Annotated in this window: 52 protein-coding genes (1 of these 52 cut by a window edge); 29 read left to right on the top strand and 23 right to left on the bottom strand. The window is 73.7% G+C overall.

Annotation, left to right across the window (positions count from 1 at the left end; genetic code table 11):
- The first annotated feature begins 94 nt into the window (after positions 1–94).
- The 4 genes from ACIRBX_RS35995 (at position 95) to ACIRBX_RS36010 (ending at position 1,985) form a co-directional block, all read left to right on the top strand.
- Entirely contained in the window at positions 95–412 is a 318-nt protein-coding gene (locus ACIRBX_RS35995; RefSeq protein WP_402304079.1) for a DMT family transporter, read from the top strand.
- Between the two features lie 43 nt (positions 413–455).
- Positions 456–878 (top strand): DMT family transporter, encoded by a 423-nt coding sequence (locus ACIRBX_RS36000; protein ID WP_402304081.1) that lies wholly within the window; start codon positions 456–458, stop codon positions 876–878.
- A 212-nt stretch (positions 879–1,090) separates the two neighbouring features.
- Complete coding sequence (locus tag ACIRBX_RS36005) at positions 1,091–1,252, top strand: hypothetical protein (RefSeq protein ID WP_402304083.1); 162 nt, start codon at positions 1,091–1,093, stop codon at positions 1,250–1,252.
- 37 nt (positions 1,253–1,289) lie between these two features.
- The gene (locus ACIRBX_RS36010) at positions 1,290–1,985 is read left to right on the top strand and encodes a lysophospholipid acyltransferase family protein (RefSeq protein ID WP_402304085.1); all 696 of its coding nucleotides are present in this window, start codon (positions 1,290–1,292) and stop codon (positions 1,983–1,985) included.
- An 86-nt stretch (positions 1,986–2,071) separates the two neighbouring features.
- Here the strand turns inward: ACIRBX_RS36010 and ACIRBX_RS36015 are convergent, their stop codons facing one another.
- The gene (locus tag ACIRBX_RS36015) at positions 2,072–2,671 is read right to left on the bottom strand and encodes a hypothetical protein (RefSeq protein WP_402304087.1); all 600 of its coding nucleotides are present in this window, start codon (positions 2,669–2,671) and stop codon (positions 2,072–2,074) included.
- A gap of 157 nt (positions 2,672–2,828) precedes the next feature.
- Here ACIRBX_RS36015 and ACIRBX_RS36020 point away from each other — a divergent pair, with 157 nt between their 5' ends.
- Both ACIRBX_RS36020 and ACIRBX_RS36025 read left to right on the top strand, forming a co-directional pair.
- Positions 2,829–3,755, top strand: a complete 927-nt coding sequence (locus tag ACIRBX_RS36020; protein ID WP_402304089.1) for an NADP-dependent oxidoreductase — start codon at positions 2,829–2,831, stop codon at positions 3,753–3,755.
- A gap of 192 nt (positions 3,756–3,947) precedes the next feature.
- The gene (locus ACIRBX_RS36025) at positions 3,948–4,676 is read left to right on the top strand and encodes a class I SAM-dependent methyltransferase (protein ID WP_402304091.1); all 729 of its coding nucleotides are present in this window, start codon (positions 3,948–3,950) and stop codon (positions 4,674–4,676) included.
- Between the two features lie 147 nt (positions 4,677–4,823).
- On the opposite strand, the gene ACIRBX_RS36030 is transcribed toward ACIRBX_RS36025, so the two are convergent.
- Complete coding sequence (locus ACIRBX_RS36030) at positions 4,824–6,194, bottom strand: hypothetical protein (RefSeq protein WP_402304093.1); 1,371 nt, start codon at positions 6,192–6,194, stop codon at positions 4,824–4,826.
- 172 nt (positions 6,195–6,366) lie between these two features.
- Positions 6,367–6,726, bottom strand: coding sequence for a winged helix-turn-helix transcriptional regulator (locus ACIRBX_RS36035; RefSeq protein WP_402304095.1), 360 nt, complete (start codon positions 6,724–6,726; stop codon positions 6,367–6,369).
- A gap of 67 nt (positions 6,727–6,793) precedes the next feature.
- On the opposite strand from ACIRBX_RS36035, the gene ACIRBX_RS36040 reads away from it, so the two are divergent.
- Positions 6,794–7,681 (top strand): NAD(P)-dependent oxidoreductase, encoded by an 888-nt coding sequence (locus ACIRBX_RS36040; RefSeq protein WP_402304098.1) that lies wholly within the window; start codon positions 6,794–6,796, stop codon positions 7,679–7,681.
- Between the two features lie 47 nt (positions 7,682–7,728).
- Here ACIRBX_RS36040 and ACIRBX_RS36045 read toward each other — a convergent pair whose 3' ends face one another.
- A complete protein-coding gene (locus ACIRBX_RS36045; RefSeq protein ID WP_402304100.1) occupies positions 7,729–8,241 on the bottom strand; it encodes a protein phosphatase in 513 nt (170 codons plus the stop codon).
- Between the two features lie 107 nt (positions 8,242–8,348).
- Between ACIRBX_RS36045 and ACIRBX_RS36050 the strand changes: the two genes are divergently transcribed.
- Positions 8,349–9,407 carry a serine hydrolase domain-containing protein gene (locus tag ACIRBX_RS36050; protein ID WP_402304101.1) on the top strand — a complete coding sequence of 353 codons (1,059 nt, stop codon included), beginning with the start codon at positions 8,349–8,351 and terminating at the stop codon, positions 9,405–9,407.
- 275 nt (positions 9,408–9,682) lie between these two features.
- Here the strand turns inward: ACIRBX_RS36050 and ACIRBX_RS36055 are convergent, their stop codons facing one another.
- From ACIRBX_RS36055 to ACIRBX_RS36065, 3 genes are all read right to left on the bottom strand, one after another.
- Entirely contained in the window at positions 9,683–10,348 is a 666-nt protein-coding gene (locus ACIRBX_RS36055) for a hypothetical protein (protein ID WP_402304103.1), read from the bottom strand.
- 551 nt (positions 10,349–10,899) lie between these two features.
- Entirely contained in the window at positions 10,900–12,654 is a 1,755-nt protein-coding gene (locus ACIRBX_RS36060) for a purine-cytosine permease family protein (RefSeq protein WP_402304106.1), read from the bottom strand.
- Positions 12,655–12,780: 126 nt separating this feature from the next.
- Positions 12,781–13,548, bottom strand: a complete 768-nt coding sequence (locus tag ACIRBX_RS36065; protein WP_402304107.1) for a M24 family metallopeptidase — start codon at positions 13,546–13,548, stop codon at positions 12,781–12,783.
- 94 nt (positions 13,549–13,642) lie between these two features.
- Here ACIRBX_RS36065 and ACIRBX_RS36070 point away from each other — a divergent pair, with 94 nt between their 5' ends.
- Positions 13,643–14,290 carry a TetR/AcrR family transcriptional regulator gene (locus tag ACIRBX_RS36070; protein ID WP_402304108.1) on the top strand — a complete coding sequence of 216 codons (648 nt, stop codon included), beginning with the start codon at positions 13,643–13,645 and terminating at the stop codon, positions 14,288–14,290.
- A gap of 284 nt (positions 14,291–14,574) precedes the next feature.
- Positions 14,575–15,249: a signal peptidase I gene (gene lepB / locus ACIRBX_RS36075; protein WP_402304110.1), complete on the top strand. Its 675-nt coding sequence runs from the start codon at positions 14,575–14,577 to the stop codon at positions 15,247–15,249.
- A 63-nt stretch (positions 15,250–15,312) separates the two neighbouring features.
- On the opposite strand, the gene ACIRBX_RS36080 is transcribed toward lepB, so the two are convergent.
- Positions 15,313–15,897: a TetR family transcriptional regulator gene (locus tag ACIRBX_RS36080; protein ID WP_402304111.1), complete on the bottom strand. Its 585-nt coding sequence runs from the start codon at positions 15,895–15,897 to the stop codon at positions 15,313–15,315.
- A 525-nt stretch (positions 15,898–16,422) separates the two neighbouring features.
- Here ACIRBX_RS36080 and ACIRBX_RS36085 point away from each other — a divergent pair.
- The 6 genes from ACIRBX_RS36085 to ACIRBX_RS36110 all read left to right on the top strand — a co-directional run bounded on the left by ACIRBX_RS36085 (position 16,423) and on the right by ACIRBX_RS36110 (position 20,603).
- Positions 16,423–17,127, top strand: a complete 705-nt coding sequence (locus ACIRBX_RS36085; RefSeq protein ID WP_402304113.1) for a cholesterol esterase — start codon at positions 16,423–16,425, stop codon at positions 17,125–17,127.
- Positions 17,128–17,380: 253 nt separating this feature from the next.
- Positions 17,381–17,938, top strand: a complete 558-nt coding sequence (locus tag ACIRBX_RS36090) for a DUF6114 domain-containing protein (RefSeq protein WP_402304115.1) — start codon at positions 17,381–17,383, stop codon at positions 17,936–17,938.
- 1 nt (position 17,939) lies between these two features.
- Positions 17,940–18,815 carry a DUF6230 family protein gene (locus ACIRBX_RS36095; protein ID WP_402304117.1) on the top strand — a complete coding sequence of 292 codons (876 nt, stop codon included), beginning with the start codon at positions 17,940–17,942 and terminating at the stop codon, positions 18,813–18,815.
- A complete protein-coding gene (locus ACIRBX_RS36100; RefSeq protein ID WP_402304119.1) occupies positions 18,809–19,279 on the top strand; it encodes a DUF6114 domain-containing protein in 471 nt (156 codons plus the stop codon). The genes ACIRBX_RS36095 and ACIRBX_RS36100 overlap by 7 nt, the downstream gene beginning before the upstream one ends.
- Complete coding sequence (locus tag ACIRBX_RS36105; protein ID WP_402304121.1) at positions 19,276–19,920, top strand: hypothetical protein; 645 nt, start codon at positions 19,276–19,278, stop codon at positions 19,918–19,920. The genes ACIRBX_RS36100 and ACIRBX_RS36105 overlap by 4 nt, the downstream gene beginning before the upstream one ends.
- Positions 19,917–20,603, top strand: a complete 687-nt coding sequence (locus ACIRBX_RS36110; protein WP_402304124.1) for a DUF6230 family protein — start codon at positions 19,917–19,919, stop codon at positions 20,601–20,603. The genes ACIRBX_RS36105 and ACIRBX_RS36110 overlap by 4 nt, the downstream gene beginning before the upstream one ends.
- Before the next feature lie 12 nt (positions 20,604–20,615).
- On the opposite strand, the gene ACIRBX_RS36115 is transcribed toward ACIRBX_RS36110, so the two are convergent.
- The 4 genes from ACIRBX_RS36115 to ACIRBX_RS36130 form a co-directional block, all read right to left on the bottom strand.
- Entirely contained in the window at positions 20,616–23,051 is a 2,436-nt protein-coding gene (locus ACIRBX_RS36115) for a glycoside hydrolase family 9 protein (protein WP_402304125.1), read from the bottom strand.
- Between the two features lie 261 nt (positions 23,052–23,312).
- On the bottom strand, positions 23,313–23,681 hold the full coding sequence (locus ACIRBX_RS36120) for a hypothetical protein (RefSeq protein ID WP_402304126.1): 369 nt from the start codon (positions 23,679–23,681) through the stop codon (positions 23,313–23,315).
- A 60-nt stretch (positions 23,682–23,741) separates the two neighbouring features.
- Positions 23,742–24,194: an NUDIX hydrolase gene (locus ACIRBX_RS36125; RefSeq protein WP_402304129.1), complete on the bottom strand. Its 453-nt coding sequence runs from the start codon at positions 24,192–24,194 to the stop codon at positions 23,742–23,744.
- 27 nt (positions 24,195–24,221) lie between these two features.
- Positions 24,222–25,715: an SDR family NAD(P)-dependent oxidoreductase gene (locus ACIRBX_RS36130; protein ID WP_402304131.1), complete on the bottom strand. Its 1,494-nt coding sequence runs from the start codon at positions 25,713–25,715 to the stop codon at positions 24,222–24,224.
- A gap of 162 nt (positions 25,716–25,877) precedes the next feature.
- On the opposite strand from ACIRBX_RS36130, the gene ACIRBX_RS36135 reads away from it, so the two are divergent.
- Positions 25,878–26,639, top strand: coding sequence for a class I SAM-dependent methyltransferase (locus ACIRBX_RS36135; protein WP_402304186.1), 762 nt, complete (start codon positions 25,878–25,880; stop codon positions 26,637–26,639).
- 99 nt (positions 26,640–26,738) lie between these two features.
- Here ACIRBX_RS36135 and ACIRBX_RS36140 read toward each other — a convergent pair whose 3' ends face one another.
- From ACIRBX_RS36140 to ACIRBX_RS36175, 8 genes are all read right to left on the bottom strand, one after another.
- Positions 26,739–29,477 (bottom strand): hypothetical protein, encoded by a 2,739-nt coding sequence (locus ACIRBX_RS36140; protein ID WP_402304133.1) that lies wholly within the window; start codon positions 29,475–29,477, stop codon positions 26,739–26,741.
- Positions 29,474–29,629 (bottom strand): hypothetical protein, encoded by a 156-nt coding sequence (locus tag ACIRBX_RS36145; protein WP_402304134.1) that lies wholly within the window; start codon positions 29,627–29,629, stop codon positions 29,474–29,476. Before ACIRBX_RS36145 ends, ACIRBX_RS36140 begins: the two co-directional genes overlap by 4 nt.
- A 333-nt stretch (positions 29,630–29,962) precedes the next feature.
- Positions 29,963–30,703: a DUF1295 domain-containing protein gene (locus ACIRBX_RS36150; RefSeq protein ID WP_402304189.1), complete on the bottom strand. Its 741-nt coding sequence runs from the start codon at positions 30,701–30,703 to the stop codon at positions 29,963–29,965.
- A gap of 83 nt (positions 30,704–30,786) precedes the next feature.
- The gene (locus ACIRBX_RS36155) at positions 30,787–32,091 is read right to left on the bottom strand and encodes a class I SAM-dependent methyltransferase (protein ID WP_402304135.1); all 1,305 of its coding nucleotides are present in this window, start codon (positions 32,089–32,091) and stop codon (positions 30,787–30,789) included.
- Positions 32,088–32,858 (bottom strand): DUF1365 domain-containing protein, encoded by a 771-nt coding sequence (locus tag ACIRBX_RS36160; protein ID WP_402304137.1) that lies wholly within the window; start codon positions 32,856–32,858, stop codon positions 32,088–32,090. Before ACIRBX_RS36160 ends, ACIRBX_RS36155 begins: the two co-directional genes overlap by 4 nt.
- A complete protein-coding gene (locus ACIRBX_RS36165; protein ID WP_402304191.1) occupies positions 32,855–34,120 on the bottom strand; it encodes an NAD(P)/FAD-dependent oxidoreductase in 1,266 nt (421 codons plus the stop codon). The genes ACIRBX_RS36160 and ACIRBX_RS36165 overlap by 4 nt, the downstream gene beginning before the upstream one ends.
- 350 nt (positions 34,121–34,470) lie before the next feature.
- Positions 34,471–35,208, bottom strand: coding sequence for an anti-sigma factor domain-containing protein (locus ACIRBX_RS36170; protein ID WP_402304139.1), 738 nt, complete (start codon positions 35,206–35,208; stop codon positions 34,471–34,473).
- Complete coding sequence (locus tag ACIRBX_RS36175; protein ID WP_402304142.1) at positions 35,205–35,789, bottom strand: sigma-70 family RNA polymerase sigma factor; 585 nt, start codon at positions 35,787–35,789, stop codon at positions 35,205–35,207. Before ACIRBX_RS36175 ends, ACIRBX_RS36170 begins: the two co-directional genes overlap by 4 nt.
- A 247-nt stretch (positions 35,790–36,036) precedes the next feature.
- Between ACIRBX_RS36175 and ACIRBX_RS36180 the strand changes: the two genes are divergently transcribed.
- From ACIRBX_RS36180 to ACIRBX_RS36190, 3 genes are all read left to right on the top strand, one after another.
- Positions 36,037–37,125, top strand: a complete 1,089-nt coding sequence (locus ACIRBX_RS36180) for a spore photoproduct lyase family protein (RefSeq protein WP_402304144.1) — start codon at positions 36,037–36,039, stop codon at positions 37,123–37,125.
- A gap of 133 nt (positions 37,126–37,258) precedes the next feature.
- Positions 37,259–39,229, top strand: coding sequence for a molybdopterin-dependent oxidoreductase (locus ACIRBX_RS36185; RefSeq protein WP_402304146.1), 1,971 nt, complete (start codon positions 37,259–37,261; stop codon positions 39,227–39,229).
- A gap of 106 nt (positions 39,230–39,335) precedes the next feature.
- On the top strand, positions 39,336–39,980 hold the full coding sequence (locus ACIRBX_RS36190; protein WP_402304194.1) for a fasciclin domain-containing protein: 645 nt from the start codon (positions 39,336–39,338) through the stop codon (positions 39,978–39,980).
- 24 nt (positions 39,981–40,004) lie between these two features.
- Here the strand turns inward: ACIRBX_RS36190 and ACIRBX_RS36195 are convergent, their stop codons facing one another.
- Positions 40,005–40,502 carry a MarR family winged helix-turn-helix transcriptional regulator gene (locus ACIRBX_RS36195; RefSeq protein WP_402304148.1) on the bottom strand — a complete coding sequence of 166 codons (498 nt, stop codon included), beginning with the start codon at positions 40,500–40,502 and terminating at the stop codon, positions 40,005–40,007.
- Positions 40,503–40,708: 206 nt separating this feature from the next.
- Here ACIRBX_RS36195 and ACIRBX_RS36200 point away from each other — a divergent pair, with 206 nt between their 5' ends.
- From ACIRBX_RS36200 to ACIRBX_RS36210, 3 genes are all read left to right on the top strand, one after another.
- A complete protein-coding gene (locus tag ACIRBX_RS36200) occupies positions 40,709–42,778 on the top strand; it encodes an MMPL family transporter (protein ID WP_402304150.1) in 2,070 nt (689 codons plus the stop codon).
- Positions 42,779–43,024: 246 nt separating this feature from the next.
- The gene (locus ACIRBX_RS36205; RefSeq protein WP_402304152.1) at positions 43,025–43,666 is read left to right on the top strand and encodes a transglycosylase SLT domain-containing protein; all 642 of its coding nucleotides are present in this window, start codon (positions 43,025–43,027) and stop codon (positions 43,664–43,666) included.
- Between the two features lie 204 nt (positions 43,667–43,870).
- Positions 43,871–45,310: a GuaB1 family IMP dehydrogenase-related protein gene (locus tag ACIRBX_RS36210; protein WP_402304155.1), complete on the top strand. Its 1,440-nt coding sequence runs from the start codon at positions 43,871–43,873 to the stop codon at positions 45,308–45,310.
- 137 nt (positions 45,311–45,447) lie between these two features.
- Here ACIRBX_RS36210 and ACIRBX_RS36215 read toward each other — a convergent pair whose 3' ends face one another.
- Positions 45,448–47,862 carry a BTAD domain-containing putative transcriptional regulator gene (locus ACIRBX_RS36215; protein WP_402304158.1) on the bottom strand — a complete coding sequence of 805 codons (2,415 nt, stop codon included), beginning with the start codon at positions 47,860–47,862 and terminating at the stop codon, positions 45,448–45,450.
- 315 nt (positions 47,863–48,177) lie between these two features.
- Positions 48,178–49,071: an NAD(P)-dependent oxidoreductase gene (locus ACIRBX_RS36220; RefSeq protein WP_402304160.1), complete on the bottom strand. Its 894-nt coding sequence runs from the start codon at positions 49,069–49,071 to the stop codon at positions 48,178–48,180.
- Between the two features lie 323 nt (positions 49,072–49,394).
- On the opposite strand from ACIRBX_RS36220, the gene ACIRBX_RS36225 reads away from it, so the two are divergent.
- From ACIRBX_RS36225 to ACIRBX_RS36250, 6 genes are all read left to right on the top strand, one after another.
- Complete coding sequence (locus tag ACIRBX_RS36225; RefSeq protein ID WP_402304163.1) at positions 49,395–50,582, top strand: acyl-CoA dehydrogenase family protein; 1,188 nt, start codon at positions 49,395–49,397, stop codon at positions 50,580–50,582.
- Positions 50,583–50,710: 128 nt separating this feature from the next.
- Positions 50,711–51,097, top strand: coding sequence for a YybH family protein (locus ACIRBX_RS36230; protein ID WP_402304166.1), 387 nt, complete (start codon positions 50,711–50,713; stop codon positions 51,095–51,097).
- A 180-nt stretch (positions 51,098–51,277) separates the two neighbouring features.
- Complete coding sequence (locus tag ACIRBX_RS36235) at positions 51,278–51,454, top strand: hypothetical protein (RefSeq protein ID WP_402304169.1); 177 nt, start codon at positions 51,278–51,280, stop codon at positions 51,452–51,454.
- Entirely contained in the window at positions 51,451–53,232 is a 1,782-nt protein-coding gene (locus tag ACIRBX_RS36240; RefSeq protein ID WP_402304171.1) for a fatty acyl-AMP ligase, read from the top strand. The genes ACIRBX_RS36235 and ACIRBX_RS36240 overlap by 4 nt, the downstream gene beginning before the upstream one ends.
- A complete protein-coding gene (locus ACIRBX_RS36245; protein ID WP_402304174.1) occupies positions 53,217–54,218 on the top strand; it encodes a beta-ketoacyl-ACP synthase III in 1,002 nt (333 codons plus the stop codon). Before ACIRBX_RS36240 ends, ACIRBX_RS36245 begins: the two co-directional genes overlap by 16 nt.
- A 29-nt stretch (positions 54,219–54,247) precedes the next feature.
- Positions 54,248–55,458 carry the 5' portion of an acyl-CoA carboxylase subunit beta gene (locus ACIRBX_RS36250; RefSeq protein ID WP_402304177.1) on the top strand. Its footprint extends 364 nt past the window's final position, so the window shows 1,211 of its 1,575 coding nt (coding positions 1–1,211); its start codon is at positions 54,248–54,250; its stop codon lies beyond the right edge, outside the window.

Consider the following 55,458-nt stretch of genomic DNA (forward strand, 5'->3'; position numbering starts at 1 on the left):
TGCTGAGCGGGTGTCGAGCCGTCGCTGAGCGCCACCTGACCACCGGGCCCGCACCGGCCCGACCACTTCCCCAAGCAGCGAAAGGGACAATCCCATGCAGTGGCTCTACCTCGGCATCGCGGTCATCTTCGAGATCGCGGTGGCCATCGCGGCCGGCAAGGCCGAAGGCTTCAAGAACCGCCCGTGGACGATCGCCACCCTGGTCAGCGGCGCGATCGGCACCTTCTTCCTGAGCAAGGCACTGCAGACCTTCAACGTCGGTGTCGGCTACGCGATCTGGACCTCCGTCTCCGGCGTCGGCATCACCCTGCTCGGTGCCGCCCTGTTCGGCCAGAAGCTCACCTGGCAGAAGGGCCTCGGCATCGTGGTCATCATCGCCGGCGTCGTCGGCCTCCAGCTCAGCGGCGTCTGAGCCTCCGTCACCCCACTCGACCCGTCACGAAGGGACCGCGCACATGTCCAACACCAGCTCCGCATCCGGCCAGGCCAACCCGTGGATGATGCTCCTCCTCGCCGGCGCATTCGAGGTCGGCTACGCGCTGACCGTCGGTGGCAGTGACGGCTTCACCAAGCTCTGGTGGTCGCTGGTCGCCGTGGTGTTCTTCCTGCTGACCCTCTGGGCGCTGAGCGCCGCGCTGCGCAGCATCGACGTCTCGATCGGCTACGCGGTCTGGGCCGGCATCGGCTCGGTCGGCGCCGCGCTGCTCGGCCCGGTGGTCTTCGACGAGCACCTGACGGTGGCCCAGGGCGTATGGCTGGCCGTCATCATCGCCGGTGTGATCTGGCTCAAGCTGGCCGACCGGCTGAGCGCCCCGGCACCGGCCCCCGAGGTCGAGGCCGCGCCGCAGGCCGCGCCCGCCCAGCCGGTGAAGATCTGACGGATGACCGGCCCCGGTGCCGGACCGTCGATCGGATGAGCCGCCCTCGCACACCGGCGAGGGCGGCTCGCCGTCGTCCGGCGCGCACGCGCGGGTGGACCGCGCACCCCGGACGACTGAGCGGCGCCCCGGGGTGCATCGGTGGTGCCCCACGCTCCCCGGGGACGAGCGCCGGACGGGGTACTGCCGGGGAGTCGTGGCTGTCGAACGGCATGGGCACCGCGAAGCTCGACGTGGTGCCGGTGAGCTTCGGCCGGGTGCTCGACCGGCCGTTCTCCGGCGAACCCAGCGTCAGCCCGGCCCTCTGCAAGGAGGGCGGGCGGGCCCGGTTCCGGTACGGCCCGCCTCCGGGTGGCACGGCTGCGCCGAGGTGACCGGGCACTGTCCGGTCGGGGCGCTACGGTGTGCCGCATGAACGAACACAGGACGGGGCCGGCCCGGGGCGGGGTGCTGACCAGAGCGGCCGGGGCGGTGCTGCCGGCCCTGGGCCGGATCACCGTCAGCGGGGCGGAGCGGGTCACCGACGGGGCGGCGCGGGGCGTCATCCTGACGGCCAATCACACCTCGCTGGCCGACCCGGTGCTGGTGATGGGGGTGCTGGAGCGCCTCGGCGTGCGACCGGTCGTGCTGGCCACCGCCGGGCTCTGGCGGCTGCCGCTGCTCGGGCGGGCGCTGACCCGGGAGGGCTACGTCCCCGTGCACCGGGGCACCGCGCGGGCCGGGGACGCGCTGGTCGCGGCGGGGGAGGCACTGGCGGCCGGGCGGAGCGTGCTGCTCTACCCCGAGGGCGGCCTGCCGAAGTACCGCGCCTCCGCCGACCGGCCGCCGCGCGCCCTGAAGTCCGGCGCGGTCCGGCTGGCCGAGGCCACCGGCGCCCCGCTGCTCCCGATCGGCCACGCCGGTGCCCGCCGGGTCTCCTCCGGCAGCACCGCCAAGCAGATCGCGGGCGCCTTCACCGCCCCGCTGCGCCGGCCCCGGGTGCACGTCCACTTCGGTGCCCCGGTCCGATCCGGTGAGGAGGGTGGTCTGGAGACCGCGCTGGCCGAGGCCTGGAGCCACGCCGTCCGGGCGCTGGAGGCCGGTGAGGTGCCCGACCTGTACCGCTGAGGTGTGCCGCTGACGGGAGCGGGGCCGGGAGCGGCGACGGTCAGAGCCGGAGGTGACGGGCGGTCGGAGCCGGAGGTGACGGGCGGTCAGGGACGGCGCAGCGAGGTCACGCGCGGCTCGCCGGGGCGGCCGTCCGGCCCGACGGCGAACACGGCGAGCTGCTCGGAGGTGGTCACGGTGATCTCGTCCGGCCCGGTCCAGCGAGCGCCCTGGAAGCCCCCCAGGCTTTCGTCCCAGGTGCCCAGGGTCCAGTGCCGGGCCGACCAGCCGCTGCCGCTGATCACCTCCACCCGGTAGGCCGGATCGATCGACGGGTCCACGTCGGCCACCCGGAGGACCCGGTCCGCCCCGGCAGGTGAGTCCTGGCGCTTGACCTCCCGGTCGCCCCAACCGCTGAGGATGATCAGGGGTACGGCGCTGTACAGGGCACCCGTGGCGAGCGAGATCAGCGCGAGCGCGCCGAGGACCTGTGACCAGGTGCTGCGGAACTCGAACCGGACCACCCACGCGACCAGCGTGAGCACCAGTGCGCCGCCGAGCAGGAGTGCGGGGTGGTCGAGCCAGCGGGCGACCTCCACCAGGCCGCCGGAGCGTCGGGCCTGCCGGCCCGGCAGGTAGGCCAGTGTCGCGAGTGCGGCCGTGCCCAGCAGTGCCCAGGCGATGCGTCTGCGCCGTCGTATCGGCATTCGGTCCCCCGGAACGTTGATCGTTCCGGGGACTCTACTACCGGCGGGCGTACAGCCGATTGCTTGACATCCTCAACTATTCAGGTCTACGGTCGGTGAAGTACTTGAGGACATGAAACATCGAGTGCCTCAAATCTTTATGCACAGGAGTGTCACCATGAAGGCCATCACCTACCGCACCTACGGCGGCGCCGACGTCCTCGAGTACGGCGAGCGGCCGATGCCCAAGCTCGGCCCGGACTCCGTGCTGGTCAAGGTCCGCGCGGCCTCGGTGAACCCGGTGGACTGGAAGATCCAGGCCGGCTACCTCGACGGGGTGCTGGACGCGGTCTTCCCGGTCGTTCCCGGGTGGGACGTGGCGGGCGTGGTGGAGCAGGTCGGCGTCGGGGTGACCGAGTTCGCGGCCGGTGACGAGGTGATGGGTTACGTCCGCGAGGACGTGGTCGGCCGGGGCACCTTCGCCGAGTACGTGGCCGCGCCGGTCCGGACGCTGGCCCACAAGCCCGCCGCGCTGAGCTTCGAGCAGGCCGCCGGCCTGCCGCTGGCCGGGCTGACCGCCCATCAGGCGCTGACCGCAGCCCTGGCCGTCGGGCCCGGTGACACCGTCCTGGTGCACGCCGCCGCCGGGGGCGTCGGCTCCCTCGCCGTGCAGATCGCCGTCGCCCTCGGTGCCAAGGTGATCGGCACCGCCAGCGAGCGCAACCACGCCTTCCTGCGCGAGCTCGGCGCCGAGCCGGTCGCCTACGGCGAGGGGCTGGTCGAGCGGGTCCGCGCGCTCGCCCCGGCGGGTGTGGACGCGGTGCTCGACCTGGTCGGCGGCGAGGCGCTGACCGTCTCCCCGGAGCTGCTGGCCGAGGGCGGCCGACTGGCCTCCATCGCCGACGGCGCGGTGATCGGCCTCGGCGGCCGGTACGTCTTCGTCCGCCCGGACGCGGCGGGGCTCACCGAGCTGGCGGAGCTGGCCGACAAGGGTCTGCTCACCGTCGAGGTGGCCGCCACCTTCCCGCTGGAGCGCGCGGCCGACGCCCAGCGGCTGAACGCCGAGGGGCACACCCGGGGCAAGATCGTGGTCACCGTCGCCTGAGCGCGGCGCCCAAGGGCCCGCACCGGGCGGAAGCAGGTATCCAGTCCGGCACCGTTGCGCTCTGAGCGCGGCGCCCAAGGGCCCGCACCGTCGTCCGACGGTGCGGGCCCTTCCGTTTCTCCGAGGGTCAATCCCCTTTCCGGGAGCGGTAATTCGCTTGGAGGGCAGCACCTCCTTGGTGATACTGGCGCGATGCTCTCCGACGCCGACGCGGCTGCGCTCTACGACCGGCTGAACCCCTGGGACCCGGCCCGTTGGCCGAGCGACGCCTTCTACGACGGCCTGGTGGCAGCGGCCGGTTCGGTGCTCGACCTGGGCTGCGGCACCGGCCAGATGCTCCGTCAGGCCCGCGAGCACGGTCACACCGGACGGCTCACCGGCATCGACCCGGACCCGGCCGCCCTGGACCGGGCCCGCCGCCGCACCGACGTCGAGTGGGTGGCCGGCCGCGCGGCGGACATTCCGTGGGAGGCCGAGTTCGAGCTCGCCGTGATGACCGGCCACGCCTTCCAGTGCCTGGTCACCGACCGGGAGGTGGCCGACTCGCTGGCCGCCGTCCGGCGCGCGCTGCGCCCCGGCGGCCGGTTCGCCTTCGAGACCCGCCACCCGCAGGCCCGAGCCTGGAAGCACTGGACCCCGGCCAACGCCTCCGAGGTCACCGACGACACCGGCCGCGTCCTGCGGACCGGGCACCGGGTCGAGTCCGTCACCGGGGACGTGGTCACCTTCACCGAGACCACCACCGAGGCGGGCACGGTGCTGCGTACCGACCGGACCAGCCTGCGCTTCCTCGACGTCCCGGCCCTCGACGCCTTCCTGGCCGGAGCCGGTCTGCTGGTCGAGGCCCGCTACGGCGACTGGCACTGCGGCCGGCTCACCTCGGAGAGCCGCGAGATCGTCACGATCGCCCGCCGAGCGTGAGCCGCCGTCCGTAGTCGGCCGCGTGTGGCCCGCTCCCGTTTGACCTGCCGTACGTGACCTGTCGTACCTGGACCGCCCGTGTGACCTGCCGTCCGGCCTCGGTGGCCCGGGGGCCGTGGCGCTTGCCGGGCGGGAGCTGAGCGGGCGTCAGAGACCGCCGGCGGTCAGCAGGGTGTCCATCAGGTCGGTCGGGAGGGACGGCGACCGGGCGGCGGCCCCGGCGACGGAGCTCTCCGGGTCGGCGAGCAGTGCGAGCAGGGCTGCCACGGGGAGCCTGGCGTGGGCGGCCACGGCGGTGCGGACGACGCGGTGCCCGTCCCCGGCCAGGTCGCCGAGGAGGGCGGCGGGCAGTTGCGGATCACGTGGGGCCAGCCGGCGGATCCACGGATCGGGGTCGGTGGCGAACCTGCGCAGGGTGGTGGTGGGGAAGTCGACGCCGTCGGCCGGACGGCCGCGCACCTTGTCACGGGCCGGGTGGCCGCGCTCCAGGCGTTCGGCCGTGTCGGGGTCGATGCCGTGTGCGGCGGCGAGCCGGACGTGCGGGACCGGGTCGTCCAGCAGTCGGGCCCGCTGATCCGCCGTCAGGTACGGACTGTGGGCGGCGGTCACGCGGAAGCACGGGTACGGAGAACCGACGCCGAGTGCGGGGGCGTCGAGGACCCAGGGCACCGGGCGGAGCTCCAGATCGGCCAGGGTGAGCATGGCCTCGACTGCCCGCTCGGCCTGCTCGTCGGCGGCCCCCGGATCGAACAGCGCGTCAGCGCAGGCCCGCAGCCCGGCGTGGATCTCCGTGCGCAGGCTCTCGGGGCAGTCCCGGCGCAGCAGCACCTCCTGGCGGACCAGGGCCGACGGGTCCTCGGCCAACCGGTCGCGGAGCGGCACGGGGAGGTCCGGGTGGGCGGCGAGCTGCGCGCGGACCTCGGAGTCGGTGTCCGCGGCGAGTGCGGTGGCCAGTCCGGGGGAGAGGGTGAGATGCCGTACCACTCCGGCCCTGGTCGGCGGGTCGGCGAGCAGGGCCCCGTGCAGGTCGGCGGGCGGCACGGGGGACGGCGGTCGGGAGTGGCGGACGGCGCAGGCAGCCGCGCGCACGGTGGCGTCGGCGTCCGTCAGCAGGGACCGCCGGACGGCCTCCGGCGCCCTGGTCCACCACTGCGCGAGGGTGCCCCGCACCCGGGGGTCGGGGTCGTGGGCCAGCCCGGCCAGGACCCTGGCAGGGGCGCGGGAGCAGCGGGCGAGGGCGATCCGCACCTCGGGGTCGGGGTCGGCCGCGAAACGCCCGTACAGCTCGGCCGTCCGGCCGTCCTCGGAGCGGAGCAGGCCGCTGCGGACGTGGCCGTCCTGATGGTCCGCCAGCCGGAGCCGGGCCTCTGGCGGGAGGCCCGGGTTGACGGCCAGTGCCCGCAGGACGTCATGGTCCCGGGAGCGCAGCAGGCGGTCGGCCGCCCACTCCGGCAGGGTGGGGCGGCCGGCGAGGGCGGACAGGACGGTGGACGGATGGCGGGTCACGGGCGGCTGCACGAGGGCATGCTAGGAAGCGGCCCACGCGGGCGGAAGGACCCGGAAGGACCGGAAGGTCGGGTTCCGATGGCCGAGCCCCGGGCGGGAGTACCCACTTATTTGTGCGTACTGGGCAGGGCCGGACCGAGCCAGCAGACTTGTGGGCAGAGGGAAGAAGGGAGATGACAGCGGGTCAGGAGGCCGAGCGTTCGGCCCGTTCGGCCGCCATCAGGTCCAGGCGTTCGTAGCCCAGGTCGGAGACCGGGCCGAGGGCCAGGGAGAGGCGGCGGCCGAAGTCGGTCAGGGAGTAGACCGTCTTCAGAGGCAGGACGTCGTGCACCTCGCGGTGCACCAGGCCGTCGGACTCCATCTCGCGCAGCGCCTGGGTGAGCACCTTCTCGCTCAGGCCCGGCAGCCGTCGGCGGAGTTCGGCGGGGCGGTGCGAGCCGGATTCCAGCAGCCAGAGCAGGGACGTCTTCCACTTGCCGTCGATCACCGCGATCGCGGCGGTCACCCCGCACACGCTCGGGTCCACGGCCTGACTGCGCGTCATCTCTTCCCCCAGGAGTCCTCGTTCGGGGTTCCCCGTTGTCCACCACCATGTCTACAGGAGTCGACGTATGTCCACCAACCACACCTTCCCCACCGTCACCGTGCTCGGCCTCGGCCCGATGGGCCGCGCGCTGGCCGCCGCCTTCCTCGCGGCAGGTGTCCGCACCACGGTCTGGAACCGCACCGCGGGGCGGGACGCCGAGCTGGTCGCGAGCGGGGCAGTGAGCGCGGCGAGCGCCGAAGAGGCCGTGTCCGCAAGCGAGTTGACCGTCGTCTGCGTGGTCAACTACGACGCCTCGGACGCGGTGCTGCGCCGCCCCGAGGTCGAGGCCGCACTCAAGGGCCGGACCCTGGTCAACCTGACCGCCGACTCGCCGGACCGGGCCCGGAGCACCGGTGCCTGGGCGGCCGGGCACGGCATCGACTACCTGGACGGCGCCATCATGACGCCGGCCCCGAGCATCGGCGGCCCGGAGGCGGTCTTCATCCACAGCGGTCCGGCCGCGCTGTACGAGCGCTACGCGCCGGTGCTGGCGGTGCTCGGCGGCAGCCACACCCACCTCGGCGAGGACATCGGCCGGGCGGCCGGCTTCGACATCGCGCTGTTGGACATCTTCTGGACCGCGATGGCCGGGTACGTGCACGCCCTGGCGCTGGCCAAGGCGGAGGGGATCAGCGGGCGGGAGCTGGCGCCGTTCGCCCAGGGCATCGGGGCGATCCTGCCTCCGCTGTTCGCCGAGTTCGCCGAGGACTTCGACAGCGGCAGCTACTCGGGCGCGATCAACCCGCTGACCTCGGGCGTCTCCACCATGGCCCACGTGGTGCACACCGCCGAATCGCACGGCATCGACTCGGGCGTCATGCGGGCGGCCGAGGGTCTGACCCGTCGGACCATCGCGCTCGGGCACGGCGCGGACGGCGTCAGCCGACTCGCCGAGGTGCTCGGCCGGCACTGAACTCCCGGACGGGAAGCGGGATCCAGGCGGTGCGGGCGGTGCCGGTTTCAGGCGACGGGGTCGAGCTCGCTGAGCAGCGCGGCGACGCCGAGCCCGGTGCCGAGGTACTCCACGAACACCTCGGTGCTCAGCGCCCACGGCGAACGCCGCCGCCGGATCAGGTCGATCGCGTCGGGCAGCGGGTGGCCCAGCTCCACCAGCGCCCGCGCGGTCACCAGGCCGGAGCGGTTGTAGCCGGAGTGGCAGCGCACCAGTACGGTGCGCCCGCTCCGGACCGCCCGTGCCACCGCCAGGGCCAGGTCCTCGGCCGCCCGGAGCTGATCACCCGTCAGCCGGCCGTCCGGCATCCGGGCGTACAGGTGCTCCACGCCGGGTGCCGGCCCGTGGCCCGGTCGGGCGTACAGGCTCGCCACCAGGTCGAACTCGGCGCCGACCACGGCCTCCCTGAGCTCTCCGGTGCGGTCGGTCCAGACGTGGCCGCCCATCCAGAGGCCCGGGACGATCTCGTTCCACGGCTCCTCGGGGCCAGGCCGGTCCCGGTCCTTCTGCTTGGTGCGCATCATGCCCTCCCGGCCGCCTGAACGCCGGGCCGGGCGGGGGAGTTCCGGAGTGCCGCACCACGGCCCGGGCCGGCGGGTGAGGGGCGGGGGTGTGGTTTCCTGTCGGCATGGCGGATGATCTCGGCGCGCTGGCGCAGCGGACGGCGGACGGACTGGCACGGGACCGGGCGGGCGTGGTGGTCGCCGCGCTGGCGGGCGGGCAGGTCGAGATACGGGCGGCCGGTGCGGTCGGGGTCGAGGACGTCTTCGAGATCGGCTCGGTGACGAAGGTCTTCACCGCACTGGCGCTGGCCGCACTGGTGGTCGAGGGGACGGTCTCCCTGGATCAGCCGCTGGCCGAACTGCTGCCGGAGGCGGGCCGCTTGACGAAGGACGGAGCGGCCGTGACGCTCGGGCAGCTGGCCCAGCACACCTCAGGGCTGCCCCGGCTGCCGCACGGCATGCTGCTCCGCGCGCTGCTCCGCCCGTCCGCGCCGGACCCGTACGCGGGGCTGACCGAACCGGTGCTGCTGGGGACGCTGGCGAAGACCCGCCTCGGTGCGGTCCCGGGCCGGCGGCACCGCTACTCCAACCTCGGTGCCGGTCTGCTCGGGCTGGCCCTGGCCCGGCGTACCGGCACCGACTACGAGGGGCTGATCGCCCGTCAGGTGACGGGCCCGCTCGGCCTCCCCGGCATCACGGTGGCCGCCGGCCGGCCGCAGGTGCAGGGCCACGACCGTAAGGGCCGCCCGGTGGCCGCCTGGCAGCTGGCCGCCCTGGCCGGGGCGGGCGGGCTGCACGCCACCGCCGGAGAGCTGGCGGGCTTCCTCAAGGCCCAACTGGAGCCGGAGCAAAGCGCACTGACGGAGCCCATCGCGCTCAGCCGCAGCGTGCGGCACCCCGTGACCCCGTTCGCCTGGGCCCATCTCGGCTGGCTGGGGCAGCAGTTGCACGCCAAGCAGGGCGGCCGGGTGGAGCTCTGGCACAACGGCGGGACGGGCGGCTTCTCCTCCTTCGTCGGTCTGAGCCCGGAGTGCGGCACCGGTGTGGTGGCGCTGGCCAACACCCAACGCTCGGTCGACGGACCGGCCTTCAGCCTGCTACGGGAGCTGTCGGCAGCCTCTGACCCGGGGCTCTCACCGGCCGAGCCGTCCACGGCTGATGACGGCCGCGAGGAGCGCTCCTGACCGGCGAGATCGAGGCTTCTGGAGCGTCCGGCCGCAGATCCTGAGACTTGGCCCGTGTCCCGCTTGGGTCGGAGCACCCGGGGATGGCCACAATCAGTCATCGATGGCCGACTTCGCACGGCCCCTTAGCCGGCTCTGCTTCTGTCCGTCCACTTTGCCGTGAGTGTCCCCGTGCAACGGATCGACGCAAGCTGCGCCCACGTGGCGGCTCGACTGTCCAGACAAGCTGGTCGGCGCCCGCTTCTACCCCGATCGCAGTTGCGCCCACAAGTTGATCACTTGCCGAAACGAATACGGATGGGTAGAGGCGACAGACTGAACGGGGTCAGCTCAACACGGGACAGCAAGCCACTGGCGCCGCCGCGAGGGTGATTCGTCACTTCTACATCGACAAGAGGAGCGCCGATGCAGCGGACATCCTTCTCGTCACCGTCGACCAGGACAGTGACAGTAACCGCCTGTCCCCGGCTCAGCAGGGACGGAAGCACGTCAACCCAGTCCTCAGCCAGACGCGCGGTGCCCACGGACACGACAGGACCGATGTCCAAGGATGGGAGGACTGTCCCCGTGGGCTGGGTGTCGACGCTAAGGACTGCGCACACGTTGGTACCGTCAAAGCCGAACCTGATCGAAGCATTGTTGTGGAACATGGCCGCGGTGATGTCGCGGGAACCCTCATTGGTGATCACCAACTCGACGATGCGGGGCTTCTGCAGCTGTTGCCCGCCCAGCTGCACAGTAAGACCGCCACCACCCGCAGGGAGCTGCGGAACGATAAGGGAGGTATTCGACTTCACCCACCAGTTGATCACGCGCTTAGGGTTTGCGGACCTAATCGTCGCCCATGCTGCCAGGGCTCCCACCAAGACGCCGACAACGGTCGTGATGACGTACTGCCAGAAGGCGCCGGCTGACCACCAGTCCCCTGCAAGGATATTCATGCGCCTGGATTAAACCAGTTCGACAGGGCTCGCGCGGGGGCTTCGGCAGGATTCGTCAAGTGGCGCAGATGCGGACTTTTGGCCTGTGCCGCACAAGGGGCGAGGAGTCGACGTCGGTCGTTCTTGGCCACCCTGGGTCGCCATCCGACGGCTTATAGACAGCCCGGCGAACCCACCCGGACTGACACTAGAAAGACTATTCGGGAGAGCCGGTATGCCGCCATCCATCCAGACGTCTCTCGACCGCCCTCCCGTGACCGTCTGCACCGACGGCGATGAGGCCGCCCGCACGGCAAGGAACGGGACTCGGGGTGGTGACAGGGTCGGTTGCCTCGTCACCTCCACCTGATCGAATCCGTGCAGCTGACCTTGCGGAGGCTTTCGAGCAGCTTGTCCGATGGGCGGTCAGGAAGGTGGAGAGTGCCGCTGAGCTGGGGCGATAGGGCTATTCCAGGGTCCTGTGCGTCGCCGAGCGGAGGGTACTCTCCAGTTGGCTGAGCTGCGGTCCGGCGACCCGGGCCATGGTTCGCCGGACGGCGGCGCAGGGGCGGTCAGGAGGGGGCGTCCGAGGAGGGCCGGACGGTCGGCAGGCCGAGGGGGACGGGGCCGGCGGGGGGCTTGGTGCAGGCGTCGTGGCAGGTGGCGTCGAGGCTGCAGCAGAGCGAGCAGATGGTGCCCTGGTGGAAGGGGCAGCCGGCGGTGTCCGGGATCTCGTAGTGGCCCTCGCAGATCACGCACTGCCGGGTCTCGGTGGAGTCGAGGTACTCCGCCTCGGGGTCGGGACGGGCGAGGTAGTACCGGCCCCGGGTGGCCCGGGCGATCAGCGGGCAGAGCACCATGGCCAGGACGAGCGCGATGAACGGGCTGAACGCCTTGGGGTACGGGCCGAACAGGCCGAAGAACGCCGCGATGGAGACGGCGGCGGCCACGCACATGGCACCGAAGCCAGCCGGATTGACGGCGTACAGGTGGGCGCGCTTGAACTCGATGTGCCGGGGGCTCAGCCCCAGCGGCTTGTTGATCACCAGGTCGGCGGTGACGGCGCCGATCCAGGCGATGGCGACGTTGGAGTAGAAGCCGAGCAGCGCGCCGAGGGCGCTGAACATGTCGAGCTCCATCAGCAGCAGCGCGACACCGCAGTTGAGGAAGATGTACCAGACCCGGCCGGGGTGGCGGTGGGTGATCCGGGAGAAGAAGTTCGACCAGGAGAGCGAGCCCGAGTAGGCGTTGGTCGAGTTGATCTTTACCTGCGAGACCACCACGAACAGCCCGGCCACCGGCAGCGCGGCGGCCCCCAGCCACGGTCGCAACGACTCCACGTACGGGGCGATCGGCTCCAGTGCCTTCGCCTCGCCGACCACCCCGAGTGCCGCGAACGCCAGCAGGGCGCCGCCGAGTTGCTTCACCGCGCCGATCACCACCCAGCCCGGCCCGGCGGCCAGCACCGCCAGGTCCCAGCGCCGGGCGTTGGCGGGGGTGCGGGCCGGCATGAAGCGCAGGTAGTCGGCCTGCTCGCCGATCTGGGCGATGAGGGAGAGCGCGATTCCGGTGCCGAGGCCGAAGCCCAGCAGGGTGAAGCCCGAGCCGACCCCGTGGGTGCCGCCGAAGGAGGTGAACTCCCGGAAGGTGGAAGGGGATTCGACGGCGAGGATGACGAACGGGGCGATCAGGCCGGCGATCCACACCGGTTGGGTCCAGGACTGCATCCGGGCGATCCAGGCCATCCCCTTGAAGACGATCGGGATGACGATCACCGTGGTCAGCAGGTAGCCGACCGGTAGCGGCAGGTGCAGCACCTCGTGGAACGCCTGCGCCATGATCGAGCCTTCGAGGGCGAAGAAGATGAAGGTGAAGCTCGCGTAGACCAGGGAGGTGAGGGTCGAGCCGAAGTAGCCGAATCCGGAGCCCCGGGTGAGCAGGTCCATGTCGACGCCGTTAGCCGCGCAGGCCCGGGCGATCGGGATGCCGGTCAGGAAGATCACCACGGCGGCGGTGAGGATCGAGGCCAGTGCGTTGGTGAAGCCGTAGGACATCACGATGCCCGCGCCGATCGCGTAGTCCGCGAGGTAGGCGATCCCGCCCAGTGCGGTGGAGGCCACCGCCGTGGGCGACCAGCGCCGGAAGGAGTGCGGCGCGTAGCGGAGCGAGTAGTCCTCCAGACTCTCGTCCGCGGCCGACTTGGCGTACGAGCGGCGGGGGTTGGAGGGGGGAGCGGTGGTCGCGGCGGTCGGTGGGGCGGTCGGGGCTGTCGGCGGGGCCATCGGCGGGGTGGGCGGGTGCGCGGGCGGGCTGCTGATCTCGGTCATCGCCGCTCCTCGGGCGTCGGGGCAGATGACCGGTGAGGCTAGGGACGCCGTGTGAAGGCCGAGGTGCCCGCGCCGTTTCGCCCCGGTAACCCTCGAAGCTTTTCCCGGCGGGGAGTTGGCGGTGGGTCAGGTGGTGGCGAGGGCGTGCGGGAGGTCGTCGTCGAGCCAGCAGGCGGAGTCCTCGGTGACCACCAGGAGTTCCTCGAAGGCGACGCCGACCCCGCGGAAGGCGAGTCGGGGGGAGACGGCCCACAGGCCGGGGGGCAGGCGGTGCGCCTCGGAGACGGGCCGGGCCGGGTGGGCGATGACGCCGCCGGGCAGGGCCCGGTCGGGAGTGGCGTAGCCGTGCCGGGCGGCGAGCGCGTCCACCGCCCGGCCGAGCCGGCCGAGCGGGTGGCCGAGCCGGACCTCGCGGAGCACCAGGGCCCGGTAGGCGGGCAGGTCGGCACGCAGGACGTCCCAGACCGGATTGCCGCCGCACCGGCCGGCCAGGGTGACGCCGACGGTGCAGCCGTGCGCGGTGACCAGGCCGTCCAGCAGGTAGGGCGTCCCGTCCCGGAGCCGCTCCGGCTCGCGCAGCCGCGCCAGCAGCCGGCCGCCGACGCCCGCTGCCCCACCCTGCCTGATGCCCGCCGCCGTACGGTGGCCGAACCGGGCGGCCGGGCGGCGGAGGAAGGCGCCGAGCCCGGCGGCCCGCAGCGAGTGCCGCAGCCACTCGGCCGCATCGGCCTCCCGCATGCCGGCGCGGAGTCGGCCGGCGGCCGACTCGGCTGCCCGGTAAGCGAGTTGCTGCAGGTCGCGGTAGCGGTCGAGGTCGGACTCCTCGTACGGGAGCACCGCCCGGTGGGCGAGGTCCGGGGCCGGGCCGGGTGACCGGACGGGGCTGCTGGGCATGGCGGTACCTCGCCTCGCGGGTCGGCCGGACGGGTCCTTGTTGAGTAGGACTCAAAAGTAGCCACACCCGGGAGGAAGTCAATAGGATGCGCGCGTGCATCCCCCACTGCGCTCCGGACGACGGCTCTCGGCGGACCAGCGTCGCCGCCAGATCCTGGAGTCTGCCCGGGAGTTGGTGCACACCGACGGCCTGGAGAAGCTCTCGGTGGAGACGGCCGCGCGGTCGGCGGGGGTGTCGCCGGGCCTGCTGTTCCACTACTTCGGCTCCCAGCGCGGCTTCCGGGCCGCCGTGGTGCAGCTGGTGGCGGACGAGCTGCTCGGGCAGGTCGCGCCCGATCCGGCGCTCAGCGGGGCGGAGCAACTGCGCGGCGGCATCGAGCGGTTCGTCTCCTTCGTCGGACGCCACCCCTCGCTCTACCTGGCGGTGGTCCGGCAGGTCGACCGGGGCGGCACGGGCGCGATGGCGACGCTGCACCGCGACCTCCGGGCCCGGTTCGCGGAGTGGATCCTGGCCGCGCTGGTGGAGGCGGGGACGCCGCGCACGCCCGCCGTCGGGGCGAGCGTGCACGGCTGGCTGGCCTACATGGAGGAGCTGCTGGTGGGGTGGCTGGACGGTGCGGAACTGACGGCGGAGCAGCTCACCGACCTGTGCGAGCGCGGCGCCTACCAGCTGGTCGCGGTGGCCGTCGATGACCCGGAACGCTGGCGGGCGGTCCGCGCGGCGCTGGACCGGCGGCCCTGACGGCACGCCCAGGCGGGGCTGTGGTGCAGCCCCGGTGCGGCGGTCGGCCGGGTCGAACGAGGGGCCGCCGGGGCGTGGGGTGACCGTCCGTGGGGCGGTCCCGATGTGCCTGCCCGCAGTGCGGCGGTCGTCGGGGCGGTGGCGATCGCTGGGGAGGCTGCGCGTGGTCGCTTCCGTCGGTGGGGAGGCCGGGGGCGGGGAGGCCGGGCCCGTCCGGGTCTTCCGGAACGCGGGCCGTGGCGCTAGCCTCCCGTCGCACCGGATCACACCCCCAGGAGTGCCCGATGCCGACTGCCCCGCCCGCCACGGACGTTGCGGCGGACTCCGTCCCTGCCGACCGACCGCGCCGCCGGATCGGGCGGCTGCTGCTCGGCCTGCTCGCCGGAGCCGTGGTGCTCTGCGTGCTCGCGGGGGTGGCGGTGGCGGCGCTCGCGGTGCGGGTGGACGGGGCCAGCATGCGGCCGACCCTCGCCGACGGCCAGCGGCTGCTGACGGTGCCGGGCAGCGGCGGGGCGGAGGTGCGGCGGTTGGACGTGGTGCTGCTGAAGCGGCCGGGCCGGGACGAGGTGATCGTCAAACGGGTGATCGGCCTGCCCGGTGACCGGGTGCGGATCTCCTCCACGCCGCAGGAGCCGTTCGAGGTCCTGCTGCAACCGGCGGGCAGCGGCGCGTGGTACCGGGTGGAGCTCCCCGCCTGGACCGCCCAGGCGCACCGGACCGGCGGTTGCTGCACGCCGGACGGCACTCGGACGGCGGCGCCGACCACGCAGACCGTGCCGCCGGGCCGGGTGTTCTTCCTGGGGGACAACCCCGACGGTTCGGAGGACTCGCGCAGCTTCGGCTGGGGTGACCTGGCCACCGTCTCCGGCCGGATCGGCCTGCGGGTCTGGCCCCCGGCCGAGATCGGTCGGCCGGGCGCCGCGCCGACCCTCAGCGAGGTGCCGGCGCCGCAGGACTGATCCCCGGTCAGCCTGGGACGGCCCCGCGCCGGGCGAGGGCGCGGGTGGTGCCGCCGAGGTGCCTCAGGCCCCGGCGACCCGGACGAACACCTCGGCGATCCGGCGGGCGGCGGCGGCCGGATCGTCCGTGCCCTGGACGATGTGACTGGCGGTCAGCCGGACGGCGGTGTCGATCGCCAGCTCGCGGGCGTCCGGGTCGATCGCCGGCCAGGCGGTGGCAGCGTGCCCGTCCAGCATCGCGGTGGCGGTGGTGAAGGCCGACCCGGCGCGGGTGGTGAGGTAGGAGAGCAGACCGTCCTCGCCGTCCCGGGTGGCCGTGAGCATGGCCTTCACCAGCGGGTTGCGCCCCGCGAGGCGCAGGGTGAAGAGGGCGGCGGCCTCGGCGGCGGCGCGCGGGTCCCCGGGATGGTCGTCGAGCTGCTGCTCGATGCCGGTGAGGCAGAGTTCGAGCTCGCGGCGGAACAGCGCCTCGCCGAGCGCGTCCTTGGAGCCGAACTCGTTGTAGACCGTCTGCCGGCTCACACCGGCGAGGGCGGCGATCTGGGTCATCCGCAGCCGGTCGAAGCCGTCGGCGGCGACCAGGTCCCGGGCGGTGTCGAGCAGCCGCTCGCGCAGCAGCGACCTGACGGTCTCCCTGATCCATGGCATCCGCCGAGTCTAGGGGCTGTCCCTTCGGTGGGGCCGGGCGGGCGCCGTCGGAGCACGCCCCCTCCCTGCCCGCCAACGGGCAGGAGGTCCCCTTCAACGACGCCCGCCCACGCGGCGGAGCCGCACGGCGTCACCGCCGACCTCACCAAGGAGACGGCCCCGGAGGCTGTGCCGCCGAACGGACCGGGGGCGTCGCGGGCGGTGCTCCCGCGCTGCCCGCCGCCGGGGCGGGGTGACCTCCGCCGACGCCTGCTCGGGCGGCGGTGGGCGCGGGGTGGCGTCGGTGCCCCGGCCGGCGGGAGGGCTCGGTACGGGCCCGGTGCCGGGTGGTGGATGCACGGTGGACGCGTGTACCGACTCGTGCCAACGCTATTGACACCCCATCACCCTCTGCTTACTTTCTGGACACGCAGCCGAAATATGTAAAGTGCTCCGGGAGTGTCAGGGATGGGCGCTCCCGGAGCCGGCCGCGCCTCAGGTACCCGCGCCACCCCTCGGCCGCGCGGGACGACGGATGGAGACCCCATGCAGGAAGAACCCAGAGGTGTCACGCGCTGGCGCAGGTCCGCGCTGATCGCGGTGCCGGCCACCTGCGCCATCGCCGCGATGACGCTGGCGATGGTGCAGGGCGTGCTGGCCGCGAACCTCTCGCTCACCAGCGTTCCGTTCACCCTGTCCTCGAACACCGTCGCGGCGCCCAAGGGCCTCGGTGCGGTGATGACCACCGTGACGGCCGGCAGCCCCACCGCCGCCGCCGAAGTCGGCCTGCCCAAGGCGGGGTTGGACGGGATCTGCATCCACGCGGTCCAGTCCGTCAACCTGCCGGTGGTCGGCACCGTCGGCACCTGGTCGCTGAACATCTCCTCACCGGCCGCGGCCACCCCCCTCACCAGTGCCCAACTCGCCTCCGGGCAGGGCATCCAGGCGAACAACCTGATCCTGGACGCCCAGTCGGTGAAGGGCGCCACCGCGACCCTGAACGCGACCGCCACCACGCCGAACCAGATCGGTGCGGCGGCCGACAGCGCCAACATCAAGGGCACCGGCATCACCGACGGCACGGCCGGTCAGTTCGGTCTGGACGCCACGGGCGGCCAGACCGACATCAGCGGCCTCAAGGCCAACGCCAACGGCGCCACCATCGGCGGCGCCATCACCCTGCCCGACCTGGCCATCAACCTGGCCAACGGGGACACCGCCGGCAAGGGCGCGGGCGGCGGCGACTGCTGACGGACCGCCGGTCCGCGGCACCGCCCGCACCCGGGGTGGGGCACCGCCTCCGGACGGCGTCCCACCCATCCCGCCCGCACCGGTCAGCTCGCCCCGACCGCTCCCGCGCGGCCCTGAACCACCGTGCTCCGCACGGCACTTCACCGAACCCACAGCTCCGAAAGCACCGCCCCGCGCAGTCCGGCAGTCCCGCAGCGCACCCCGAGCACGCTGAGACAGGCCGAGACACCCCGACGCTCCAGCGAGGATCCCGATGGCATCCACTCCCACCACCCCCGACAGCCCGGCCGCTGCCGACACCCCAGCTGCTGCCGACGGTGCGGCCACCGCCGACGGCGGGGCCGCCCTCGACTCCCCGGCGCCGCCCCCGGCCGCCATGCTCACCCGGGCCCGGCTCGGCTTCCGCCGCTGGCGCCGCAGCCGCCCGTTCTGGGCCTCGGCCTGGACCGGGCTCGGTGGCTTCGTGATCCTCTACCTGCCACTGGCCCCGGTCGGCCGCATCCTGCACGTCGGCGTCGGCGGCATCACCGGCATGGCGGGCGGCGCGATCCTGATGGCGCTGGCCGGGCTGATGCTGCTGCTCCCGGGGCAGCGGCACACGGCGGGGGTGGTGGCGGTGATCGTCGGGGTGGCCTCGTTCCCGCTGACCAACCTCGGCGGGTTCTTCGTCGGGATGTTCCTCGCGGTGCTGGGCGGGTCGATGGCGGTCGGCTGGCTGCCGGAGAAGCCCGCCCGGCGGGCCGGGCTGTTCCGCCGCCGGGGCGGGCGGGTGGCACTCGCCGCGGCCGGGCCCGAGACGGCGGAGGTCTGAGATGGCGCTGCGCCTGCTCCGGCCCGACCGGTCGGGCATCGAACCCCGGCACCGCCGGTCGAGGTTCCGTCAGTACCCGGGCCGACTGCGCGAGTCGGCCGCGGACCGGCTCCGGACGGTGCGCACCGGGGGAGCCGATCGGCTCCGGTCGGTGCGCACCGGGGCCGCCGACTGGAACCGTACGATGCGGGCCGAGGCCGCCGACGGCACGGCGCGCGGCACCCGCTGGATCCGCTCCACCGCCGTCCTGCTGCCGGCCACCGTGACGGTCGGCGTGCTCGGCGCGGCGCTCGCGCACGGAGCGCTGGCGGCCGGGTTCAACGTCACCAACACCCCCTTCACCCTCACCTCGAACGGGGTGTCCGGCACCGGCTTCGGCGCCATCCTCAACACCCCGACGATCGAGGCGGCGAACGGCTCCACCTCCACCAGCACCGCGATGGCCCGGGTCGGCTTCGCCAGCGCCGGGCTGGCGGGCCTGTGCGGCATCGTCCACCAGTCGATCGCGGGCGTGCCGTACTCGCTGCTGCTGACGGCGGGTCAGACGGTGACCGCCACCCCGCCCGCCAACCCGACCACCGACATCAACGCCTCCAACCTCTACCTCCAGGCGCCGACCCTCACCGCCTCGGGGAACACCACCCTGCAGAACGCGGTGCTCGGGATGTCCGCGGACCAGGTGATGGTGGCAGGGCAAGCGCTTACCGGGGCGCAGCCGGGCGGTTTCGGCCTCGGGTCGGCCGGCTCCGGGCCGACCGGATCGACCGTCAACCTGGCCGGGCTGAACGCCAACGCGTACACGGCGGAGATCGCCGGATCCCTCACCCTGCCCGCCCTGAACATCAGGGTGGTCGCCGGATCGGCCACCACGTGCTGACCGGGGCGCGGGCCGCTGCCTCGGGCGGGTGGCGCTGGTTCACCGCCTTCCGTCGGACCCGGCCGTTCTGGGGCGGGGTGTGGCTGGTCGCGGGCGGCTGGACGGTGCTGAAGTTCTCGCTCGGCGCGGTCCAACTGGTCACGGCGGTCGGCTTCAACGCGGTGGCCGGCTACCTGGTCGGCTGCGGGATGATGCTGTGCGGGCTGATCCCGATCGCCGCGCCGCGCCAGCGGGTCACCTTCGGGCTGATCGGCACCGTGCTGGCGGTGGTCTCCCTGGTGGTGTCCAATCTGGGCGGCTTCCTGCTGGGCATGCTGCTCGGCGTGCTGGGCGGGGCGATGACGGCGGGCTGGGGCCCGCGCCGGAGCCGCACCACCGGCGCGGGCCCGGGTGCGGGTACCGGCTCGGGCTCGGGTGCGGGTACCGGCGCGGGCGTCGGGGCGGGCGCCGGGGCGGCGGAGTGATCCGGGTGCGGCGGGTGGTCGCGGTCGCCGGGGCGTTCGCGGCCCTGGTGGCGGTGGCCGTGGCGCCCGACCGGTCGGCCGACGCCGCCGCGCCGCCGCCCCGGCTCGCGCCCGCCGCCGTCGCGTCCGGGAAGCCGGTGCCGCTGGGCATGCCGTTCCTGCCGACGCCGACGCCGATGCGGGTGACCATCGACAGCATGGTCGCGGTCGGTCTGACGGTGAAGAACAACGTCACCGTCCGGCTCTCCGACGGCTCCACCCGGGTGACCACCCAGTACACCTTCACCCAGCTGAGGATCCGGAAGAACATGCAGGTGCGGCACACCGCGCCGGACGGCACCGCGATCGCCATCTCGGTGCCCGACACCGGCTCGCTCGGCGGCATCGACAAGGCCGGCCGGCCGGAGACCACCGTCATGTGGGGCGACATCCGGCAGATCTGCGTACCGGTGCTGGCGATCCCGATCTGCGGCATCCAGGGCCTGCTGAACTTCTTCGGCTCCTTCATCCAACTCACCGCCGGGGCCACCAACTTCGACGCCGACGTGTACGGCATCCGGACCGTCGACGACCACTCCGACCTGAGCAACACCAACAACCCGGTGCACCTGCCCGGCACCATCACGGTGACCGGCCCGTGAACGGCCCGACGGGGCACACCCGTTGGGGCCGCAGTGCGCTGGTCGCACTGCCGGCCCTGCTGGTGGCGGGCGGTCTGGGCGCCGCGCTGGCGGACGGTGCGCTGGCCGGCGGGCTGCAGATCCAGTCCGGCACCGTCCAGCTGACCACCAGCAGCCTCTACGGCACCCGGTACGCGGCGGCCGTGGTCGACCAGACGGCCGTCCGGCCGGACGGCAGCACCTCCACCGTCCACCCGCTGCGGATGGGCTTCGCGAAGGGTGTGATCAACGGGCTCTGCCTGGCCCAGCAGCAGCAGATCATGGGCGCCACTTACACGTTGATGTTCTCGCTCGGCGACAGCAACCCGGGCACCTGGGAGATCGTCACCGAGAACACCGTGCTGGACCTGCACAGCGCCACCGGCGAGCTGGACATGGACGGCCTGGTGGACCTCAACATCAACGGCGCGGACACGGTGATCGCCCCGGAGGGCAGCCCCCCGGTGCCCAATCCGCTCGGCAGCCCGGAGCACCGCTTCGGCATCCAGGCCGGCTACGCCAAGTTCGACCGGGTCACCGCGACCGTCCACGACCTGCAACTGCCCGGCCTGCTCTCCACCCCGGGGCTGCGCATCACCGTCCGCCCCGGGGCGGTCGACTGCCCGGCGCCACCCGCTCCGACGGGGACCCCGGGCAGCCGTTGAGCCGACGGCGGGTCAGGTGCAGAGCGCTCCGTTCAGCTGGAACCGGGCCGGGGCCTGGTTGGGGCCGGAGGCGGTGGCCTGGAAGCCGAAGGAGACCGAACCGCCGGGGGCCACGGTGGAGTTCCAGCCGAGGTCCTTGGCGGTGACGGTGCTGCCGGACTGCGTGGCGGCGGCGTTCCAGGCGTTGGTGAGGCGCTGGCTGCCGGGGAAGGTCCAGACGAGCGTCCAGCCGGTGACCGGGGTGGTGCCGGTGTTCCGCAGCGTCACGTCGGCGGTGAAGCCGGAGCCCCAGTCGCTGGCCACCCGGTAGCTGACGGCGCAGGAGGCGGTGGGCGGCACGGTGGTGCCGTCCGCCTCGGTGGCGGTCAGGGTGGCCGGCTCCAGGCCGGGGCCGGCCAGGGTGAAGACGGCGCTGCCGTTGGCGGTGTCGGCGTCCGGGGCGGCCGACAGGGTCAGGTTCTGCGGGATGGACCAGGTGCTCGGGGAGAAGACCAACGGGCCGCCGGCGGCGAGGTCCTGGTCACCGGAGGTGCGGGTGGCGGTCACCGTGACATTCTGCGCGGGCGCGGCCGACAGCCGGACCCCGACCGTCACCGAACCGCCCTCGGGCACGGTCACGGTCGGGGAGACCAGCACCTTCGGGGCGGTCGGCACGGTGGTCGGACGGTCGGCGGCGAAGGACACCAGCCAGGCCAGTGCCGCGTTCCAGTTGATCGCCACCTCGTTGGTGGAGTACGAGCCGATGTCGTCGAGGTAGCACTTCGCGGGCGCGCAGCCCGCCAACTGGGCCTGCGCCACCGGGTCCTGGAGCCCGGAGTTGGGGCCGCCCGCGAAGGAGCCGGCCGGCGGGTGCGGCAGCGAGGCGTCGTACTGGTGGGCCCAGAAGCGGTGGTGCTGGTTCTCGGCCGCGCGCTCGCCGTAGCCGGTGACGTAGGAGAGGTCGAGGGCGTTGCGGCCGAGCAGGTAGTCGAGGGACTCCAGGGCGCCGGTGCGGTAGCGCTGCTGACCGGTCAGCTCGTAGGCCACGGCCATCAGGGCTCCGTTGCCCGCGACCGCGCTGTTGGAGCCCCAGACGTAGCCGTCCGGGGCGAGCGGCACGGCGTAGCCCTGGCCGTTCTGCAGGGCCAGCTGGGCGTCCGCCACGGTGGTCAACGAGGCGCGCACCTTGGCGAGTTCGGCGGCGGGCAGGGCGACCCCGGGCACGGTGGCCAGGGTGATCCGGCCGAGCGTGCCGGTGTCGCCCCACCAGAACGGGGTGGCCGGGGCGGCCTGCACGGGGGAGTTGACCACCGCGTCGCGGTAGGCGGTCTCGCCGGTGGTGGCGAGCAGTTCGGCGGCGGCCCAGTAGAACTCGTCGGAGAGCGAGGTGTCGTCGTAGGCCCCGCCACCGGTCGAGTCGCCCGCCGGGGCGTACACCGCCGGATTGGCCTGGGCGGCCGACCAGGCGCGCTTGGCGGCGGCCAGCGCCCGGGCAGCGAACGCGGCGTCGTACGGGGCGTAGACCCGGGCGGCCTGGGCGGCGGTGGCCGCCAGGTTGAGCGTGGCGGCGGTCGAGGGGCGGTGCAACTCGCGCTGCTCGGCGTCGAGTTCGGGCCTGGTCGGCAGGGCGGTCCACTGCGCGTCGTGCACCTTGTGGAAGGCCATGCCGGCCTGCGGCCTGCCCTCCGGCACCTGCATCCGGAGCAGGAAGTCCAGCTCCCAGCGGGCCTCGTCGAGGACGTCGGGCACCCCGTTGCCCCGCTCGGGCACCTTCAGGGTGGAGTCACCGAGCGCCGCCTCGGTACCCGAACGGCGGTCCCGCTCGAAGGAGTTGACCAGCTGCCAGGTGGCGATGCCGCCGTTCACCACGTACTTGCCCTGGTCGCCCGCGTCGTACCAGCCGCCGCGCACGTCCTGCCGGTAGTCGCAGACCCCGGCCTGGCAGGGCACCGAGGTGTCGCCCTTGTTCGGCGCCACGCCGAGGTGCCCGGCCGGGTGGGCGTAGGCCGGGCCGACCAGGGCGGCGTCGATGGCGATGCCGCTGCGCTGGTGGTGGAAGAAGGCCAGGCTGTCCGCGCGCAGACCGTCGTAGAGCGCGGCGGAGAGGTCGAAGGGATGACCGGCCCGGCCGTCCACCAGCAGGGTGAAGCCGGTGCCGGTGCCGGTGTAGGCGGAGAAGTCGGCGGTGTGCAGCGACTCGCCGGAGGCCCGGTCGGCGCCGCGCACGGTGGTGGTGCCGGAGGCCACGGTGCGGCCGGCGGAATCGCGCAGCTGCCAGGGGAGCGGGGTGGTGGCGGCGCTGACCACGGTGGCGCGCTTGGGGCCGTCCGGCAGGTAGCCGAGCTGGTTGACGCGGACGGTGGCGGCGGGTTCGGCGGCCCGGGCGGCGCCGGCCGCCAGGCCGGGGGTGAGCAGCGCGAGGCCCGCCAGCAGGGCGGTCGCGCGCAGCGGAGGACGGGAGGAAGACATGGGGGTGGGGCCCTTCTGTCCGGGTGGGGGAGAGGAGCTGGGATACGGGGGCGGCGCGTGGGACGCACATGTGGGAGCGCTCCCAAGGGAGTTGTAGTCACTCGGTCGGGTACCGGTCAAGAGCGTCTCACGGAACTGGCAGGGGCCCGCCGCCTGACGTCAGGTCAACTCCCGCGTCCCGTGCACGGTCGCGGCCCGAGGTCCTCCGCGACAGCCTCGGGCTGCCCCGCGCCGCCGCGTCGCGCTCGACTCGGACCGGGGTCAGTCGTGAGGGCCGGCCGACCGGAAGGCGTGCTCCCGCCCGTCAGGATCTTCGAACTCGACGCTGAAGGCCAGGCCCATCCCGCTCAGCGCCGCCAGCAGGTCGGCGATGCGATCGGGGTCCACGAACCCGCTGAACACGACGGGTTCGAGGGGAAGCAGTTCGAGCTCCGCGGACTCGTTCTCGACCTGGAACTCGGTCCGGCTCGATCGTCGGACCCGCCAGCCCGCACGGGAGAACAGCTCGGCCGCAGTCCGCGCGTCGCCCGTCCCGGGCAGCGATCCCCAGACGTTGTCGCCGAGGGCGAGTCGTGCCTCGGCCGCGGCGTCAAGACGCGGCCCGTCCGTCCCGCCGGAGGTGAAGTCCACGCCGCACAGTATCGGTCAGGCGCACGTCGGTGCGCACCCGTGGCCGCGGCGGACCGGCTCTCAACTCCCGTGCTGCAGCGGGTAGACGAAGCCGCCGCTCGGCGCCGGGTAGTCCGGCAGCCAGCGGGACAGCACCAGGGCGGAGGGGAAGAACATCGGCTCCGGCAGCGCGCCGACCGGCACCCGCTCCCAGCCCGCGCAGGACTGCGGCTCCAGCACCACGGCGGGGGCGTCGCTCGGCGGGGCTAGGACGGCGGCGGTGAGCCGGGGGCGGCCCAGGTGGTGGTCGAGCAGGACGGCCAGCACCCGCATCCGCTCGGCGGGCAGCACGATGCCGGTCTCCTCGGCCAGCTCCCGGGCGGCGGTCTGCTCGAAGGACTCGCCCGGGTCGACCTTGCCGCCGGGCAGGCTCCAGGTCGGCGGCTCGCCGGCCGTGGTGCGGCGGCCGATCAGGACCGTGCCGTCCGGGCCCGGCACGATCACGCCGGCACCCAGCATCGGGCTGTGACTCAAGCTGAACTCCCGGTCAGCGGAGGTGGGTTACCACGGGGACGGGGCGTAGTCCTTCAGGAAGCAGCCGTACAGGTCCTCGCCGGCCTCGCCGCGCACGATCGGGTCGTAGACCCGGGCCGCGCCGTCCACCAGGTCGAGCGGGGCGTGGAAGCCCTCCTCGGCCAGGCGCATCTTGTCCGGGTGCGGGCGCTCGTCGGTGATCCAACCGGTGTCCACCGCGGTCATCAGGATGCCGTCCGTCTCCAGCATCTCCTTGGCGCTGGTGCGGGTGAGCATGTTGAGCGCGGCCTTGGCCATGTTGGTGTGCGGGTGGCCGGCGCCCTTGTAGCCGCGGCTGAACTGGCCCTCCATCGCGGAGACGTTCACCACGTACTTGCGGCGGGCCGGCGAGGCGGCCATCGCCGGACGGAGCTTGCTGACCAGGATGAAGGGCGCGGTGGAGTTGCAGAGCTGGACCTCCAGCAGCTCGATCGGGTCCACCTCGCTGACGGTCTGCACCCAGCTGTTGGTGTGGTGCAGGTCCGGCACCAGGCCGCCCGCGTCGATCGCGGTGCCGGCCGCGATCCGGTCCGGAGTGGCCGAGCCGGAGACCAGGGCCAGGGCGGTGACGTCCTCGGCGCTGATCAGCTCGCGGGCCTGGCCGGGCAGGGCCGGGCGGTCCACGCTGCCGCTGCCGAAGCCGCCGATCACGGTGGCGGCGGGCAGCTCGCCGGCCGGCAGCGGGGCGGACTCGGCCAGCACCAGCTCGCGGTAGGCCGCGGGGGAGCGGCGCACGGTCTGGGCGGCGTTGTTGATCAGGATGTCCAGCGGGCCCTCGGCCGCGACCTCCTCGGCCAGCGCGACCACCTGGCCCGGGTCGCGCAGGTCGATGCCGACGATCTTCAGGCGGTGGATCCACTGGTCGCTGTCCGGCATCGCCTTGAAGCGGCGGATCGCGTCGTTCGGGAAGCGGGTGGTGATCGTGGTGTGCGCGCCGTCCCGGAGCAGGCGCAGCGCGATGTACATCCCGATCTTGGCCCGGCCGCCGGTGAGCAGCGCCCGACGGCCCGTCAGGTCGGTGCGGGCGTCGCGCCGGGAGTGGCTGTCCTTGGCGCAGGACGGGCAGAGCTGGTGGTAGAACGCGTCCACCTCGACGTAGCGCTGCTTGCAGATGTAGCAGGAGCGCGGGCGCTCCAGTATCCCGGCGATCGCGGTGGTGGTGGTCGTGGTGAGGCCGAAGGCGCCGGCCGTCTCGTCGTCGATCCGGGTCGGCGCACCGGTCGCGGTGGCGGCCGTCACGGCGCGGTCGTTGGCGGTCTTGCGGGCCCGGGTCTCCTGGCGGCGGCGCTGCTTGAGGGTCCGGAAGACCCCGCCGACGGCCTGCCGGACGGTGATCGCGTCGGGGTGGTCCACGTCGAGCCGGTCGAGCTCCGCCAGTACGTCGAGGCAGAGCGCCAGGCGCTCGGGGTCGATGCCCGGGCCGTACTCGATCTCGTCCTGGATGGTGTCCGGGCCGATGCCCTGGGTGGTGTCGCCCGCCATTGCCCGCACTGCTTCCTTCGCTGCCCTACCTGGATACCCCGTGAACTCTACGGAGTGCCGGGCGGTGGGCCAAACCTCCGCAGGAATGTAAGTGGCACTTACTGCTTGCATCCATTACTTCCCCACTCTAGGCTTGGTAACAGGCCGGTACGAAAAGGAACCATTACCGAGGGAGCGGGCATGAACGCCTGGAACGACTGGCAGCGCAGCTGGGACCGTCAGCAGGAGTGGTACCTGCCGGACCGCGAGGAGCGCTTCCGGGTGATGCTCGACCTGGTCGAGGCGGTGGCCGGCCCGGCGCCCAGGGTGCTCGACCTGGCCTGCGGCACCGGCAGCATCAGCGAGCGCCTGCTCGCCCGCCTCCCGGAGTCGAGCTCGGTCGGCGTCGACCTCGACCCGGCCCTGCTGGCCATCGCCCGGGGTCACTTCGCCGACGAGCCCCGCCTCTCCCTGGTCACCGCCGACCTGCGGGACGTCGGCTGGGCCCGCGCCCTGCCGGACGGACCGTTCGACGCCGTGGTCACCGCCACCGCGCTGCACTGGCTGGCCACCGACGACCTGCTCCGTCTCTACGGGGACCTGGCCACGCTCCTGCGGCCCGGTGGCGTCTTCCTGAACGCGGACCACACGCCCGAGCCGGACGTCCCGCTGCTGCGCGCCGCCGACGCCGCCTTCCAGCAGGCCCGCCAGGCGCGGGAGAAGGCGGAGGGCGTCCTGGGCTGGAAGGAGTGGTGGGACGCGGCCGCCGCGGATCCGCTGCTCGCCGAGCAGGTCGCCGCCCGCTCCGAGATCTACCGGGACCACCGGGACGGCGAGGTCCACCCGGCGGCCTGGCACACGGCCCGGCTGGTCGAGTCCGGATTCCGCGAGGCCGGGGTCGCCTGGCGTTCGGTGGACGACTCCCTGGTGGTGGCCGTGGTCTGACGTCCGGTCAGGCGCACGCCACGGACGGACGGCCTCCGCACCGCCCCGCTGCTTGGGGCGGCGCGGAGGCCGTCCAGTGTCCTCGCCTGTGCCGGTTGGTCACTGGTCGCCTGCTCTCAGTTCGGTGGTGATCTGGCGTCGGGCGGTGAGGGCGGCTTCGGCGAGGACGGCGGTGGTGGCGAGGGCGGCGAGGCCGAGGGCCTGGGTGAGGACGGGGCCGGGGCGGAGGGTGAGGCCGGGGGTGACGGTGGCGCCGACGAGGGGGGTGAGGTCGATGGCGGGGCCGAGGAGCAGGATGGCGGCGGTGGCGGTGGTGGCGCCGCCGGTGGCGGCGAGGAGGACGGGTGGGAGGGATTCGGCGAGGACGAGGGTGAGGCCCTGACGGGGTTTCAGGCCCATGGTGCGCAGGCGGGCGAGGAGGGCGGCGCGTTCGGGGGTGGCGCGGACGAGGGTGAGCAGGACGGCGAGGACGGCGTAGAGGGCGGTGGCGGTGACGGCGGTCCGGAAGGTCCGCTCGGACGCCGCCTGCAAGGGGTCCTCGGCGAGCTCGCGTTGCACCGTCGCACTGGTGGCCAGGCGGTACCCGGGATCTCCGTGCCGGACCCCGGCGGGTCCGTCGAGCTGGGGGACGGTCCGGTCGGCCAGCTCGCGCAGGGCGGCCTCGTCCACCGGGCCGGTGGCGTGCCAGGAGTTGGGCCCTCCGAGGCCCGGGACGGTGGGGATCAGTACGACCGTGGTGCTGGTGCCGGCCACCGCCGGACTCCCGTCCACCCTGCCGACGGCGTCGAGCCGCAGGGACTGACCATCCGGCAGGTAGATCTGGTACTCGCCCTGCGGCAGGCTCGGGCTGACCAGTGCGGGCACCAGGCCGTCCGGCAGCGGTTGCAGCAGGGCGGGGTCGAAGGTGCCGCGCCCGGCGACCTCGGCCATCCGGGCGTAGGGCTCCGGGTCGGCGGCCACCAGATTGACCTGGAGGTTCTCGCTGCCGTCGGTGACCAGGGTCACGTCGTCCTCGGTGTGCACGGCGGTGGTGAGCCGGACGCCGGGGAGCCGGGAGGCCGCCTCGGCGAAGCCGTCCGGCAGGGGGACGGGCCCCCGGGGGCGGACGGCGGCGTCCCCGCCGACCTGGAAGCGGGCCGCGGCGGCGCGGTCGGTGACCACGCTGGTCAGGGTGGTGGCGCCGAAGGCGGCGCAGCCGACGGCGATCAGCAGGGCGAGCAGGGGGAGGGCGGAGGGGCGTCCGCCGGGGCCGCTGCGGGCGGCGCGGGTGAGGCCGAGGAAGGTGATGGCGCCGGTGCGGCGGGCGGACCAGCGGGCGGGCAGGCCGATCAGCAGGGGTTGCAGGCGGGCGAGCAGGACCGCGCCGGTGAGGGCGATCAGCAGGGGGCCGCCGATCAGCAGCGGGTCGATCTCCTCGCCGAGCGGGGTCAGGCCCCGGCGGCGGGCCTGCGTGACGGCGGCCACCGTGGCGGCCAGCAGCAGGAGTTCGGCGATCAGCCGGCGACGGTGGTGGTGCTTGCCGGGTGGCCGCAGGGCGAGCAGGGCGCGGAGCGGGAAGGCGAGCAGGGCGAGGAGGGTGACGGAGGCTCCGGCGGTGAGTGCGGTGGTGTGACGGTACGTCGGGAGGAGGAGCAGGGCCGCGGTGGTGCCGAGGGTGGCGGCGGGCAGGACGGTGACGGCGCTCTCGCCGAGCAGTCGCAGGGCCAGGCCGGTGCGGCCGGCGCCGCGGGCCCGGAGCAGGCGTAGTTCGCCGAGGCGGCGGTCGGTGGTCAGGGCGGCGGCCAGGCAGAGCACCACCACGACCACGCCCGCCGCCCCGACCGGACCGACCGAGGTCAGTGCGCGCGCGGCGCGCTGCCGGGTGTTCGCCTCCTCGATCAGGGCCGACAGCGCGGACCGCACCCGGAGCCCGGGGCGGTCGGTCTCGACCATCAGGGAGCCCTGGATCGGCCCGGCGGTGATGGCGGCCAGCGCCGTGATGTGGGCGGGCAGTCGGTCCGAGCGCAGCTTTCCGGTGTCGACCGGCAGCCGCCAGAAGTCCGTGCTGCCGGCGGTGCTCCAGGACCGGATCTGGCCGACGGAGTTCTCGCCGACCAGGGCGGTGGTCGTCCAGAACGGCGTCGGCGGATTGCCGAGGCTGTCCTCGCAGGCCCGCAGGGCACAGCCGTGGCCGGTCCAGTACGGGTCCTCCGGGTCGGCGGTGTAGAGACCGGCGACCCGGATCCGCCCACCGGCCTCGCCCTCGAGGACGTCGTCGAGGCGGATGCCGAGGGTCCCGGCGGCGGACTCGGAGACCAGCACGGTATCGAGCCCGTCCTGCGCCGGTTGGTCGCCCGGCCAGTGACCGGCCGTCAGTTTCAGGTGGGATCGGGCGTCGTGCAGGTACAGCAGGCCGAGGGTCGGGGGCAGCCCCTCGGGGGCGGTCAGCTTCGGGGCGAGGACGGCCCGGGCCTTGTCGGTCCTGCTGCCGTACACCGGGCCGGCCGGGTCGAGCGGCAGCTCGGTGCCGATCCGGCGCCGGAGGGTCTCGGCGGTCTGGTCCAGTGCCGCGACCGGCTCCTTGGAGACTGCGGCCGCAGTGGCGTGCAGGCTGGTGTGCTCGGTCCCGAAGCCGGCCAGGTAGCCGCGCAGGGCGCGGTCGGCGCTGCGGTCGGCGTCGAGGGGGAGGGCGGTGGCGAGGAAGGCGGTGGTGAGGGCGAGGAGTGCGGTGAGGAGGGTGGCGAGGGGCATGGCCCGGAGGCGGGTACGGATCCAGGGGGTGTGGGTGGTGGGCCGGTCGTCCTGCGGGGGGTGGGGTGCGTCCTCGGGGTCCACGGCGGTGCTGGGGCGGGGGGTCATGATTCCTCCGGGCGCAGCAGGCCGGCCTTGCCGACGGTGTGGTCGGAGGCGGCCGGCGCCGTCAGCCCGGTGGTCGTGGTGAGCACCGTCGACAGCACCGCGGCGGCCAGCGGCAGCCGACCACGCAGGCGCCGCAGTACGAATCCGAGCATTCCGATGAGCCCCCCCTCAGGACAGTCGATGACTGTGGCAGAGAACGGGCGTGGCGGGAAGAGCGGTCCGTGCGCCGCGCGCGCGGTCGGCGCGAGCGTTCACACCGCGTTGCCCTTGAGGGAAGCCTGGCATGACGGAAGGTCAGGCGGGTTCGGTGGGCGTGCGCCCCGGCCGGCGGGCTGTTTTCCGGAGAACGGTCGAACGGGATCCGTGCCCCGAGGGGCGCCTGCGCCGTGGCCGGAAAGGGGGAATGCCCTGCCCGGAAGGGCAGGGCGGGTGCCGCCGGGCGTCGGCACCCGCCCGGCGGCCCCGGGACTCCCGGGTGGCGGTCGTCAGCTGCGGCGCGGCGGGCGGGGCAGGAAGGCGCTGGTGCGGGCGGCGTAGGCGGCCCACTCGGGGCTGCGTGCGGTGGTGCCCCGCTCGGCCATCGGGCGTCCGCTGCCGAAGGCGAGCAGCCAGGTCATCAGGATCGGGCTGAGCAGCGTGGCCCAGCCGGCCGGGTGGTCGGCGGCCAGCAGGAAGAGCCCCCACCAGACGCAGGCGTCGCCGAAGTAGTTGGGGTGGCGGGTCCAGGCCCAGAGGCCGGTGCCGAGGACCCGGCCCCGGTTCGCCGGATCGGCCCGGAAGCGGGCGAGCTGGTGGTCGCCGACGGCTTCGAAGGTGAGGCCGAGGGCCCAGACCGCCAGGCCGAGGTAGGTGACGGCGGAGGGCGGGTCGGGAAGGCGCTGGGCGACCTGGACGGGGAGGGAGACGAACCAGAGGAGGACGGCCTGGAGGAGGTAGACCTTGGTCAGGGCGAGCCGGGTGCGGGCCGGGCCCTCGGGCGCGCGGGCGAGCATCGCCGCGTAGCGCGGGTCCTCGTCCTTGCCCCGGGCGTGCCACCAGAGGTGGGCGGACAGCCGCAGGCCCCAGACGGCGACCAGTGCGGTGGCCAACGCCCGCCGCCAGCCGTCCCCGTGACCGGCCGACAGCAGCAGGCCGGTGACCGCGACGGCGGTGAAGCCGAGGCCCCAGGCGGTGTCCACGCCCCGGTGGCGGCCGGTCCGGACGCCGATCGCGAAGGCGACCAGCATCACGGCGAGGGCCGCGAGGAAGGTGGCGGCCAGCGAGATCGCGAGGGAGGACGTGGCGAGGGCGGGGGCGGCGAGCGGGAGGTTCACCGGGCGCCGTCCCGGGTGAGGAGGAGGTGGCGGACGTCCAGGTAGCCGGTACGGAAGCCGGCCTCGGAGTAGGCGAGGTAGAGCTCCCACATCCGCCGGAAGACGGCGTCGAAGCCGAGGGCCGCGACCTCCTCGCCACGGGCGGTGAACCGCTCCCGCCACAGGCGTAGCGTCTCGGCGTAGTGCGGGCCGAAGCCCTCGTCGGCGGTGACCCGCAGGCTGGTGTGCCGGGCGGCGGCCTCGGCCAGGCCCTCGCGGGAGGGGATCTGACCGCCGGGGAAGACGTACTTGAGGATCCAGGTGTACGTCTCGCTGGTGGCCAGCATCCGGTGGTGCGGCATGGTGATGGCCTGGATGGCGACCCGGCCGCCGGGGGCCAGCACCCGGTCCAGGGTGGAGAGGTAGGCGGGCCAGTACCGGCGGCCGACCGCCTCGACCATCTCCACGCTCAGCACCGCGTCGTAACTTCCCTGCGCGGAGCGGTAGTCGAGCAGCCGGGCGGTCACCCGGTCGGCCAGCCCGGCGGCGGCGATCCGCTGCCGGGCGAGGGCGAGCTGCTCGGTGGAGAGGGTGAGGGTCTCCACCTGCGCGCCCCGGGCGGCGGCCCGGAGTGCCAACTCGCCCCAGCCGGTGCCGATTTCGAGCACGGAGCTGCCGGAGCCGACCTGGGCCAGGTCCAGCAGGCGGTCGATCTTCCGGTGCTGGGCGGCGGCGAGGCCGGGCCAGGAGGCGTCCGGGCCGCCGTCGGCGGTGGTGGGGAAGAGCGCGGAGGAGTAGCTCATGGTGGGGTCGAGGAAGAGCGCGAACAGCTCGTTGGAGAGGTCGTAGTGCCGCCGGATGTTCTCCCGGCTGTGCTGCTCGCTGGGCCGTTCGGTGGCGGGCGGCCGTGCGGCCCAGAGCGGGCGGATCCAGCCGGTGCCGCGCGGCACCAGGTCGGCCGGGTCGGCGGCCAGTGCGGTGAGCAGGCCGACCAGGTCCGGGGAGCTCCACTCGCCGGCCTGGTAGGACTCGCCGAAGCCGATCAGACCGGTCGCGCCGATCCGGTGCAGGAACGCCTCCGGCCGGTGCAGCCGAAGCGTCGGGGCCTCCGGCGGGGCGGCCACCAGCGGTTGCCCGTCCGGGAGTTCGATCCGGAGGCCGCGCAGACGGCCCACCCGGCGCAGCACCCGCCCGGCCACGGCGGCGCGCAGCGGAGCGCGCGGCACCCTGGCCACGTCCGGCCAGTCGGCCGGGTCCACCGCGTCGGTGGTGCGGGCCGGGTCGGCGGCGTCGGCGAGGGGGAGGTCGGCCAGTGACGTCACGGTGTCGGTGCCTCTCTACGGCGGGTGCGCGAGCGCTCGCGGAGCTCGCGGGGGTGGACGGGCAAGCCGCGCAGCAGCAGGCGGATGCCCTGGTAGCGGATGTGCAAACTGACGGCGAAGGTGGCGAACGGGTGCCGCAGCGTGGCGCGGAGCAGTTCGGCCGGCCCGGCCGGGCGGCGGACCCCGCGCACGGTGGCGGTGAACGCCCGCCCGCCGGGCCGGTCCAGATGGATGGTCAGGTCGAGCCGCTCGTCCGGCACCGGCAGCCGCATCCGGTAGGCGCCGTCCACCGGGAAGAACGGGGAGACGTAGAACTCCTTGGGCACCGTCGCCGGGGTGGCCGGGAGCAGGTACCGGTGGTGCTGCCCGTAGGTGTTGTGCACCTCGGCCACCGTGCAGACCAGGGTGCCCTCGGGGTCGTGGCACCAGTAGAGGGTGAGCGGGTTGAAGACGTGGCCGAGTGCCCGGGGCTGGGTGAGCATCAGCACCCGGCCGCCGTCCAGCTGGACGCCCCGGTCGGCCAGGTAGGCGTCCAGGTTCTGCCGCAGGGTCAGACCGGGGGCACCCGGGTGGTCGGCGGCCCGGAAGGAGGCCAGCGGGCGCAACGCGGCCGGTACCGGCGGCAGTCGGTCGAGGTCGACCAGCCAGAGGTGGGTCCGGTGGTCGAACGCGTGCCGCAGCGGGGTGGTGCGGACGTGGCCGATCCGGCACTCGTAGACCGACGCGCCCCACCGGCCGGGCAGTGCGGGTGGCCGTGGCCCGGTCATGACCGTACCCCCGCCGCCAGCAGTTGCCGGGCCGCCGCGACCCCGGAGCGGCAGCCGTCCTCGTGGAAGCCCCAGCCGTGGTACGCCCCGGCGTACGCGGTGCGGCCCGTGCCGAGCTCGGGCAGCCGGCCCTGGGCGGCGACGGTGGCGGCGGTGTAGACGGGGTGCTCGTAGATCGTGCGGGAGATGACCAGGCCCTCCGGCACCGGCTGGTGGCGGTCGTCGTTCAGGGTGACCAGGAAGTCCTCGGAGGTGTCCAGGCCGAGCAGCCGGTTGAGGTGGTAGCTGACCTGGACCTGGTCGGCTCCGTCCCGGCAGCCGGCCATCGTGTAGTTCCAGGAGCCCCGGGCCCACGTGGCGCGGGGCAGCCGGGAGACGTCGCGGTGCAGCACGGTGGGGTTGCGGGAGTAGCGGAAGGCGCCGAGCACCTCGCCCTCCGCCTGCGTCGGGTCGGCCAGCAGCCGCAGCGCCTGGTCGGCGTGGGTGGCGACGACCACCGCGTCGGCGGGGTGGTGCAGCCCGTCCGCGGTGGTCACGGTGACGCCGTCGGTGTGGCGGTGCACCGCGCGGACCGGGGCCGAGCGGTGCACCACCGGCACCTGGGCGGCGATCTTCTCGACGTAGGTGCGGGAGCCGCCGACGACGGTCCGCCAGGTCGGCGAGCCGGTCACCGAGAGCAGGCCGTGGTTGTCCAGGAAGGTGAAGAGGTAGCGGGCGGGGTAGTCGCCCGCCAGGTCGGGGGCGCAGGACCAGACGGCGGAGACCAGCGGGGTCATGAAGTGGTGCACGAAGTACGAGGAGAAGCCGGCCCGCTCCAGCCAGGACCGCAGCGGCGGGTCCCCCGCCCGGTCGTCGGCCAGCAGCCGGCGGGCCAGCCGGTGGAAGCGCGGCACCTCGGCCAGCATCCGCAGGTAGTGGCCGCGCAGCGCCAGACCGGGGCGGGCCAGCAGCCCGGCCGGGCCGCGCGCACCGGCGTACTCCAGCCCGCAGCCCTCGCAGCGGACGGACATGCTCATCTCGCTCTCCCGGGTCTGCACCCCGAGCTCCGTGAAGAGCCGGGTGAGCTCCGGGTAGGTGCGGCGGTTGTGCACCAGGAAGCCGGTGTCCAGGTGGAGTTGGCGGCCGTCGGCGGTGGTCGCGGTCTGGGTGTGGGCGTGGCCGCCGAGCCGGGGCGCGGCCTCGAACAGCTCCACCAGGACACCGGCCCGGACCAGCTCGTACGCGGCGGTCAGCCCGGCCACCCCGGCGCCGACCACCGCCACCCGGCGGCCGGGCGAGCGGCCGGACGTGCGCCCGGGCGTCCGGCCGGAGGTGCGGCGGTGGGTGTCGTCGGGGGTGGGGACGGTGTCGGTCACGGGGGATCTCCGGTGGGGCCGGTCGCGCCGAACGGGCAGCGCGGGAGCGGGCGTTCACCGGTGATTCGGAGCCGTCCCCCGACCGGATTGCTCCGATCGGGGGACGGATGGGGATGACTGCCGGAACGGGCGCCGGGTAGGCGGGTACGCGCCGGACCCTTGCCGACCGCCGGTGCGGCGGTGGCGGAGTCGACGGCCGGCACTGCTGCGCCGGAGCGGACGGCTGCCGGTCCGTCAGGTGGAACCGGGCCGCGCCGTCAGGTGAAGGCGAGCACCATCACCGGTGCGCCGCTCGGCCGTTCGGAGCCGCCGGCCGGTTCGACCGTGACCCCGACGCCGCCGGCGTTCCGCAGCGCGCCGGTCAGCAGCACCGCGCCGTTGCCGGAGGGCAGCAGCCCGGCCGGCCGCATGGTGCCCGCGTCGTCGTACCAGAGCTCGTACGTCCGGTCCGACGGCAGGGCGGGCATCCCGGAGGCGATGAAGCCGGCCTGGCCCCGGCTGCGCGACCAGACCACGGTGCCGGTCGCGCCGCCGCTGGAGGAGGAGCTGACCTTGGCATCGGGGGCGGTCAGCAGGGCGGCGAACGAAGCCTGACGCTCCGCCAGCCGGGCCGTCTCGGTCCGGGCCCGCTCGGCCTGCTGGTACTGCTGGACGGCGATGCCGCCGAACAGCGCGGCGAGCGCGACCGAGGCGGCCAGCACGAGACGGGGGAGCCGACTGCGGACGGCGGCGGGGCGGCCGTCCGGTTCGGTGGTGAGCGGCGGCAGCTGCCGGACCGTGGGGAGCTGTGCCAGCACCCGGGACTTCAGCTCGGGCGGCGGCGCAGCCGCCTCGGCGGCGCCGAGGCGGGCCAGGGTGGCGAGGAACTCGTCCACCTCGCGGGCACAGGCCTGGCAGTCCGTCAGGTGGCGCTCGAAGGCGTCCCGTTCGGCGGCCTCCAAGGCGTGCGCGGCGTACGCCCCGGAGAGCGTGTGCAGCTCGGGTGCGCTGGTCATGCTCCCACCCCCAGGCAGTCGCGCAGGCGGATCAGGCCGTCCCGCATCCGGGTCTTCACGGTGCCGAGCGGCACCGCCAGCAGTTCGGCCACCTGGGGGTAGCTGTACCCCCGGTAGTAGGCCAGGGTGACGGACTCGCGCTGGAGTTCGGTGAGCGCCTGGAGACAGCGGCGGACCTGCTCGCGCTCCAGCCGGCCCTCCACCTGCTCGGCCACCTCGTCGTAGCCGGGGGAGTGGTCGCGGGCGGCCACCGCCTGCTCCCGGTCGGCCGCCGCCTGGGCGGACCGCACCCGGTCGACCGCGCGGCGGTGCGCGATGGTCAGCACCCAGGGCAGCACCTCGCCGCGCTCCGGCTGGTACCGGGCGGCGAACCGCCACAGCTCCAGCATCACCTCCTGGGTGACCTCCTCGGACTGGGCCGGATCCCGCAGCACCCGGCGGACCAGCCCGAACACCGGCCCGGCCACGGCGTCGTACAGCCGCCCGAAGGCGTCCTGATCGCCGAACGCGACCTTGGCGACCAGCTCGCGCAGGTCGGGGCCGCGTCGTTGCGGGCCACTGAGGTGGACGACGGTGCTCATCCGGTCGCCTCCGGGGTGCGGTACCTGGCGGGGCGGTGCATGTGGGCTGACCTCCTGGGAGACCGAGGGCCGGGTGCGGACGTACTCGACATCCCCACTTCGGTGCGGAGGCCCGATCGGATTGGTCCGGCGGGGCGGAAGTCCGTCCGGGTGGCGGACGGGGGCGCACGGGGGCGGGCGTCGGGCGATCCGTTGCGGCCTCCGCTCCGAAAGCCCCGTGCACGTTCCCGTCCTCCGGAGGTCCCCCGTGTCAGCCCCCGCCCCGCGTCCGCCCCGGCCGTTCCGGCCCCTGGACGTCCGCCGCATCCACGCCGAACCCGAGGCGCTGGCCTCCGCGCGCGGCCGCCAGGTGCTGGCCCGGTTCCCCGGGGCCGAGGTGATCGAGGTGGCCTCGCACTGGAACATCCCGCACCTGCACGGCAACGCGGGCAACGTCGAACGGTGGGCCAGGATCAAGAGTGAGGACCTGGTGCTCGGGGTGCGGAAAGCGCTTACCGCCCGCCCCAACGGCCGCTCCGCCGACTGGATCGCCCCCAGCACGGCCAACGGCTGCGCGCTCGCCTGCGCGTACTGCTACGTGCCGCGCCGCAAGGGCTACGCCAACCCGATCACGGTCTTCACCAACATCGACAAGATCATCGGCTACCTCGGCCGGCACGTGGCCCGGCAGGGACGCAAGCCCGAGCCGAACCAGTGCGACCCGGCCGCCTGGGTCTACGACATCGGCGAGAACAACGACTGCTCGGTCGACGCCCTGGTCTGCGACAACACCGCCGACCTGATCCGGGCCTTCCGTGACTGGCCGACCGCCAAGGCGAGCTTCGCCACCAAGTGGGTCAACCCGCAGCTGCTGGAGCTCGACCCGCGCGGCCGGACCCGGATCCGGTTCTCCCTGATGCCACCGGCCGACGCCCGGCTGCTGGACGTCCGCACCACACCCGTCCCGGACCGGATCGCGGCGGCCGGGGACTTCCTGGACGCCGGGTACGAGGTGCACTTCAACCTCTCCCCGGTGGTGCTGCGAGCCGGCTGGCAGGCCGACTGGGTCGAACTCCTGTACCGGATGGACGACTTGCTGCCGACGGCGGTGAAGCGGCAGGCCGCCGCCGAGATCATCATGCTCACCCACAACGAGGCGCTGCACCAGGTGAACCTGGGCTGGCACCCCAAGGCGGAGGCCGTCCTCTGGCGCCCCGCCCTCCAGGAGCCCAAGCTCTCCCAGAACGGCAGCGTGAACGTCCGCTACCGGGTGCAGACCAAGACCCGCGCGCTCGCCGAACTGCGCGGGCTGATCGAGCGTCACGCCCCCTGGCTGCGAATCCGCTACGCCTTCTGACCTGCGGTGATGCCGAGGCCGTTCACCCGGAAGGGGGAAAGCCGGAAGGACGACCCATCCGGTGCTGGAGTGGTCCCGAATGCCGGGTGTGAGCAGAGAGCCGACAGGACCCCGACGCCCCCTCCCCGGGAGGGTGGCCGCCGCACTGCGCCGGTCCGTCCCGGCCGGGGCGGCCGGCCTGGCCGCCGCGTGCGCGGCGGTGGGTGCGGGGGAGCTGGTCGCGGCCTTCACCGGCCCGGCCGGTGCGCCCGTCCTCGCGGTCGGTTCGGCGGCCATCGACCTGACGCCCACTCCGCTCAAGGAGTACGCCGTCCGGACCTTCGGCACCAACGACAAGCCGGTCCTGATCGGCGGCATCCTGCTCACCGTCGCGGCCCTGGCCGTGCTGGCCGGGGTGCTCGCCGCCCGGCGCCCGGCTCTGGGCGCCGGGGTGTTCGCCCTCTTCGGCGGCGTGGGTGCGTGGGCGGCGCTGTCCCGTCCGGAGAGCGGCGGGACGGACGTCCTGCCCGCGCTGGCGGCGGGGCTGGTCGGCGCGGCGGCGGTGTACTGGTTGGGCACACTGCTGCGCGCCCGCCGGGCGGCGGTAGCTGTGGGACCGGCCGCGAACCTTTCAACGGCCGGTGTCCTCAAGAGTGTTGGGGCCGCTGAGGGCACCGGTGCACCGGGGGACCAGGTGGGGCCGGTGGTGTCGGGCCGCCGGGGCCCCGCCGGGGCGACGGAGGCCTACGGACCGACCGGTCCGTCCGGCCCCGTGCGGCCGGAGCCGTCGGCTGCGGATGCCGACGGCCCGGCCGGGGCCCCGACCAACGACCCGAGCAACGACCCGACCGACGACCCCGCCGGTGTTCCGGCCCGAGGCGTGACCGACGGGGAGGGTGTCGATGCGGCTTCTGCCACGGTCGCCGCATCGGCTCCCGTTCCGCCGGCCTCCGCCGGGGCCGACGGAACGGGCCGGACCTCCGCCGTCGGCGGCCGGGGTCCGGCCGGCCCCGACGGCTCCCCTGGGGCCGGGGTGGCTCCCCGGCCCGGAGGGCCGTCGAGGCGGGCGGTGCTGGTGGCGACCGCCGGGACGGCGCTGCTCGGACTGACGGCCGGCTACGGCGGCCGGAAGATCGGTGAGCGCCGGGGAGACGTCACCGCCCTGCGCGACGCCGTCCGGCTGCCCGCCCCGACCGTGCCGGCTCGCCCGCTGCCGCCGGGAGTGCACCCCGACATTCCCGGGCTGTCCTCCTTCCTGACGCCCAGCCAGGACTTCTACCGGGTGGACACCGCCCTCTCCGTCCCCCGGATCGACCCGCGCAGCTGGACCCTGCGGCTGCACGGCCTGGTCGACCGCCCGCTGGAGCTGGGCTACCAGGAACTGCTCCGGCTCCCGCTGGAGGAGCTCGACCACACCCTCTCCTGCGTCTCCAACGAGGTCGGCGGCCCGTACGTCTCCACCACCCGTTGGCTCGGTGCCTCGCTGCCCGCGCTGCTGCGCCGCGCCGGGGTGCGGCCGGGAGCCGACCAACTGCTCGGCCGCTCGCGCGAGGGCATGACCATCGGCACCCCGCTCGCCTCCGTGCTGGACGGCCGTCCGGCGCTGCTGGCGGTCGGGATGGACGGCGAACCGCTGCCGCTCGCGAACGGTTTCCCGTGCCGCACGGTGGTCCCAGGCTTCTACGGCTACACCTCCGCGACCAAGTGGCTGGTGGACCTGGAGGTCACCACCTTCGCCGCCCGTGACCCGTACTGGGTCAAGCGGGGCTGGGACCGCACCGGCGAGGTGCGGACCGCCTCGCGGATCGAGGTCCCGGCCCCGTTCGCCAGGGTCCCGGCCGGGGACGTCACGGTGGCCGGCACCGCCTGGGCCACCCACCGGGGCGTCGCCGCAGTCGAGTTGAGGGTGAACGGCGGCCCCTGGGCCGAAGCCACCCTGGCGGCCGACGGCGGGCCCGACCTGTGGCGGCAGTGGAGCCACACCTGGCGCAACGTCCCCAGCGGCACCCACCGCCTGGAGGTCCGGGCCACCGACGGCACCGGCACCACCCAGCCGGAGGACCGCGCCACCCCCTATCCGTCCGGCGCCACCGGCTGGCACAGCACGGTGGTCCGGGTCACCTGAACAGCCCGTCCACACCGGCCGCCGGGCACAGCCCGGGCCGACCGGACGGCACCCGCATGCCCGACGACGACCCGTCACGATGATCCAAGGAGCAGGAACCATGTCCATCCGCACCGCTCGCCGCACCACCTCCCTCGCTGCCCTGCTGGCCGCCGGCACCCTGGTGTTCGGACTCACCGCCTGCGGCAGCGACTCGGACTCGTCCTCCAAGTCCTCGTCCACACCGTCGAGTTCGTCCTCGCCGATGACCTCCTCCTCGGGCACCGCGATGGCCGCGGACGCCCCCTTCGGCACCGCCTGTTCGGCCGTGCCGAAGGACGGGGCGGGCAGCTTCACCGGCATGGCGAAGGACCCGGTCGCCACCGCCGCCTCCAACAACCCGCTGCTCTCCACCCTGGTGACGGCGGTCAAGCAGGCCGGCCTGGTGGACACCCTCAACTCGGCGAACAACATCACCGTGTTCGCGCCCACCAACGACGCCTTCGCCAAGATCCCGAAGGAGACCCTGGACGCGGTGCTGGCCGACAAGGCCAAGCTCACCTCGATCCTGACCTACCACGTGACCCCGGACCGGCTGACCCCGACCACCCTGGACGGGACCCACAAGACCCTCCAGGGCACCGACCTCAAGGTCACCGGCAGCGGCCAGGACTTCACCGTCAACGGCAACGCCAAGGTGCTCTGCGGCAACGTCCAGACCTCCAACGCCACCGTCTACATCATCGACACCGTCCTGATGCCCGCCTCCTGACGGGCCGTCCGGCAGCCCCCGGGGTCAGTGCGTACCGGCCCCGGGGGTCCGCCGTTCGATCCGCAGCCCCTCCAGTTCCTCGGTGATCCGGGCCAGGAAGCGGGAGACCACGGCCTGCTCCTCGGGCCCGAACTCGGCCCGCACCCGCTCGGTCCGCTCGGCCACCGGTCGGAACCAGCTCCCCGCGAGCTGCGCCGCGCCGGGCCGGTGACGGATCCTCACCTGGCGGCCGTCCGCCTCGTCCCGGCTCCGTTCGACGTGGCCGGCGCGCTCCAGCCGGTCCAGGCAGGCGCTCACCGCGCCCGAGGTGAGCGCCAGTTCGCTCCGCAGCCGCCCCGGTGTCATCCCGGGATCCCCCTCGGCGGTGGCGGACCGGACGATCGCCAGCAGGGCCTGCACATCGGTGGTGTGCAGGCCCTGCCCGGCGGCGAAGTCGTGGCCCAGCAGGTTCATCTCGGCGGCCAGCGCCTGGAGTTGCAGGGCGAAGGCCCGGCTGTCGGGGGAGGGGGCGTGCTCGGACAAGACGGCCTTCCGTGATCGGGGGATCCCAGCCTATGACCAGCGCGCCGCGCGGCGCCGCACCACCCGCCCGCACCACCCGCGCGGCCCCGTACCTCCCCGCCGAGCAGAGCGCAGAGCGCATGGCGCCGGGCTCCGACGCCGGCTCGCCGCCGTACCTCCGGACGGCTCCCCGCGAGATCTCTCGATGATTGAGATATCCTCGCGCCGTGCGCTACCGACGACTCCTGGTCCCCGTCCTGCTCCTGGTCTGCTGGCTCGGCCTCGGCGGAGCCTTCGGCTCCTACGCCGGCCGCCTCTCCGAGGTCTCCACCAACGACGGCGCGGCCTTCCTGCCGCGCTCCGCCGAATCCACCGAAGTGGCCGCGCTGGCCGCCCGCTTCCAGACCGGCACCACGCTGCCCGTGGTGATCGTCTGGGAGGCCGACACCGGCCGGGTCGAAGGGCCCGTCCGGGACGCGGCGGGTGCCGCGCTGACGGCGGCCGCCGCCGTGCCCGGGGCGACCGGGCAGGCCTCCCCGCTGCTGGACTCCGCCGACGGCCGGGCCGTCCAAGGCGTGGTCCAACTCCGGGCCGATCTCGGCAAGGAGACCAAGGAGAGCATCCGTCAGATCCGCGAATTGGCCGACGCGGTCCCCGGCGCCACCGCCGGGGTGGCCGGCCCGGCCGCCGTGCTCGCCGACCTCTCCGGCGCCTTCGCCGGGATCGACGGGCTGCTGCTCCTGGTCGCCCTGGGCGTGGTGCTGGTGATCCTGCTGGCGGTCTACCGCAGCGTGGTGCTGCCGCTGCTGGTGATCGTCTCGGCCGTGTTCGCCCTGGCGGTCGCCTGCGCACTGGTCTACCTGCTGGCCGACCACGGCGTGGTCCGGGTCGACGGCCAGGTGCAGGGCCTGCTCTCCATCCTGGTGATCGGCGCCGCCACCGACTACGCCCTGCTGATCGCGGCCCGCTACCGCGAGGAACTCCCGCTGCACGCCGACCGGTTCGCCGCGATGCGGGTCGCCTGGCGGCGCTCGCTGGAGCCGGTGGCCGCCTCCGGCGCGACGGTCGCGCTCGGCCTGCTGGTGCTGCTGCTCTCGGACCTGACGAACAACCAGGCGCTCGGCCCGGTCGGTGCGATCGGCATCGTCTGCGCCGTGCTCTCCGCACTCACCTTCCTCCCCGCCGCCTTGGTGCTGCTCGGCCGTGCCGCCTACTGGCCGGCCCGCCCCGCCCGGACCGGTGACGGCGCCCACCCCGTCTGGCACCGGATCGCCGCCCTGGTCGGCCGCCGGCCCCGGCCGGTCTGGGCCGCCTCGCTGGTGGCGCTGGCCGCCTGCGCCGCGTTCGCCCCGCTGCTGGACTCCGGCGGCGTCCCGCAGACCGAACTCTTCGTCAAGGAGCAGCCCTCGGTCGCCGCCCAGCGCCTGCTCTCCGCCCACTTCCCCGGCGGCACCGGCAACCCGGCCCAGATCACCACCCGCGCCGACCGCGCCGACGAGGTCGCGACCGCCGCCCGCAGCGTCCCCGGCGTGGCCGCCGTCCGCCCCTACACCGGCGGCGCCCCCACCGGCGGTGCCACCACTGCCGCGCCCCGGGAGGTCGACGGCCTGGTCCGGCTGGATGCCACCCTCGCCGACCCGGCCGACAGCGACGCGGCGGTGACCACCGTCCAGCGGCTGCGGGAGGCGGTGCACGCCGTCCCGGAGGCCGGGGCCAAGGTCGGCGGCTACACCGCCCAGCAGTACGACACCCGCACCACCGCCGCGCACGACCGCAAGGTGATCGTGCCGGCCGTGCTGCTCTGCATCCTGGTCGTGCTGGTCCTGCTGCTGCGCTCGGTGCTCGCCCCGGTGCTGCTGGCCGCCACCGTGCTGCTCTCCTACCTGGCCACCCTCGGGGTCAGCGCGCTGGTCTTCCCGCACGTCTTCGGCTTCGAGGCCACCGACCCCTCCGTCCCCCTCTACGGCTACGTCTTCCTGGTCGCGCTCGGGGTGGACTACAACATCTTCCTCATGACCCGGGTCCGGGAGGAGTCACTGCGGCACGGCACCCGCGAGGGCGTGCTGCGCGGTCTGACCGCGACCGGCGGGGTGATCACCTCGGCCGGGGTGGTGCTGGCCGCGACCTTCGCGGCGCTGGGAGTGATCCCGCTCGCCTTCCTGGCCCAGATCGCCTTCATCGTGGCCTTCGGTGTGCTGCTCGACACCCTGCTGGTCCGCTCGCTGCTGGTGCCGGCCCTGGTCCGCGACCTGGGCGACACGGTGTGGTGGCCGCGCCACCGGAGGGTGACGGAATAAAGGCGCCGAGAGGCGAAGGTCACGGGGACAGGGGTCCCTCGGCGTGGGTGACGTCCTTCACAGCTCCGCCCGCGGAGCTGCTGACGGGGCGTCACCCACCCTTGTGTGCGCGGGAGTTGGGGCCGGTTGTGGAGTGGGTCACGGGAATCGGCGGGGCTTGCCCGGGCGGGTGGCGGTCCCGCAGTCTCGAAGAGCGCCCCGAGGTGCGGCGCCCTCTCCCGTCCCCCGTCCCGGAGGTACTCCGCCATGTCCGCGAACACCCGCAACCGCCACCGCCGGACCCGAATACGCTACGACCGGCTGCCCAACAAGGTGCTCGGCCTCGGGATCGCCGGTGCGGTCGCCCTGAGCGTCGCAGCCCCCGTGGCCCAGGCGGTGGCCTCCCCCGCCCCGTCCGCGCAGCCGGTCGCCGCCACCGCCGAGCAGGCCCCCGCCGAGCAGGCCGCCCCCGCGCAGGCCCCGGCCGAGGCCGCGCCCGCGCCCGCGCCCGCCGAGCAGGCCGCTCCCGCCGAGCCCGCCGCTCCGGCCGCGCCCATCTACGCGAACAACCTGGACGGCTGGATCAAGGAGGCCCGCGACGTGCTGGCCGCCGCCGGCAAGCCGGTGCCGTCCTACCGCGCGATGCAGGCCACCGCGATGGCCGAGTCCACCGGCAACCCGAAGGCCGTCAACGGCTGGGACTCCAACGCCGCAGCCGGCACCCCCTCGATCGGCCTGACCCAGATGATCAAGCCGACCTTCAAGGCGTACGCGCTGGCCGGCCACACCGACATCACCAACCCGGTCGACAACCTGATCGCCAGCTCGCGCTACTGCGACGCGGTCTACGGCGGCATGGACAAGATGGCCGGCGCCCGCGGCTACGGCAGCCACTGGCGCGGGTACTGACCTGCGCGTCTGTAGGATCATCCAGGCCTGCCACTGGGCCGCCCGGGCGAGCTTGTGCGGAGCTTCAACGAATCCGTGTGAACTGGCTTTCGACGGGGGTATCCATCAGAATCGACGGTTGGGTGCGGGGCGCCCGAAGGCGCCCGGCGGCCAGACCGCAACCGCGCCCGAGGTCTACCTCCTCCCAGCCAGAGAGCCCCTTTCATGCGCTTCCTGAACGACCAGTCGCCCGCTTACGACCTCACGTACGACGACGTCTTCATGGTCCCCAGCCGCTCGTCGGTGGGCTCCCGGCAGGCCGTCGACCTCGCGTCCAACGACGGCAGCGGCACCACCATCCCGCTGGTGGTCGCCAACATGACCGCCATCGCCGGCCGCCGGATGGCCGAGACCGTCGCCCGCCGCGGCGGCCTGGTCGCCATCCCGCAGGACATCCCGACCGAGGTCATCGCCGACGTCATCGGCTGGGTCAAGCAGCGTCACCTGGTGCACGACACCGCGCTCACCCTGAGCCCGGGCGACACCGTCGCCGACGCGCTCTCGCTGCTCCCCAAGCGCGCGCACAACGCGCTCGTGGTGGTCGAGCAGGGCCGGCCGGTCGGCGTGGTCACCGAGTCGGACTGCCAGGGCGTGGACCGGTTCACCAGCCTCTCCGAGGTGATGAGCCGTGACCTGCTCCTGCTGGAGGAGGGCATCGACCCGCGTGCCGCGTTCGAGAAGCTGAACGAGGCCCACCGCAAGCTGGCCCCCGTGGTCGCCGCCGACGGCACCCTGGTCGGCATCCTGACCCGCAAGAACGCGCTGCGCGCCACCCTCTACACCCCCGCCACCGACCCGGCCGGCAAGCTGCGGATCGCCGCCACCGTCGGCATCAACGGCGACGTGGCCGGCAAGGCCAAGGCGCTGATCGAGGCCGGGGCCGACGTGCTGGTGGTCGACACCGCGCACGGCCACCAGGAGTCGATGATCAGCGCGCTGCGCGCCGTGCGCGGCCTCGACCCGCAGATCCCGATCGTGGCGGGCAACGTGGTCTCCGCCGCCGGTGTCCGCGACCTGGTCGAGGCCGGCGCGGACATCCTCAAGGTCGGTGTCGGCCCCGGCGCCATGTGCACCACCCGGATGATGACCGGCGTGGGCCGCCCGCAGTTCTCCGCCGTGCTCGAGTGTGCCGCCGAGGCGCGCCGACTCGGCAAGCACGTGTGGGCCGACGGCGGCGTCCGCCACCCGCGCGACGTGGCGATGGCGCTGGCCGCCGGCGCCTCCAACGTGATGATCGGCTCCTGGTTCGCCGGCACCTACGAGTCGCCCGGTGACCTGCACACCGACGCCCATGGCCGCCAGTACAAGGAGAGCTTCGGCATGGCCTCGGCCCGCGCCGTCCGCAACCGCACCTCCGAGGAGTCTGCCTACGACCGGGCCCGCAAGGCGCTCTTCGAGGAGGGCATCTCCACCTCCCGGATGTTCATCGACCCGGCCCGCCCGGGCGTCGAGGACCTGATCGACTCGATCGTGGCCGGCGTCCGCAGCTCCTGCACCTACGCGGGCGCGCGCAGCCTGGAGGAGTTCCACGAGAAGGCGATCGTCGGCGTCCAGAGCGCCGCCGGCTACGCCGAGGGCAAGCCGCTGCACTCCAGCTGGGCCTGACCCGCACGCACCTCCGGCCGTGGCCGGGTCCCCGCTCAGGGCGGGGGCCCGGCCACGGCCGGATCTGCCGGATCTGCCGGATTTGCCGGGCTGCGGCCGGGGGACGGTCGGTGCCCGGAGGACGGGTTGACGGTGGGTCAGCCGGCGCGCGGTACCAGCAGCGGCCAGGGCGGGGCGGGCTCCAGGGTGACGCCCGTCCGGAGCCGGGTGCGGGCGTGCCGGCGCTGGTCGTTCGGGACCGCTGCGGTGCCGGCCCGGACGGCCTTGCGGAACCAGGTGGCCGAGTTGCGCGGGCTGGTCCGGGAGCTGGGCAGGACGAGGTCCAGCAGGCGGTCGATGGCGGTGTCGGAGAGCGGTTCCAGGGTGATCGTGGTGGCGTGCCGCCGGCCGCCGCCCCAGCCGGGCCGCCGCCTGAGCAGCTCCGGTCCGGCGGCTGCCACCACCAGGAGCGGGATCGGGCCGGAGATCTCGGCGAAGCGGTCCACCAGGTCGAGCAGGGCCTCGTCGGCGTTGTGCAGGTCGTCGATCACCACCAGCAGCGGCCCGGTGATGGCGATCTCCGTGACGAGCCGGCACCACGCCTCGGAGGCGGTCGGCGCGTCGGCGGCGGCCTCCGGCCCGTCCGGGAGCGCGGCGACCGCCGGGTCGACCAGGGAGGACAGACAGGGCAGCAGCCACTCGGACTCCGCCGGGCCGACCAGCCGGTCGAGCACCTCGGCGAGCTTCGTCCGGGCGGTCGAGGGGGAGTCGGCGGGGGTGATCCCGCAGTACGACCGGAGGATCTCGGTCTGGGTGGCCGTGATGCTCCCGTCGCCGGCCGCCGGGGCGTGGCTGGCCAGGATGCGGACGGGGCTCGGACAGTCGGCGACCATCCGCTGGAATTCGGTCAGGAACTTGGTCTTGCCGATCCCCCGGTCGCCGAGCACGGTCACCAGGTGCGGCATCGAGCGGATCCGGGTGCGGTCCAGCACGCCGCGCAGCAGGTCGAGTTCGAGCTCGCGCTCGATCGTCGGCAGGCCGTCGTGCGCGAGCTGCCCGCGCCGGGGGCCGTTGACCAGCCAGCCGGAGGTCTCGCCGTCGTCGAAGACCGGGGTCTCGCCGTAGGCGACCAGCGAGCCGGTCATCCGGCGGGTGGTGCCGCAGGCCCACAGCTCGCCGTCGGGGGTGAGGTCGAGCAACTGCTGGCAGCGGTCGAGCAGGCTCCCGGTGATCGAGGCCGGCACGTCCGGTTCATCGGGGTGGTAGCGCACGAGCGCGCCGCCGGTGGCCACCGCGGCGTGGAACTCGGGCTGCTGCCCGGCCGGGGAGGAGTGGGCCAACAGGCCGGCCGCCGCGCCGAAGCCGTCCCGGATCGCCATCGCGGCGAGCACCGCGCCCTCCTCGTGGCCGACGCCCTGGCGGCCCTTGAAGAGGGCGAGCGAGACCGACCCGATCGAGGCCGCGACGACACCGCCGAAGTGCTGGACGTGCTCCTGGATCATCCAGGACATGTCATCCAGAATTTCGTCAATGTCCGACGGGGTGTCACTGTGCAGCTCCACGTCCAGGCTGGTGCGCATGATGAGCACGCTGACCTCCTCCCGGCCCGCCGTCACCGCCCGCCCCTCGGATGCCCGGCCTTCGGACGCCCGGCCGTCCCCCGCCCGGCCGTCCGGGGCGGGCCCGGCGGGGGACGACGGGGCCGGGGCGGTGCGCGGCGGCGCCTCCTCGGCGGGAGCCGCGGCCCGTGGCTCCGGTCCGGCCCACCGGTGCTCGATGAGGGCCGGGGCGGTCTCGGACGCCTCCAGGTTGAGCCCGGGGTCGTGGTTGAGGATGGCCTGCTGCAGGGCCTGCAACTCCCGGCTGGGCTCCAGCCCGAGCTCCTCCACCAGTGCGGCCCGCAGCCGGCTGTAGGCGTTCAGCGCGTCCGCCTGCCGTCCGCAGCGGTACAGCGCGAGCACCAGCTGGCCGTACGAGCGCTCGCGCAGGCTCGCCGTGGTGGCCATCGCCTCCAGCTCCGGCAGCACCTCGTGGTGCCGCCCGCAGGCCAGCTCGGCCTCGAAGCAGTCCTCCATGGCGTCCAGCCGGGCGTTCTGAATGGTCGTCAGCTCCGGCCAGCTCACCCCGGTCTCCACCAGGTCGGCCAGCGCGGCGCCGTGCCAGAGTGCGAGTGCCTCGCGCAGCAGCCCCGCAGCGCGTCCGGGCTCGCCGGCCGCCAGCTTCGCCCGGCCCTCCTCGACCTGCCGCTGGTAGCGGTGCAGGTCGATCGCCTCCGGGGCGACCTGGAGCCGGTATCCGGGGGCCTGGGTCAGCAGGGCGGCCGGCTGCTGCTGGTCGTCCTGGCCGGAGGACAGCAGCTGCCGGAGTCCCCAGACCGCGTTCTGGAGGATCTTGCGGGCGGAGGCCGGAGCGTCGTCGATCGGCCAGAGGGCGTTGAGCAACTGACTGGTGGGCACCACGCGGTTGGGCTGGAGGAGCAGGAAACCGAGGGTCGCCCGCTGCTTGACTCCCCCTAACGCGATGGGGCCGGAGGCGTCGGAAATTTCCAGCGGACCGAGTACACGGAACTTCACGGAATCCCCCTAAGTCGCTTACATCGGTGCGGGACGACCGGCGGCTGTGGCTGGCCAGGTGATTCGTCTACGCCCCTCGAACGATCTCACCTGACAGACCTTAAGGTAAGTACTGACTTTTTGGTAACTACCCGGGCACTCTCGTGGTATCGGTTCCGGACGATTCGTGGCCTGATCAAGGCTTTCCCGGGAAGCCCCGGAGAATGAACCGTACGGCCCGATTCCGATTGTGCAGGGAATCCGGAACGGAAACAGCGGTCAGGCCCGACGTGGAACACGTCGGGCCTGACCGCTGGGCTGTACGTCGTCACCGCATCAGGCGGTGGCCTCCGGCTTGCGGATGACCTCGATCAGACTGGCCAGGCCGTCGGCGCCGTGGCCGTCGGCGACCCGCTGGTCCAGCAGGCCCTGGATGGGCACCATCAGGTCGGGGCGGATGCCCTGCGCCTTGCTGGCCTTCACCATCTTGGCCAGGCCGATCTGGTTGAGCGCCACGGTGGAGACGGCGTTGCCGAACTGGCCCGCGTCGATCTGCTGGGCCGCCCCGGCGATGCTCGGCAGCGCGACGTGGGTGATCCAGGCCTCGGCGAACGGCAGCAGCGCCGCCGCCGGGATCTTCTCGGAGCCCACCAGGGCGAACCCGTGCAGGGCGCTGGTCAGGGTCGACCACAGGATGCCCAGCAGCGCCAGGTCGTAGAGCGCGGCGACGCCGGCGTCCTCGCTCAGGAAGACGCTGTTGCCGCCCAGCACCGACAGGGTGGGCTGGTGGGCGTCGAACGCGGTCCGCGAGCCGCCGTAGAACAGCAGCGTCTGCGGCTGGCCGACCATCGGCGGGACGGTCATCACGGTCCCGTCCAGGTAGTCCACACCGAGCTCCGCGGCCTGGGCGGCGGCCTGGCGCGCGTCCTCCGGCAGGCCGGAGGTGAGGTTGACCAGGAGCTTGCCCTGGAGCGCCCCGGTGACCGGGCCGATCACCTCGTGCACGGCGTCGTAGTCGAGCAGGCAGGCCACCACCACCGGGCTGGCCGCCACCGCGTCGGCCACGCTCGCGGCCTCGACCGCACCCTGGGCGACCAAGGCGTCCGCCTTGCCGGCGGAGCGGTTCCAGACGGTGGTCGGGTGACCGGCCTTGACGAATGCGGCAGCCAGGGCAGTGCCCATCAGGCCGAGGCCCAGGACGGTTACGGGAGTGCGGGTTTCGTCCGCCATAGCAGCCTTCTCCTTGAGTGCAGCAATTACGTTCGATAAATCCGCGCCGGCCGGTCCGGCGGCCTCGGACGGGATTGTCATCCGTCGATTGGCGCGGTCGGGGTCGAAGCTAACCCGCAGCCCCGGTGCGGGCAAGTACTTACATTCAAGTGCGTACCCTTCCGACGGTGCCCCGGCGGCTGCCGCCGACTCACCGGCAGGTCATCGCCGACTAACCGTCGGGAGGAGAGCGCGAGGTTACCGCGTCATGACCGGGTGCGGGAACGGTCGGAGTGAGACTTCCGGGTATTCGGCAGCGACAACGGGATGGGCGAAGAGGCGGAATGGAAATCACAGGCATCGAGACGGAGACCGTGCTGAAGGCCGTGCGGGAGATCGTTCCCAAACTCCGGGAGAACGGGGCGGAGGCGGAGAGCCGGCGGTGGATACCGGACGAGAACCTGGACCTGCTGGAAAAGGCCGGGGTATTCCGGATCGCGACGCCCAGGGTCTTCGGCGGCCTCGAACTCTCGCTCGCGGACCAGGCGGAGGTGCTGGCGGAGATCGCCCGCGGCTGCGCCTCCAGCAGCTGGGTCGCGATGGTCTGGGCGTCCAGCGCGTGGATGGCCGGCCTCTACCCGGAGCAGCTCCAGCGGGAGCTGTTCGCCGACCCGTCGGTGCGGATCTCGGGCGGCTTCACGCCGTCCGGTGCCCTGACGCCGGACGGCGAGGGGTACCGGCTCAGCGGCAGCTGGCGGTTCAACTCGGGCTGCCGGGGCGCCGATTGGAACATGGCGATGGCGATCCTGGAGCGGCCGGACGGCAGCGTGACCGAGGCCATCGCGCTGGTGCCGATGGCCGAGTTCACCATCGCCGACGACTGGCACACCTCCGCGCTCGCCGCCACCGGCAGCTCGACCTCGTCCGTGCAGGACCTCTTCGTGCCCGCCCACCGGGTGGTGACCTTCGACGAGCCGCCCGCCGAGGAGGCCGGTGCCGAGCCGCCCGCCGCCGGGGAGGCCGGCACCGGCCGGGCCTACGGCCTGTACGGGTTCCTGTTCTCCCAAGCGGTGGGCACCTTCCTCGGCATCGCCAAGGGGGCCCTGGAGCTGTTCGTGGAGCGGCTCCCCGGACGCGGCATCAGCTACACCTCCTGGACCGACCAGGCGCAGCACCCGCTGACCCAGATCCAGGTCGCCACCGCGTCGACCAAGATCGCGGCGGCCGAGGCGCTGGCCGACGGCCTGTACACCGTGCTCCAGGCCCACGCCGACGCCGGGACCGAACCGACGCTGGAGGAGCGGGCCCGGGTGCGGGCGCACAGCGCGTACGCCGCGCAGCTGGCCAAGGAGGCGGTGGAGATCCTGCACGGCGCCAGCGGGGCCACCGTGATCCAGCGCTCGGTGCCGATGCAGCGCTTCCACCGGGACATCCAGGGCCTGGCCCTGCACGGCTGGATCCTGCTGCACCCGAACCTCGAGGTGTACGGGCGGGTCCTGCTCGGCCTCGACCCGGACACCCAGCTGCTCTGATCCCGGCAGCCGCAGAACCCTCAGTGCCCCCCCAGCACCTCCTGCACCCGCAGTATCCAGCAGTCGCAGTACCCAGCAGCCGCACCGGAATCCGTGCGGACCACCGGCAGAACGGGAGTAGCAGCACCATGACCGACACCTTCGACTTCGCGATCCCGGACGACCCCGACCTGCAGAACGCGCTGTTCATCCGGGTCTTCAACGAAGGCGACGGGGCCGCCTTCGACTCGATGTACGCGCCGGACGCGATCTCCAACATGTCCGGCGTGCCGCTCACCGGAGCGGAGCGGACCACCTTCTTCAAGGAGTTCCTGGCCACCGGGCCGAAGATCCGCTCCGAGGTCAAGCAGACCTACACCACGGGGGACACCTCGCTGCTCATCGTGGACTACACCCTGGACATCCCGGGGCCCGAGGGCGTCCACACGGTGCACGGCACCTGCACGGACGTGCTGTTCCGCGACGCCGAGGGCAAGTGGACGATGGCCGTGGACCGGCCCGTCCCGACCGCCTGACGGACCGTCGGACGGGGGCGCCGGCCCCGGGTGGACCACACCCGGGGCCGGCGCCTTCGCGTTCCCCGAATTCCCCGGCCGGTAATTCGTCCACGATTACCGGTCCGTGACCCGGCATTTGAGGGGCGGTGTGCCGTGCCGCCTAGGGTCGGTCCTGACTGCATTCCGCGGGGAGGGCGAATGGATCCGGTGGCCGAGTACGCGATGTCAGGCAAATCCGTTCGAGAGGTCGCCGAGAGAATGCGCGACCACGATGCCACGGAACTGCGGGGGATGACGACCAACGCCGAAATGCTGCTGGCGATCTTCGCACGCACCCCCGCGTTCCGCCGTTCCGGAAGGAGCTCCGACTCATGAGCACGATCGGTGCCGACCTGGGGGCCGGTGAGGTGCGCAGCATCCCCGACGCCCTGCGGCTGCGCAGCAGGCTGCAGCCCGAGCAGCCGGCCTACGTCTTCCTGCACAACGGCGAGGAGCCGCGGGAGACCCTGACCTACCGTCAGCTGGACCACGCCGCCCGGGTCCGGGCGGCGTACCTGACGGCGGCCGGCGCGGCCGGCCGGAACGCGGTGCTGCTCTACCCGTCCGGCCTGGAGTTCGTCCGGACCCTGCTCGGCTGCATGTACGCGGGTGTGGCGGGCGCCCCGGTGCAGGTGCCGCGCCGCCGCCAGGGGCTGGCGCGGCTGCGCCGGGTCGCGGACGACGCGGGGACCGTCACGGTGCTCACCACCACCGCCGTCAAGCGCGAGCTGGAGGAGAACTTCGCCGACGCGCCCGAGCTCGCCGGGCTGACCCTGGTCGACACCGAGTCCCTCCCGTCGGGGCCGGCCGAGGACTGGCGGTACGTCAGCCCGCCGGCCGACGGGACGGCGCTGCTCCAGTACACCTCCGGGTCCACCGGGGACCCGAAGGGCGTGGTGATCACGCACGCCAACTTCGCCGCCAACGCCGCCGAGACGGACGAGCTCTGGCCGTGCGGCCGGGACGCCCGGGTGATCTCCTGGCTGCCGCTCTTCCACGACATGGGGCTGCTGTTCGGCGTGGTGCTGCCGCTCTGGGCGGGGGTGCCGTCGTACATGATGGAGCCGGAGGCGTTCATCCGCCGCCCGGCGCGCTGGCTGGAGGCGGTCTCGCGGTTCCGGGGCACGCACGCGGCGGCGCCCAGCTTCGCCTACGAGCTCTGCGTCCGGGCCGCCCAGGAGGACGGCTCGGGCGCGGAGTTGGACCTCTCCAGCTGGCGGGTGGCGGCGAACGGCGCCGAGCCGGTGCGCTGGCGGACCGTGCAGGCCTTCGTCGAGACCTTCGCACCGGCCGGCTTCGCAGCCCGCGCGATGTGCCCGGGGTACGGGCTGGCGGAGAACACCCTCAAGGTCACCGGCAGTCCGCAGGACCGCGAGGCCGGGGTGCTCTGGCTCTCGGCCCGGGAGCTGCGCGAGGGCCGGGCCGAGCCGGTCGGCGAGACCGGGGCCGACGCGCTGCCACTGGTGAGCAGCGGGGTGACGGTGCCCGGCACCGTGGTCCGGATCGTCGACCCGGCCACCCGGCTGGCCCGCGCGGACGGCGAGGTCGGCGAGATCTGGGTGGACGGCCCCTGCGTGGGCGCCGGCTACCGGGGCCGCGCCGAGGAGAGCGAGCGGACCTTCCGGGCCCGGATCGCGGAGGAGGAGGCCGGGACGTACCTGCGGACCGGGGACCTGGGCTTCCTGCGCGAGGGCGAGCTGTACGTCACGGGCCGGCTCAAGGACGTGATCATCCGTCAGGGGCGGAACTACTACCCGCAGGACATCGAGCTGTCGGCCGAGACCGCGGTGCCGGGGCTGCGGCCCAACTGCGCGGCGGCCTTCGCCGTCACGGACGGGACGGACCCGGCCGCCGAGCGCCTGGTGGTGCTGGTCGAGGCCGACGGGCGGGTGCTGAGGTCGCCGGGCGTGCGGGAGCTGCGCAAGCGGGTACGGGACGCGGTCTGGGAGAACCAGCGGCTGGAGGCGGACGAGGTCGTGGTGCTCCGGCGCGGGGCGCTGTCCAGGACGTCGAGCGGGAAGGTGCAGCGGCGGCTGTGCCGGTCCCGGTACACCGAGGGCGAGCTGGCCCAGGCGGTCGTCCCCGGACAGGAGGACCAGTGGCAGGCCAACTGACCGCACCGGTGGGCGCGGTGGGCTCCCGGATCCTCGGGGTCGGCGCCTACCGGCCGGCCCGGGTGGTCGGCAACGACGAGATCTGCCGCCGGATCGACTCGGACGACGAGTGGATCCGCAAGCGTTCGGGCATCGTCACCCGGCACTTCGCCGGCCCCGGGGAGACGGTGGTCACGATGGCCGTCGAGGCGGGGCTCAAGGCGCTGGCCCAGGCCGGAGTGGCCCCGGGCCAGGTCGACCTGGTGCTGCTCGCCTCGATGTCCTACCTCGACCGGGCGTCCGCCGCTGCGCCCGCGATCGCCCACGCGATGGGGGCGGGCAGCGCGGCGGGCACCGACATCAGCGCCGCCTGCGCGGGATTCTGCTACGCGCTGGGCCTGGCCGACTCGCTGATCCGGGCCGGCTCGGTGCGCCACGTCGTGGTGATCGGCGCCGAGCGGATGAGCGACATCGTCGATCCGTACGACCGGGAGACCGCGTTCATCTTCGGCGACGGCGCGGGGGCCGTGGTGCTCGGGCCCTCCACGGTGCCCGGCGTCGGCCCGGTGGTGTGGGGGACGGAGGGGGACCGGCACGAGCTGATCGCCCGGGACCGGTCCTGGCTGGAGGCCCGCGAGCAGCCGGCGCCCTGGCCGACGCTGCGGATGGACGGGCCGCAGGTGTTCCGCTGGGCGATCCGCACGGTGCCGGAGATCGGCGGCCGGGCGCTGGCCGCGGCCGGGATCACGGCGGCGGACCTCGCCGCGTTCATCCCGCACCAGGCCAACGTCAGGATCGTGGACGCCGCCGCCCAGAAGCTGGGGCTCGGCCCGCACACCGTGGTGGCACGGGACATCGCCCGCTCCGGCAACACCTCGGCGGCCTCCGTCCCGCTCGCCATGGACGACCTGCTCTCCCGGGGTGAACTGCCCAGCGGCGGGACCGCGTTGCTGGTCGGATTCGGCGCCGGACTGGCGTACGCCGCCCAGGTGGTGACGCTGCCATGACCACAACGAGTGCGAGGGAAGGGACCGGCATGTCCGGACACGGAGCGGGGACGACCGCCGAGCGGAACGCGGAGCTGGTCCGGCGGCGGGCCGAGGCGCTGGAGCCGGTGGACGCCGCAGCCGTCCGGCGCCAGCACGAGAAGGGCAAGCTGACGGCCCGTGAGCGGATCGACGCCCTGCTCGATCCGGGCTCGTTCGTCGAGTTCGACGCGCTGGCCCGGCACCGCTGCCACACCCTCGGGATGGAGAGCGCGCGGCCGCTCGGGGACGGCGTGGTGACGGGCTACGGGACGGTGGACGGGCGTCAGGTCTGCCTGTTCGCCCAGGACTTCACCGTCTTCGGGGGCAGCCTGGGCGAGGTGTACGGCGAGAAGATCATCAAGGTGATGGACTTCGCGACCCGCACCGGCACCCCGATCATCGGGATCAACGACTCCGGCGGCGCCCGCATCCAGGAGGGCGTGGTCTCGCTGGCCCTCTACGCCGAGCTGGTCAAGCGGCACGTGGAGGCCTCGGGCGTGGTCCCGCAGATCTCGCTGATGACCGGGCCGTGCGCGGGCGGTGCGGTCTACGCTCCCGCGATCACCGACTTCGTGGTGATGGTGGACGGCATCTCGCACATGTTCGTCACCGGCCCCGACGTGCTGCGCACCGTCACCGGCCAGGACGTGGACCGCGAGGAGCTGGGCGGCGCGTACAGCCACAACACCGTCTCCGGCAACGCGCACTACCTGGCGGCCGACGAGAAGGACGCCTTCGAGTACGTCCGGCTGCTGCTCGGCTACCTGCCCTCCAACAACATGGAGGACCCGCCGGTCTACCCCGGCGAGGCGCCGGCCGGGGTGACCGCGACCGACCTGGCCCTCGACACGCTGATCCCGGACGACCGCAACCGCCCTTACGACATGCTGCGGGTGGTGAACGGCGTGCTCGACGACGGCGAACTGCTGGAGGTGCAGCCGCTGTTCGCCCGGAACATGATCTGCGGCTTCGGCCGGGTGGACGGGCGCAGCGTCGGCGTGGTGGCCAACCAGCCGATGCACCTGGCCGGGGTGATCGACATCGACGCGAGCGAGAAGGCGGCCCGCTTCATCCGGATGTGCGACGCCTTCCACGTCCCGGTGCTGACCTTCGTGGACGTGCCGGGCTTCATGCCCGGCCTGGACCAGGAGCAGGGCGGCATCATCCGCCGGGGCGCGAAGATGATCTACGCGTACGCGGAGGCCACCGTCCCGATGGT

The organism is Kitasatospora sp. NPDC096147 (assembly GCF_044763225.1).
Lineage (GTDB): Bacteria > Actinomycetota > Actinomycetes > Streptomycetales > Streptomycetaceae > Kitasatospora.

Excerpts from the sequence above, each read along its gene's own strand:
- ACIRBX_RS36235 (WP_402304169.1), top strand. The coding sequence starts at position 51,278 with ATGGATCCGGTGGCCGAGTACGCGATGTCAGGCAAATCCGTTCGAGAG.
- ACIRBX_RS36035 (WP_402304095.1), bottom strand. The coding sequence starts at position 6,726 with ATGACGCGCAGTCAGGCCGTGGACCCGAGCGTGTGCGGGGTGACCGCC.
- ACIRBX_RS36010 (WP_402304085.1), top strand. The coding sequence starts at position 1,290 with ATGAACGAACACAGGACGGGGCCGGCCCGGGGCGGGGTGCTGACCAGA.
- ACIRBX_RS36145 (WP_402304134.1), bottom strand. The coding sequence starts at position 29,629 with ATGCTCGGATTCGTACTGCGGCGCCTGCGTGGTCGGCTGCCGCTGGCC.
- ACIRBX_RS36220 (WP_402304160.1), bottom strand. The coding sequence starts at position 49,071 with ATGGCGGACGAAACCCGCACTCCCGTAACCGTCCTGGGCCTCGGCCTG.
- ACIRBX_RS36005 (WP_402304083.1), top strand. The coding sequence starts at position 1,091 with ATGGGCACCGCGAAGCTCGACGTGGTGCCGGTGAGCTTCGGCCGGGTG.
- ACIRBX_RS36225 (WP_402304163.1), top strand. The coding sequence starts at position 49,395 with ATGGAAATCACAGGCATCGAGACGGAGACCGTGCTGAAGGCCGTGCGG.
- ACIRBX_RS36040 (WP_402304098.1), top strand. The coding sequence starts at position 6,794 with ATGTCCACCAACCACACCTTCCCCACCGTCACCGTGCTCGGCCTCGGC.
- ACIRBX_RS36020 (WP_402304089.1), top strand. The coding sequence starts at position 2,829 with ATGAAGGCCATCACCTACCGCACCTACGGCGGCGCCGACGTCCTCGAG.
- ACIRBX_RS36065 (WP_402304107.1), bottom strand. The coding sequence starts at position 13,548 with ATGCCCAGCAGCCCCGTCCGGTCACCCGGCCCGGCCCCGGACCTCGCC.
- ACIRBX_RS36015 (WP_402304087.1), bottom strand. The coding sequence starts at position 2,671 with ATGCCGATACGACGGCGCAGACGCATCGCCTGGGCACTGCTGGGCACG.
- ACIRBX_RS36160 (WP_402304137.1), bottom strand. The coding sequence starts at position 32,858 with ATGACCGGGCCACGGCCACCCGCACTGCCCGGCCGGTGGGGCGCGTCG.
- ACIRBX_RS36140 (WP_402304133.1), bottom strand. The coding sequence starts at position 29,477 with ATGACCCCCCGCCCCAGCACCGCCGTGGACCCCGAGGACGCACCCCAC.
- ACIRBX_RS36045 (WP_402304100.1), bottom strand. The coding sequence starts at position 8,241 with ATGCGCACCAAGCAGAAGGACCGGGACCGGCCTGGCCCCGAGGAGCCG.
- lepB (WP_402304110.1), top strand. The coding sequence starts at position 14,575 with ATGCCGACTGCCCCGCCCGCCACGGACGTTGCGGCGGACTCCGTCCCT.
- ACIRBX_RS36240 (WP_402304171.1), top strand. The coding sequence starts at position 51,451 with ATGAGCACGATCGGTGCCGACCTGGGGGCCGGTGAGGTGCGCAGCATC.
- ACIRBX_RS36130 (WP_402304131.1), bottom strand. The coding sequence starts at position 25,715 with ATGGCGGGCGACACCACCCAGGGCATCGGCCCGGACACCATCCAGGAC.
- ACIRBX_RS36210 (WP_402304155.1), top strand. The coding sequence starts at position 43,871 with ATGCGCTTCCTGAACGACCAGTCGCCCGCTTACGACCTCACGTACGAC.
- ACIRBX_RS36055 (WP_402304103.1), bottom strand. The coding sequence starts at position 10,348 with ATGAATATCCTTGCAGGGGACTGGTGGTCAGCCGGCGCCTTCTGGCAG.
- ACIRBX_RS35995 (WP_402304079.1), top strand. The coding sequence starts at position 95 with ATGCAGTGGCTCTACCTCGGCATCGCGGTCATCTTCGAGATCGCGGTG.
- ACIRBX_RS36175 (WP_402304142.1), bottom strand. The coding sequence starts at position 35,789 with ATGAGCACCGTCGTCCACCTCAGTGGCCCGCAACGACGCGGCCCCGAC.
- ACIRBX_RS36090 (WP_402304115.1), top strand. The coding sequence starts at position 17,381 with ATGGCATCCACTCCCACCACCCCCGACAGCCCGGCCGCTGCCGACACC.
- ACIRBX_RS36095 (WP_402304117.1), top strand. The coding sequence starts at position 17,940 with ATGGCGCTGCGCCTGCTCCGGCCCGACCGGTCGGGCATCGAACCCCGG.
- ACIRBX_RS36170 (WP_402304139.1), bottom strand. The coding sequence starts at position 35,208 with ATGACCAGCGCACCCGAGCTGCACACGCTCTCCGGGGCGTACGCCGCG.
- ACIRBX_RS36115 (WP_402304125.1), bottom strand. The coding sequence starts at position 23,051 with ATGTCTTCCTCCCGTCCTCCGCTGCGCGCGACCGCCCTGCTGGCGGGC.
- ACIRBX_RS36205 (WP_402304152.1), top strand. The coding sequence starts at position 43,025 with ATGTCCGCGAACACCCGCAACCGCCACCGCCGGACCCGAATACGCTAC.
- ACIRBX_RS36025 (WP_402304091.1), top strand. The coding sequence starts at position 3,948 with ATGCTCTCCGACGCCGACGCGGCTGCGCTCTACGACCGGCTGAACCCC.
- ACIRBX_RS36050 (WP_402304101.1), top strand. The coding sequence starts at position 8,349 with ATGGCGGATGATCTCGGCGCGCTGGCGCAGCGGACGGCGGACGGACTG.
- ACIRBX_RS36085 (WP_402304113.1), top strand. The coding sequence starts at position 16,423 with ATGCAGGAAGAACCCAGAGGTGTCACGCGCTGGCGCAGGTCCGCGCTG.
- ACIRBX_RS36230 (WP_402304166.1), top strand. The coding sequence starts at position 50,711 with ATGACCGACACCTTCGACTTCGCGATCCCGGACGACCCCGACCTGCAG.
- ACIRBX_RS36080 (WP_402304111.1), bottom strand. The coding sequence starts at position 15,897 with ATGCCATGGATCAGGGAGACCGTCAGGTCGCTGCTGCGCGAGCGGCTG.
- ACIRBX_RS36000 (WP_402304081.1), top strand. The coding sequence starts at position 456 with ATGTCCAACACCAGCTCCGCATCCGGCCAGGCCAACCCGTGGATGATG.
- ACIRBX_RS36150 (WP_402304189.1), bottom strand. The coding sequence starts at position 30,703 with ATGCTGGTCGCCTTCGCGATCGGCGTCCGGACCGGCCGCCACCGGGGC.
- ACIRBX_RS36060 (WP_402304106.1), bottom strand. The coding sequence starts at position 12,654 with ATGACCGAGATCAGCAGCCCGCCCGCGCACCCGCCCACCCCGCCGATG.